The 42,502-nt window shown below is 61.8% G+C and carries 31 protein-coding genes and 3 pseudogenes; 21 read left to right on the top strand and 13 right to left on the bottom strand.

Going from position 1 to position 42,502, the window contains the following annotated elements; translation table 11 throughout:
- The first annotated feature begins 95 nt into the window (after window positions 1–95).
- From B6K69_RS17960 to B6K69_RS17935, 6 genes are read left to right on the top strand one after another with little or no spacing between them, the layout of a single operon-like run.
- Window positions 96–1,301: an ABC transporter substrate-binding protein gene (locus tag B6K69_RS17960; protein ID WP_108645100.1), complete on the top strand. Its 1,206-nt coding sequence runs from the start codon at window positions 96–98 to the stop codon at window positions 1,299–1,301.
- 9 nt (window positions 1,302–1,310) lie between these two features.
- Window positions 1,311–2,078, top strand: coding sequence for an ABC transporter ATP-binding protein (locus B6K69_RS17955; RefSeq protein WP_108645099.1), 768 nt, complete (start codon window positions 1,311–1,313; stop codon window positions 2,076–2,078).
- Window positions 2,075–2,788 (top strand): ABC transporter ATP-binding protein, encoded by a 714-nt coding sequence (locus B6K69_RS17950; RefSeq protein ID WP_108645098.1) that lies wholly within the window; start codon window positions 2,075–2,077, stop codon window positions 2,786–2,788. The genes B6K69_RS17955 and B6K69_RS17950 overlap by 4 nt, the downstream gene beginning before the upstream one ends.
- A gap of 2 nt (window positions 2,789–2,790) precedes the next feature.
- Window positions 2,791–3,675 (top strand): branched-chain amino acid ABC transporter permease, encoded by an 885-nt coding sequence (locus B6K69_RS17945; protein WP_108645097.1) that lies wholly within the window; start codon window positions 2,791–2,793, stop codon window positions 3,673–3,675.
- Window positions 3,676–3,682: 7 nt separating this feature from the next.
- On the top strand, window positions 3,683–4,621 hold the full coding sequence (locus tag B6K69_RS17940) for a branched-chain amino acid ABC transporter permease (RefSeq protein WP_108645113.1): 939 nt from the start codon (window positions 3,683–3,685) through the stop codon (window positions 4,619–4,621).
- Between the two features lie 14 nt (window positions 4,622–4,635).
- Entirely contained in the window at window positions 4,636–5,373 is a 738-nt protein-coding gene (locus B6K69_RS17935) for an SDR family NAD(P)-dependent oxidoreductase (RefSeq protein ID WP_108645096.1), read from the top strand.
- Between the two features lie 190 nt (window positions 5,374–5,563).
- Here the strand turns inward: B6K69_RS17935 and B6K69_RS17930 are convergent.
- The 3 genes and pseudogenes from B6K69_RS17930 to B6K69_RS18685 form a co-directional block, all read right to left on the bottom strand.
- Window positions 5,564–5,668: pseudogene (locus tag B6K69_RS17930) on the bottom strand (IS5/IS1182 family transposase); the annotation flags it as partial.
- A 139-nt stretch (window positions 5,669–5,807) separates the two neighbouring features.
- Window positions 5,808–6,773, bottom strand: a complete 966-nt coding sequence (locus B6K69_RS17925; protein ID WP_164682025.1) for a formylglycine-generating enzyme family protein — start codon at window positions 6,771–6,773, stop codon at window positions 5,808–5,810.
- A gap of 508 nt (window positions 6,774–7,281) precedes the next feature.
- A pseudogene (locus tag B6K69_RS18685) lies at window positions 7,282–7,667 on the bottom strand (transposase); the annotation flags it as partial.
- 41 nt (window positions 7,668–7,708) lie between these two features.
- On the opposite strand from B6K69_RS18685, the pseudogene B6K69_RS18585 reads away from it, so the two are divergent.
- A pseudogene (locus tag B6K69_RS18585) lies at window positions 7,709–7,882 on the top strand (transposase domain-containing protein); the annotation flags it as partial.
- A gap of 104 nt (window positions 7,883–7,986) precedes the next feature.
- Here the strand turns inward: B6K69_RS18585 and B6K69_RS18070 are convergent.
- The 4 genes from B6K69_RS18070 to B6K69_RS17895 form a co-directional block, all read right to left on the bottom strand.
- Window positions 7,987–8,568: a hypothetical protein gene (locus B6K69_RS18070; protein ID WP_164682024.1), complete on the bottom strand. Its 582-nt coding sequence runs from the start codon at window positions 8,566–8,568 to the stop codon at window positions 7,987–7,989.
- A 395-nt stretch (window positions 8,569–8,963) separates the two neighbouring features.
- Complete coding sequence (locus B6K69_RS17910; RefSeq protein WP_164682023.1) at window positions 8,964–9,920, bottom strand: LytTR family DNA-binding domain-containing protein; 957 nt, start codon at window positions 9,918–9,920, stop codon at window positions 8,964–8,966.
- A gap of 198 nt (window positions 9,921–10,118) precedes the next feature.
- Window positions 10,119–10,595 carry a Hint domain-containing protein gene (locus tag B6K69_RS18065; RefSeq protein WP_123876602.1) on the bottom strand — a complete coding sequence of 159 codons (477 nt, stop codon included), beginning with the start codon at window positions 10,593–10,595 and terminating at the stop codon, window positions 10,119–10,121.
- Entirely contained in the window at window positions 10,592–11,773 is a 1,182-nt protein-coding gene (locus B6K69_RS17895) for a Hint domain-containing protein (protein ID WP_228156885.1), read from the bottom strand. The genes B6K69_RS18065 and B6K69_RS17895 overlap by 4 nt, the downstream gene beginning before the upstream one ends.
- Before the next feature lie 708 nt (window positions 11,774–12,481).
- Here B6K69_RS17895 and B6K69_RS17890 point away from each other — a divergent pair.
- The 5 genes from B6K69_RS17890 (at window position 12,482) to B6K69_RS17870 (ending at window position 20,322) form a co-directional block, all read left to right on the top strand.
- On the top strand, window positions 12,482–15,403 hold the full coding sequence (locus tag B6K69_RS17890; protein WP_108645089.1) for a Hint domain-containing protein: 2,922 nt from the start codon (window positions 12,482–12,484) through the stop codon (window positions 15,401–15,403).
- Between the two features lie 24 nt (window positions 15,404–15,427).
- Window positions 15,428–16,762 (top strand): peptide deformylase, encoded by a 1,335-nt coding sequence (locus B6K69_RS17885; RefSeq protein ID WP_335602908.1) that lies wholly within the window; start codon window positions 15,428–15,430, stop codon window positions 16,760–16,762.
- Window positions 16,759–17,976, top strand: a complete 1,218-nt coding sequence (locus B6K69_RS17880) for a glycosyltransferase (protein ID WP_108645087.1) — start codon at window positions 16,759–16,761, stop codon at window positions 17,974–17,976. Before B6K69_RS17885 ends, B6K69_RS17880 begins: the two co-directional genes overlap by 4 nt.
- 735 nt (window positions 17,977–18,711) lie before the next feature.
- Window positions 18,712–18,975 (top strand): LuxR C-terminal-related transcriptional regulator, encoded by a 264-nt coding sequence (locus B6K69_RS17875; protein ID WP_108645086.1) that lies wholly within the window; start codon window positions 18,712–18,714, stop codon window positions 18,973–18,975.
- A 387-nt stretch (window positions 18,976–19,362) separates the two neighbouring features.
- Window positions 19,363–20,322, top strand: a complete 960-nt coding sequence (locus B6K69_RS17870) for a helix-turn-helix domain-containing protein (RefSeq protein WP_108645085.1) — start codon at window positions 19,363–19,365, stop codon at window positions 20,320–20,322.
- 133 nt (window positions 20,323–20,455) lie between these two features.
- On the opposite strand, the gene B6K69_RS18475 is transcribed toward B6K69_RS17870, so the two are convergent.
- The 3 genes from B6K69_RS18475 to B6K69_RS17850 form a co-directional block, all read right to left on the bottom strand.
- Window positions 20,456–21,331, bottom strand: a complete 876-nt coding sequence (locus B6K69_RS18475; protein ID WP_228156883.1) for a LuxR C-terminal-related transcriptional regulator — start codon at window positions 21,329–21,331, stop codon at window positions 20,456–20,458.
- Window positions 21,332–21,736: 405 nt separating this feature from the next.
- On the bottom strand, window positions 21,737–23,572 hold the full coding sequence (locus tag B6K69_RS17855; protein ID WP_108645083.1) for a Hint domain-containing protein: 1,836 nt from the start codon (window positions 23,570–23,572) through the stop codon (window positions 21,737–21,739).
- A gap of 487 nt (window positions 23,573–24,059) precedes the next feature.
- On the bottom strand, window positions 24,060–24,977 hold the full coding sequence (locus tag B6K69_RS17850) for a GNAT family N-acetyltransferase (protein ID WP_108645082.1): 918 nt from the start codon (window positions 24,975–24,977) through the stop codon (window positions 24,060–24,062).
- 467 nt (window positions 24,978–25,444) lie between these two features.
- On the opposite strand from B6K69_RS17850, the gene B6K69_RS17845 reads away from it, so the two are divergent.
- On the top strand, window positions 25,445–26,941 hold the full coding sequence (locus tag B6K69_RS17845; protein WP_164682022.1) for a glycosyltransferase: 1,497 nt from the start codon (window positions 25,445–25,447) through the stop codon (window positions 26,939–26,941).
- On the opposite strand, the gene B6K69_RS17840 is transcribed toward B6K69_RS17845, so the two are convergent.
- The 3 genes from B6K69_RS17840 to B6K69_RS18615 are packed head-to-tail and all read right to left on the bottom strand — an operon-like array spanning window position 26,904 to window position 31,106.
- The gene (locus B6K69_RS17840) at window positions 26,904–27,605 is read right to left on the bottom strand and encodes an LbetaH domain-containing protein (RefSeq protein ID WP_108645080.1); all 702 of its coding nucleotides are present in this window, start codon (window positions 27,603–27,605) and stop codon (window positions 26,904–26,906) included. The two genes, B6K69_RS17845 and B6K69_RS17840, sit on opposite strands and share 38 nt — an antisense overlap.
- Window positions 27,605–28,738 carry a DegT/DnrJ/EryC1/StrS family aminotransferase gene (locus B6K69_RS17835; RefSeq protein WP_108645079.1) on the bottom strand — a complete coding sequence of 378 codons (1,134 nt, stop codon included), beginning with the start codon at window positions 28,736–28,738 and terminating at the stop codon, window positions 27,605–27,607. The genes B6K69_RS17840 and B6K69_RS17835 overlap by 1 nt, the downstream gene beginning before the upstream one ends.
- Window positions 28,731–31,106, bottom strand: a complete 2,376-nt coding sequence (locus B6K69_RS18615) for a rhamnan synthesis F family protein (protein ID WP_261341463.1) — start codon at window positions 31,104–31,106, stop codon at window positions 28,731–28,733. Before B6K69_RS18615 ends, B6K69_RS17835 begins: the two co-directional genes overlap by 8 nt.
- Window positions 31,107–31,574: 468 nt before the next feature.
- On the opposite strand from B6K69_RS18615, the gene B6K69_RS17825 reads away from it, so the two are divergent.
- From B6K69_RS17825 to B6K69_RS17790, 8 genes are all read left to right on the top strand, one after another.
- Window positions 31,575–34,028 (top strand): Hint domain-containing protein, encoded by a 2,454-nt coding sequence (locus B6K69_RS17825; protein ID WP_164682021.1) that lies wholly within the window; start codon window positions 31,575–31,577, stop codon window positions 34,026–34,028.
- A 269-nt stretch (window positions 34,029–34,297) separates the two neighbouring features.
- Complete coding sequence (locus B6K69_RS17820) at window positions 34,298–35,134, top strand: MurR/RpiR family transcriptional regulator (protein ID WP_108645111.1); 837 nt, start codon at window positions 34,298–34,300, stop codon at window positions 35,132–35,134.
- A 26-nt stretch (window positions 35,135–35,160) separates the two neighbouring features.
- The gene (locus tag B6K69_RS17815) at window positions 35,161–36,279 is read left to right on the top strand and encodes an ABC transporter substrate-binding protein (RefSeq protein ID WP_108645076.1); all 1,119 of its coding nucleotides are present in this window, start codon (window positions 35,161–35,163) and stop codon (window positions 36,277–36,279) included.
- Window positions 36,280–36,376: 97 nt separating this feature from the next.
- Window positions 36,377–38,113, top strand: coding sequence for an ABC transporter permease (locus B6K69_RS17810; protein WP_108645110.1), 1,737 nt, complete (start codon window positions 36,377–36,379; stop codon window positions 38,111–38,113).
- Between the two features lie 5 nt (window positions 38,114–38,118).
- Window positions 38,119–39,210, top strand: a complete 1,092-nt coding sequence (locus B6K69_RS17805) for an ABC transporter ATP-binding protein (RefSeq protein ID WP_108645075.1) — start codon at window positions 38,119–38,121, stop codon at window positions 39,208–39,210.
- Between the two features lies 1 nt (window position 39,211).
- Window positions 39,212–39,817, top strand: coding sequence for a histidine phosphatase family protein (locus B6K69_RS17800; RefSeq protein WP_108645074.1), 606 nt, complete (start codon window positions 39,212–39,214; stop codon window positions 39,815–39,817).
- Window positions 39,818–39,828: 11 nt separating this feature from the next.
- On the top strand, window positions 39,829–41,496 hold the full coding sequence (locus B6K69_RS17795) for a Na/Pi cotransporter family protein (protein WP_108645073.1): 1,668 nt from the start codon (window positions 39,829–39,831) through the stop codon (window positions 41,494–41,496).
- Window positions 41,497–41,770: 274 nt separating this feature from the next.
- Window positions 41,771–42,460 (top strand): GntR family transcriptional regulator, encoded by a 690-nt coding sequence (locus B6K69_RS17790; RefSeq protein ID WP_108645072.1) that lies wholly within the window; start codon window positions 41,771–41,773, stop codon window positions 42,458–42,460.
- Window positions 42,461–42,502 lie beyond the last annotated feature (42 nt).

Genomic DNA, 42,502 nt, shown 5'->3' with positions numbered 1-42,502 from the left:
GCGATGGTGCCCCCGGCACGTTTGGCCGGTTTCGTGAAGATGTGCCTGCGGAGCGCTGAGCCGACGTGTCACAGCCAATATAACGGGAGGAAAAGATGAGAAAATTCAAAGGATGCGCTTGTGCGCTGATGGCCTGCACCGCGCTGACCGCACCGGCCCTTGCCCAGGACGGCGAAATTCATATCGCGCTGATGACCGATCTTGCCGGCGCCACCGCCGACTATGGCGGTCAGGGTGCGATCGAGGCCGTGAAGATGGCGGTCGAGGATTTCGGTGGCGAACTGAACGGCAAGCCGATCAAGATCGACTTCATCGACCATCAGAACAAGCCCGACATCGCCGTCACCAAGGCCCGCGAGGCCTATGACAGCGGCACCGACATGATCATCAACCTGTCGAACTCGGCCGCCGCACTTGGCGTGATGGAGATTGCCAAGGCCAAGGACAAGGTGGTGATCGTCACCGGCGCCGGATCGGACAAGATCACCGGCGAGGCCTGTTCGACCAATGCCATCCACTTCGCCTTCAACTCGTATTCGCTGGCCAATTCGCCGGTGCAGGCGCTGGCGGCGTCTGGCGATACAAGCTGGTTCCTGATCGTGTCCGACTTCGCCTACGGGCTTTCGGTCGAGGCGGCCGTGACCGATGCCATCGCAACCGCGGGCGGCACGCTGACCGGCAACGTCAAGCACCCCGCCTTCATGGCCAGCGACTTTTCCTCCTATGCGCTGCAGGCAATTTCATCCGGCGCGCAGGTGATCGGGCTGTCGAACTCTTCCTCCGACACCACCAACTCGATCCGGGCGCTGAAGGAATTCGGCATCGGCGACGATCAGAAGATGGTGGCCTTCACCCTTTTGATCAACGAGATCCACGGCCTTGGGCTGGAACAGGCCTCGGGGCTGCTGTTCGCCGATGCCTTCTACTGGGACCGCACCGAGGCCAGCCGCGAATGGTCAAAACGGTTCTATGACCGGGTTGGCCGGATGCCGAACATGGTCAATGCCGGCGATTATTCCGGCACCCTGCACTATCTGCGCGCGGTCGAAGCCGCCGGCACCGACGATGCCGCCGCTGTTCTGGCCAAGATGCATGAAATGCCGGTCAATGATGTCTTTGCCGAAAACGGCCGCGTGCGCGAAGACAACATGATGGTGCATGACATGTACCTTGTGCAGGTCAAGACGCCGGAAGAGTCGAAATACGACTGGGATTACCTGAACGTGCTGGAGACCATTCCCGCCGAAAAGGCCTTCCGGCCGCTTGAACAGAGCAAGTGCCCGCTGGTCACGAAGGGCTAGGCGCGGCCGATGACCCATATCCTTGAAACGGTTGACCTCTGCAAAGAGTTCAGCGGGTTCCGGGCGGTCGACACTGTTTCGCTGAAGGTTCGTGAGGGCGACATCCACGCCCTCATCGGACCGAACGGCGCGGGCAAGACCACCGTCTTCAACCTGCTTACCAAGTTCCTGCCCGCAAGTTCGGGCAGGATCCTGTTCGACGGGCAGGACATCACCGGCATGAAGCCTGCGCCGCTGGCCCGGCGCGGGCTGGTGCGCAGCTTCCAGATCTCGGCCACGTTTCCGCATCTGACGGTGCTGGAGAATGTGCGCGTTGCCCTGCAGCGGCGGCTGGCGCCGACCTTTGCCTTCTGGCTGCCCGGACGGGTGCTGTCGCGGCTGGACGGGCAGGCGATGGAACTGCTGGAACAGGTCGACATGCAGGATTTCGCCGCCGTGAAGGCGGCAGACCTTCCCTATGGACGCAAACGCTCGGTCGAGATCGCGACCACCCTGGCGATGGAGCCGCGGGTGATGCTGCTGGACGAACCGACACAGGGCATGGGCCATGAGGATGTTGAGCGGGTCACCCGGCTGATCAAGCGGGTGGCGGCGGGGCGCACCATCCTGATGGTCGAACACAACATGAAGGTGGTGGCAGGGATCTGCGACCGCATTTCGGTTCTGCAACGCGGCGCGATCCTGGCCGAGGGCAGCTATGCCGAAGTCTCGGCCGATCCGCGGGTGCTGAGCGCCTACATGGGCAGCGAGACCGAGCTGGAAGGGGCCCACGGATGAGCGAAACCGTACTTTCCCTGAAGGATATCAACGGCTGGTATGGCGAATCCCATGTACTGCATGGCGTCAGCCTGGATGTGGCCCGCGGCGAAGTGGTCAGCCTGATCGGCCGCAACGGCGCCGGGCGCACCACGATCCTGCGCGCGATCATGGGGATGCTGGACCAACGGACCGGCACGCTTGCGGTCAAGGGCCGCGACATGAGCGCCACCCCCGCGCACCGCATGGCGGAATGTGGCCTTGGCTACTGCCCCGAAGAGCGCGGCATCTTCGCGAGCCTGAGCTGCGAAGAAAACCTGATGCTGCCGCCGCCGATCCGCGCCGGGCGCGACATGGCGATGTCGCTGGATGAAATCTATGCGATGTTTCCCAACCTCAAGGAACGCGCGCAAAGCCCCGGCACCCGCCTTTCGGGCGGCGAACAGCAGATGCTGGCCATTGCCCGCATCCTGCGCACGGGCGCCGACATCCTGCTGCTGGACGAAATCTCGGAAGGTCTGGCGCCGGTCATCGTGCAGACGCTGGCGCGGGTGATCCGCGATCTCAAGGCGCGCGGCTTCACCATCATCATGGTCGAGCAGAACTTCCGTTTCGCGGCGCCGCTGGCCGACCGCTTCTTCATCATCGAGCACGGCACCGTGGTCGAGGAAATCCGTCAGGCCGATCTGGCCGCGCGGATGGACGATATCCGCACCTGGCTGGGGGTCTGATCATGCCGGAAATCTTTGGCGTTCCCGTCCCCGTTCTTTATGGTCAGTTGCTGCTTGGCTTGGTCAACGGCAGTTTCTACGCGCTGCTCTCGCTTGGCCTTTCGCTGATCTTCGGCCTGCTGAACATCGTGAACTTCGCCCATGGCACCATGTACATGCTGGGCGCCTTCCTTGCCTATTTCCTGCTGCAGCCGCTGGGGCTGGGCTATTGGTGGGCGGTGGTTCTGGTGCCGATCATGGCGGCCGGCCTTGGTATCGTGATCGAACGCACGATCCTGCGCCGGATCTACAAGCTGGATCATATCTACGGCCTGCTGGTCACCTTCGCGCTGACCATGATCATCGAGGGGGTGGTTCGGGTCTGGTTCGGCGTCTCGGGGCTGCGCTACCCGGTGCCGGACTCGCTGTCGAGCATGGTGGATCTGGGCTTCATGAAGCTGCCGGTCTATCGCGCCTGGGTGATTGTCGCGGCCCTGGGTCTTTGCCTGATGACATGGGCGGTGATCGAGCGCACCCGGCTGGGCGCAATCCTTCGGGCGGGCACCGAAAACCCCGCGCTGGTCAAGGCCTTCGGGGTGAATGTGCCGCTGCTGGTGACGCTGGTCTTCGGCTGGGGCGTCGCACTTGCCGCCTTTGCCGGCGTTCTGGCGGCGCCGCTGATGCAACTGACCCCGCAGATCGGCCATTCGATCATCATCACCGTCTTCGGCGTCGTGGTGATCGGCGGCATGGGTTCGATCCTTGGCTCCATCGTGACGGGCCTTGGTCTTGGCCTGCTCGAAGGCCTTACCAAGGTTTATTACCCCGAGGCCTCCTCGACGGTGATTTTCGTGGTGATGATCCTGGTCCTGCTGGTGCGCCCGCATGGCCTGTTCGGAAAACAGTGAGGCAGCCATGACAATCAACCGCAATCTGATGATCGCTCTTGGCCTTGCCGCGCTGGTTGTGGCGCCGGCCTTCATCTACCCGATGCTGATCGTAAAACTTCTGTGCTTTGCGATCTTCGCCTCGGCCTTCAATCTGATGCTGGGCTATACCGGGCTCTTGTCTTTCGGCCATGCGATGTTCTTCGGCTCGGCGGGCTATGCGCTTGGCGTGACGACCAAGTTCCTGAACTGGCCGCCCGAACTTGGCATTCTGGCCGGCATCGCGGTCGCGGCGCTGATCGGATTTGTCGCCGGTGCGGTCGCCATCCGCAGGCAGGGCATCTATTTCGCCATGATCACGCTGGCGATTTCCCAACTGATCTATTTCGTCGCCATGCAGATGGAATGGACAGGGCGCGACGACGGCTTTCACGGCATTCCGCGCGGGCGGCTGTTCGGGCTGATCGACCTTGAAAGCGACCTGGCGCTTTATGGCCTTGTCGCGGTCTGCTTCGTGCTGGCGCTGCTGGCGATCCACCGGATCGTCACATCGCCCTTCGGCCTTGCGCTGACCGCGATCCGCGAGAACGAGCCGCGTGCCGTTTCGCTTGGCTATGATGTCGAACGCTACAAGGTGCTGGCCATGACGCTTTCGGCTGCGCTGGCGGGGCTGGCAGGGGCGCTGAAGGCGCTGGCGCTGTCCTATGAATCGCTGAATGACCTGCACTGGGCGCTTAGCGGCGAGGTGGTGATGATGTGCATCCTTGGCGGGCTTGGCACGCTGGGCGGGCCGGTCGCAGGGGCGTTCTTCGTGATCCTGCTGCAGAACTTCCTTGCCGACAAGGTGGGCGAATGGCTGTCGGTGATCATCGGCGTGGTGTTCCTGTCCTGCATCCTGGCCTTCCGCAAGGGTCTGGTCGGCGAAATCGCCGCCTGGATGGAACGCAGCCGCAAACCCAGCCCCTGACAGGAGAGCAAGCGATGAAGGGACGTTCCGCAATCGTCACCGGCGCCGCGCGCGGGCTTGGCCAGGCGATCACCCGCAAGTTTCTGGAGCAGGGCGCGCGGGTGGCCATCTGGGACCAGGACGCCGCCGCCGCCCGCGACAGCGCCGAGCAACTGTCCGACATTGGTCCGACCCATGCCTGCGCCGTCGACATCACCTCGCCCGAGGCGGTGGCGGCGGCCTATGCCGATACGCGCAAGATGCTGGGCGAGATCTCGATCCTGGTCTGCAATGCCGCCGTTCCCGGCCCGAACATGGCCGCGGCCGAGCTTTCGGTCAGCGACTGGACGCGGGTGATGGAGGTCAATGTCACCGGCACCCTGCTGTGCTGTCAGGCGGTGATCCCCGATATGGTGGCGCGCGGCTATGGCCGGATCGTCACCATCGGATCGGTGGCCGGCAAAGAGCCCGGGCCGAAGATCGCGGCCTATGCCGCCAGCAAGGCCGCAGTGATTTCGCTGACCAAAACCTTGGGGCGGGAACTTGCAGCCACCGGGGTCACCGTGAACTGTGTCGCCCCCGGCGCGATCCGCACGCGGATCTTCGATGGCTGGCCCGAAAGCTATGTGCAGGAGCTGCTGGAGAAAATCCCGATGAACCGCTTTGGCACCCCCGAGGAGCTGGCCGAAATGGTGGCCTTCGTCGCCTCGCGCCGGACCTCGTTCTCGACAGGTGCCATCTTCGACATGTCGGGTGGGCGGGCGGATTACTGAGTTGAGCGGAGGTCACTACGGCTGGCGCAGGTCAGCGGCCGGACGCGGTGGGGGATCGCGGAGGATCTGTTCTTCGGTGAACTCCGATCTGCTCTTGCCCGGCCCTTTCCCTGGGCCAGACGCGAACATCAGATGGACGAGGTATCGGGTGTCACAGCATACGCCACGGCGATCCGGTGCGTGCGATTCAGAAAATCCCACCCAGAACAAGGCGGTGGTTCAGAGGGTTGCGCCCATTCGGAGCGCGGAGGCCGAGGATGAAGCGCTCATGGAACGCCCACTCCTCATCCGACATCAGGTCTCATGCCAAGCTGGTCTCCATCGCAGATACCCGCCTGAAACAAGATCAGAACTCCCTGTGAATCCCTTTTGTCAACACGACATACCCTATAACGCGGAGAGTGGTCGAACTACCACCGTCGGCATCAAGGGCGCTATTGCTTGCTTTCCTGCACAAGAAGTTCTCTGATAAGGCGAAACCCGAAGAAAGCGCGCCTGTAATCCTCTTCAGGGCGGAAACGGTGCGCTGGCCGCAGGCCATCCATAGCCGTGTTGAATGCCCCGCCCTTGCCGACCCGTCGGCAGGGTGACTTCGCCTCGGCCTCCGCCAGATAGGCACTGTCCGTCGCCAGTCCCAGATGCGTGTCGGTCCAGCATGAAAGCGTAATCTCTGCAACATTCCCGGACATGTGTCGAACACCCCAGGCGTTTGCAGCCTCCAGTTCGTTGACCGGAACCGGGGCTTTCCGCTCGATGATATCCGGTCGTGGCATCTTGAGCAGGTTCTCGGTGGCGCTGCGCGAAAAATTGGCCTGGTCTGACCTCAGTTCATCGCCTTGCGCGAAGGGTGTATCCGTCCCGGCGCGGGCGGCATATTCCCACTCGGCCTCGGTCGGCAGACGATAGACCTGCGCACCGACCCGGCGGTTCAGCCAGGCAACATAATCCTGCGCATCAAGGTAAGAGACATTGATCACAGGGTGCTGTGGCCCAAGTGTTCGATAGCCGGTCATTGTCAGCACGCGGTGATCGGGCACATACGGACATCCCCCGTCTGCGACACAAGACATCCATTCGGCATGGGTCACCTCATTGCGGCCGATGGCATAGGGGATATCCATCTCGACCTGATGGCGGGGGTGTTCGCTGGGGATGATGTTGATTTCATCAGGTCCGCGAACGCGGAGAACGAAATCCTTGGCGTCAACCGGACCATAGATGTCGAACGGATCCTTCGACTCGCCCGGAACCGCCCCCATCATGAATGAACCGGCCGGCATGACGACCATTTCAGGGCACTGATCGCAGTCCTTGAAAACAGAAAACGGGGGAAGGCTTCCATGAGAAACGACTTGGGCACTGGCAGGCCGGTCTGCGCAGGAAATGGCTGCAACGATCATCAACCCAAAACCTGCAGCAAAACCGAGTGACATGCCCTAGACGCACCCCGCAACCGATCTGACTTGCGACATTCAGGCACCCGGCTGACTTGCTCCGCAACCCATGCTTGAATTCCGTGCCTGACATGTCAATCTCAATCCACCTCTATGGTTTGGCCGACCGCCGGAGGTGACCCGAGGGCACTGCGTCAGCCGAAAACCGAGCCAGAGCAGCCTTCGGCTTTCTGGGGTTTAGCGATGTACCTGACATTGAAGGAAGTCTCTTCCTTCGTGGGCAACCGCATCAAATTCACCGCGATGCGTACACAGACGTCTGGCGCGGAGACCGTGTCCGAGGAACTCAGCTCGCCACGGGTTGTTCTCCCGTCTGCGGAGGTCAGTGCGGCATATGGCTCGTCCGAGCGCCAGGAGACCGACAACAAGAGATCACCATCCACGCGGAACGTCTCGTCCAGAGGCAGACGGTAGACAGCGTTCACGGCAAGATAGGCCCCGGGGGAGCATCGCCCCGTGTCGAGCGGTACCGATAGACGCGCGGATCGCGATCTCGACGAGTGCACGGGCGCGCCTCTGCGAATAGCCCTTCTCGGTAATGCCCCAGTTCACGGTAGATCTCCTCGAACTGGCCCTCAGAGATTTTTCCGAACATCTCGCGCAGCGTCGAAATGTCCGGATGGACTCCGCCAGAAGTTTCTTCAGCTTGGCGGTCTCATCCTCGAGCGCCTTCAACCGCTTCGCGTCCGACATCTCCATGCCACCATACTTCGAGAGCCATTTGTAGAAGGTTGGCTCGCTCACCCCGTGCTTGCGGCAGAGTTCCGCCGCGCTCAGACCGGCCTGGTGCTCCTTCAGGATTCCAATGATCTGTTCTTCCCTGAACCTGCTGCACCTCATCGTCCGTCTCCTCTGTCAAGGAACAGACTACCCCCAGAGTGGGGAGGTTTCAGGGGAGCAGGTCAGCGCGCATCGCATCTCTGAACGCCACCGCAAAGGTCAACGGCGTCAAACCCTTCGCCTACCTCAGGCCAGCTTTGGAAGCAGTCACCGCCGGCCACCCGCAGGCCCAGATCGACGACCTTCTGCCCTGGAACTTCAGGCCGTCAAGCTGAAAGCAGGTGAGGCGGCGACGCCGCTTACTCCCTAACGGACCACCAGGCCTTAACGGCCAGAGCGCCTTCATGCCACAAGTCGGTCCAGCGCGGTTGGTCTGACTTTACTTTTCCAAATCAACGGTTCCAGTCTCCGAAGAGAACAGTTTGTCCCACCTCGTTCCTGATCGTGGTGTCCGTTCTGAAATCAATTTTCTTAGGTGTGACATCATGAGTGGAGACTTCGCGCGGTTGACCGTATTGAACAGCGTGCTTGCCTCCAGGTCTTTTGGCAAAATGCTTCTCAGGTACTTATCTTCGCGGGGAATCGTCCATAAATGGATGCCTTTTCGTGTTTGATCTAGAGAAACTCCGATATCAACAAAGCCTGAAGAATAGCTAATATCATCAAGTGAGGGATAATTGCATCCGAGCAAGCAAGCCGTCCCGGTGCCAAGGATGTCTGTTTTAAAAATATTGCCACACTTCTTGTGGAAGAAATAATTCTTCCAAGTCGGTGCATCATTGTCTTTTTTTACTACAAGCGCGTTGGCTTGGTAGCCAATCGAGTTGACATCCAATGGAAGTTTGCGTGTGTACTCTAAAGTTTTTCTTACATAATCTGATGGATAGAAGATATCGTCATCAATCGTGAAAACAATATCCTCGGGCTGAACGGAGAACGCAAACTTTCCTGCGTCCTTCAAGTCATGCTTCGGAATGATTACTTCAACATTCCTGAAGCTCGCCAACCAGTCCGGCAGCTTGGTATAATTGTTAAGACATACATATACCCTGTCAACCTGCGGCGCTATCTGCTTAAGAACACGAAGGACAAGGTTATGACGAGGGGGGAACGTCGCTAGGTGCGCTCTAATCATCATTCATCCACATTTACAATGATCACTCGGAACAGATCATCGTAGGATCTTAGTTTTATGGCGGCGGGGATCAAGGCATTTCTGTATCTCCAGCGGTGGGGATCATCCGCCGCTGTCATGGCTTTGTGGCGTTAAAACTTCATGCCGAGGTTCAGTCCGGCGGTGCATCCGCATGCGCAAACCCGCTTGACTGGGACGGACCCGTTACCGAAGTCCTGGCCCTAGGCCCCATTTGCCTTGCGCCACGCCTCATGGCGGCTGCGGAATTCTTCCTTCAGCCCTCTGGAAAGGGCCACGATGCCAAGGTGGGCCGTCTCGACCCCGTATCTGCCCGGCGCCAGTTTCACGACGGATTTCGTCTCGGCGTAGGCCACCCAGAAGGATCGGTGAACGCGCATCCCCAGCTCTTCGGGAATTTCAGCGCACGCGACCGAAATCTTTTCTTTCACGAGGATCACACCGTTTGCGGAAGTCACCCTTAGATAGTGTTCCTCGGCCTCAAGAAGCCTCAACTCGTCGGACCGGAAACTTCTGTCGCCTATCCTGATGATTGGAGCGGCGCCCTTGGGCGGACCAAGCGGCGCACTTGCATTATCGGGACCGCCCTGATCACTGACATAAGAAACTTCACCGGCCTCCACCCCCGGGGACGGCAAGACAGGCTCCGCCAGAGTCTGGGCGCGGGAAAACACCGTGATGCGCGAAATCTCGTAGTCATCAAGAGAGCTGATCCTGAAAAACCTGATAACCACCTGCTCAAGAACAACGATGACCGGCACCACCAAGGCCGCCGACATGACAACTGAACTTAAGCTGACGGCACTTATTGCTTCAACATGATGAAACGCTGCCATTCTTGAATACTCTGACAGCAAGGCCGATCCGAAATATCCAATCGGCGTATATCCAGGAGCCAACCATACCTGCGAAAGCAGAAGGTGCAGAACAGAAAAAACAATCAGCCCGAAGAAGAAACACGTTCCAGAAATGATCGCGATTGTTGTATCAACAAAAACGGAACCCGTTCCTGAAAACGTCGGATTATAGATCGTGGCAACAAGTATGGCCGATGGAAGGCTGAAGGCAATCAGCGATTTCTCAAGAAAGATCTTCAGAAATCGACCATCCGGAAAATAGTAGATTGGTCCGATAGAAAATACGATAAGTTGCGGCCTCATAAGCGGGTCACCTGTCATTGGCGATATATACTAACGGTGCGGCCAAAACCAACATCACCAAGTTTCGCAGCACATTGCGCCTGCGACGCATTCCGCTTGGCCATACATATCGTATCAGGCTACAGAGAGCCTTCGGGCCACAACGCCCATCCGCTTCTTTGAGAGGCTCGCATTATAAGTTTCCCAAATCAAGGGACTTCAATCCTGCCATTCCTGCGGTCTTGGGCGCCTGAAGGGCGCACTGGCCGTAGTGCCCCGCCCCTGCAACAACATCTTGTCCATCAAGTACAGCGCTACCCCATCTGCAAGAATGATGGCCGGGCGCTCAGGGATCAGGACAAACAGAGTGGCTGGCACGATGACATCATTGCCAAACACATGCGCCGGTATGAATGTGCAGCCAAAGTCGCCTGACATGCCCTTCGAAATCGGGCGCGCCACAAGCTGATGGCGGCTGACGATCATGTCCTGACGAGGTCTATTGACACCAAATCGCCCCGCCTCGATGCGAGTCAACCGAACCTGAGCGGCACTACATTGGCGACTACGGACATCGGCAAGCTCGACATGACTGTCGGTCAGCGCATCATAGATGCGATCGCCAGTATTCAGGTCTTCTACCAGAGCGATCTTTCCGCTCCGGCAGATTTGAACGGGTGTCTGCGCGACGATCAAGTCTGGCACCTGCAGGGCTGATACGATTCAGGTTCGCTTTCCACGGGTTGCCTTGGTTCAGCCTGTCGCTGGGCCTTGCTGCCCATGCGCTCGGCCAAGCGACGCGCACGGCGGCCGCGAACCAGCATCCGCGCCGGTTCGATCAGCGCCGCATGGTCAAGTTCGGCCAGGTGGGGGAAGATCTCGAAGATTTCCCTGCGTGACGGTTCTGGCAAAGCTTTCATCGCCTCGGGGCCGGTAAACAGGCTCTCGGTCGGTGCACCGTTCGAAAGCACGATGTGATGCTTGCCCAGCAGGAAGTGCCAGTATTCGACGGGCTCAGCGTCCTCAGCAACGTCGACGCCGGCAAGGCCTGTCAGATGCTTGGCCGCCACCAGCACCTCAGCCTTCCCGAACATGCGCTCTACAATCGCCGAACGCACCAGAACGCGATGCTGCGGAGACACGACCAGATCAGCCCTCGGCAAACCATCGCCAAGCGCCCCACATTTGATTCGGATCGGTTTGAGATGCGGGTGCCGCGCAAGATCGGCAGCACCGATCAAAACCCTTCCGATCCACAAGATCGGCTGCGGGCCGGAATCAAGTGTCATGATCAGATCGCCCTGCCGCAGATCCTCGATCGCGACATCGCCCCCGTCGGCAAGGATCATTGTGCCGCGCGTGAAGCAGGGGACAACGGGCAGGTTCGGAAGGGCTGCGCCAATATCGTCGCCCGACGAATTGTCAGTCGCGCCCGAAAGATTGAAGACAAGGGCCTCGGTGCCATCCAGGCTCTGTGCAGTGATGAAGCTTGCCGGCAATGACAGGACAACCGTGCCGTCGCTCAGGAAAAACGTATAGACCACAGGAACTGCAACCGGCGCCCCTCCATCAATGGAAACCGTAACGCCTGCCAGCGGAAGATATTGCTGAACGGTAAGCTGGGTTGCACCGCCATCGAATGAAACCCAGTCATCAAGGCCAGAGCCAAAGAAAGGGCTTGAGTGAGTGTGTTCAAGAAGAACATCGAGGCCGATCGTCCCTTGCGGGCCGGTGTAGGTCTGCGTTTCATTATAGGTCGAAGAGGCGGCCGATCCCATGGATTGCGCCGCAAGCACGCCAGCCGCGTCACTGGTCAAAGACGATACAGAACCGCCATAAGGCGAACTCAACACCCAGGTCTTGATGAAGGCCATAATCCGGTTACCCTTTAACCTGCACTTGTTTCACTCTTTACTCAGTCACGACACCGCGCCCGCCCTGCGCGAAAACCCGCTTGGGCAGCGGGCAGACCAAAACGCAAAGCGGCCTACCCCACCGGCTTCGAAACCATTCCGAATTCAATTGCGTGCAGAGAATTGCACAGGTCATCTGTCTGGCTGCGCGGATAAGGCGGAATCACTGCCGCAGCCGGAAACCAAAGGCGACAGGCACATTCGTGGACAGTTCCATGCGCATAAGAAAACTCATGAAATGTATGTATGCAGACATTTCGCAGGGGCGCCTGACATGAGTTGTCACGCTGATGCAGGTCTGCGTGCAAGAGCGGAGGTGTAAGTCAAGCCAGACCGCATCCTGCACGAAGCCTCCCCCGGCGTCTCGAATCCTGCCTTCAGCTTCGGGAAGGCCGCGGATTGCAGGCCATTGATCTGGCGATTGCCGGCAAGGCTTTACTTTTCGTGATCGCCAGCCATGCCGCTCGGTGCATTTCACGAAAATTTCGATACATTTCGCGTTGATCAATGCAAGTGGTTAAGCAGACGCTTGGTCCAGGGCAGCCTCGGCGTTACCCTCGAACTCATAGACCTTTCCCTGTCATGGGTAATGAGTAGCTACCGTTCAGCCGCAGGGCCGCGCGACGGTTTTGTCTATGCGCCCCCCCCCCTTTAAGCGTTGGTGAAACGATGGCGAATATCTCTGGAACCGGCGGCAATGACTCGGTAACGATCAATGCAAGTGGCGGTACGCTTGGATCGAATGTCACCATCACCGCGTCCGCAGGTGTTGGGTTTACCAGCGGGCAGCAGGTCAACGACATCGCTCTCGGGAGCGGCGACGACAACATCGTCATCACCAATGCCTCGACAGCGAACACCTCCATCAACGGCTCCATTGGGCTCGGCGCAGGAAACGACACGCTCGTGGCGACCTCCGTGCGCTCCTCGGGGGTGATCGACGGCGGGGCGGGAAGCAATTTCTTCACGCTGACCAATGTAACGGTCAACAACAACGTCAACCTGGGCACAGATAACGGCGTAAACCACTCGATCCAGATCACCAACAGCTCGATCCAGAGCAACGTCTTCGAACAGGGCAACTCAGCCAACACCACCGTCGGCATCTCGGGCTCGACCATTGGTCAGGCCGTGTCAATGAACAGCACGGTCGGCAGTTCGGTCACGATCGGCACGTCAAGCGTGGGCACCAACGTGTCGCTTGGATCGGGCAATGACAGCGTAACCATCACCCAATCAACCGTTGCCGGCCAGATCCTTACGGGGGCCGGCAACGATTATGTGTCGCTCGCCACCGTGGGAATGACCGGCTCTTCCATCTCGGCCATTCAGCTTGGCACGGGCAATGACACCCTGGTCGGGACATCGGTCAAGGTGTCGGGCGCCTATGATGCCGGCACCGGCAGCAACCAGTTGACGCTGACAAGTTCGACCATCGCCGGCAACCTGAACATGGGCAGCACCGATGCAACGGCCAGCAACACCGTTGCCCTGAACGCATCGTCGATTGGCGGGCAGATTTCCGCCGGAACGACCTCACTTGCCAATGTGCAGATCACCGGATCGACGGTCGGCAACGGCATTGCCAGCAGCGCAACGGCATCGACCAGCGTCAGCATCGGCACCTCGTCGCTGGCCGGCAACATCGTCACGGGAAATGGCGGGGATACGGTCAGCATTGCCAATACCACGCTGAACAACACCCAGATCCAGACCGGCGCGGGGGCTGACAGTGTGGTTCTGCAGAATGTCAGCACCGTGGGGGCGACATCCATCAACAGCATCGACCTGGGCGCAGGCGCGGATACGCTGCTTGGCACGAACATCCGGGTGCAGGGCGCCATCGACGGTGGGGCAGGAAACAACCAGATCACATTGAATGATGCCACCGTCGGCGGCAACATTGCCTATGTCACTGGCGATTCCAGCGCGAACACCACCCTTGTTCTGAACAACACCTCAGTCGGCGGAAAAGTAGACAACGAGTTGGCCTCGTCGTTGGCGCACTTCACCATCACCAATTCGACGATCTCTGGAACAGCCGGCCTTCGGGCCGAAGATGCCGTCGGCTCGACGATGTCAATATCGGGGTCCAGCATCAACGGCCCGATCGAGGCCGCCGGCTCGGGCGCAGGAACGGATTCGATCTATGTCACCGGGTCAACCATTTCTGGCGCTGTCAGTATGCTTGCGGGGAATGACTCTATCACGCTTGAAGATACGCGTGTGGGTGGCAACCTGGATGCCGGTAACGGAAACAACCAGATCACTGTCTCAGACAGCACGGTGGCCGGAAACATCGTCTACAGCAATACGGGCGGGTCTGCCACGCTGTCCGTCGTCAACGGGTCCAGCGTTGGCGGATATATTGACAACGCTAGCGGGTCTTCACTTGCAAACATCGTGATCGACGGTTCAACCGTCAGCGGAAATCTGGGCGGCTTCGGTGTCAGGTCCGAGGACGCAGTTTCCAGCAATATCACCATCACCTCGTCCAGCATCACAAGCGGCGTCTGGACAAGCAATGGTGTCGATTCCGTGGTAATCGGTGCATCGACGGTGGGCGGAGAGATCACACTTGGCGCGGGTGCGGATTACCTGAAGATCGACGGCTCCCGCGTTAACAACCAAATTCGGTCGGGAGATGGTACTGACACTGTCAGGATCCACAGCTCATCCACCATCAACGGCCCGGTGCAGGGGGATAGCGGGACTGACCTTCTTGAACTTGGCGGGCAGTGGACAATCACCCTGGCAAATGCCGCAACGCTGAGCGGTGGCGGAACGACGACAACGGTCACAAACCTTACGGCCGGCAATGTGATCGGCTGGAACGGCGGCCAGATCACCGGCACCGTCAGCCTGGGCGGGTCTGGCGATACTTTTGCCGTCAACACCTTTGAACAACTGGAATCCGTTCCCTGCTTTGCCTCTGGCAGCATGATCGAGACCGATCAGGGGGAATGTGCGGTCGAAGATCTGGATGTCGGCATGATGGTGCAGACAGCCGACCACGGCCTTGTTGCCATTGACTGGATCGGAAGCCGGATGTTCGGCCCCGCCGACCTGGCGCGTATGCCGGAATTGCGGCCCATCCGCATCAAGGCCGGCGCGCTTGGCAAGAACATACCGGCCGATGACCTGCTTGTTTCGCCGCAACACCGCATGGTTCTGCGGTCAAGGATCGCGCAGCGCATGTTCGCCGACCAGGAGGTGTTCGTGGCCGCCAAGCATCTTGTCGGCCTGCCCGGCGTCGAGATTGCCGAGGATGTGGAAACCGTCACCTACTGGCATGTCATGTTCCGGCAGCATGAGGTGATCTTTGCAAACGGCGCCCCGACCGAAAGCCTGCACTTGGGCAAAGAGGCGCTGAAGACATTGACGGGTGACCAGCTTGACGAAATCCGGGCAATCCTGCCCGAAATCTTCGGGGCCGATTTCGAGGTGACAGTTGCAAGGTCTGCACTGGCGCGGCGGGCGGTTTCGGGTCTTCTGGCGCGGAAGTTCGTCGAACGCACCTCGAAGGCGTCGAAACCTGCGGTCGAGCCGCCGAAAAAATCTGAGCCTTCGGCACGCCCTGCAATCAACTGACATCGCCACACCCGCGAGGTTCCCGTGCCGTCATACCTTCATTATTCAGACCCACGACTGGGGCTTCCGGTCGCGGGGGCCTCGGTCTCTGATCCGCGGGTGTCGCAGATCGTGAAGGTCATGACCGATCAGATGCGCGGCACGGACTGCCGGGTTCTTGCCGCGCCCATGATCGGCTTCGGGATCAAGGCCATCGTGCTGATGAATGACGGCACAGGCGTTGAACTGCTGAACCCAGTGCTGATCGACATGGGAAATTTCCAGTTCAACCCCGCCCGGCGCAATCCGGTGCTGAAGGGACTGGCCCGCCCTGCATGGGTGCCCCGCCGCATTGTCGTAAGGGCACAGCGCCATGATGGCAGTTTCAGTGACGTGGCGCTTGAAGGGAGCATCGCCGAAGAGTTCGCGCTTTGCATGGAATTCATCGAGGGAAGGAACCCCTGCACGGGCCTGTCGTCCTTTGAACTTTCCGTGCTGAACGACGCCGCGCAAGGTCTTGAATCCTCGGCTTTCCGGCAGTTGCACGACGCGATCTTCAATCTTGCGCAGCCCCCGGATTTGCCAGAGGGACAAGCGCCGTCCTTTCCCGGTCTGCTGTGGTCTCCGACCTGTGATCTGGCCTATTTCGATGCGGCGCCCGCGGGCGGCGACCCGGGCGAAGCGCAAACCCTTTCGCCTTCGCAGGACGATGGGTTGAAGCTGGATTTCGCCCGCCCCCTGTACTGCCGGACGGATGTGAACTTTGCCCAGGCCATCGCGCTTGCCTTTGTCAGGCCAGAGACCACCGTTCTGCTGCGGTCCCCCCGTGTTCCGCTGTTCCCGGCGATCGCCACGATCCTGCGGCCCGACCTGACCTTCCAGGTGGTCGAAGAGAACCATCAGCGGGCAGACCTGCTGAACCGGCTGGCGGTTCCCGCCCTGTCGAAGCTGCGCGTCAAAATCGGCACGCTGGACGAAACGGCCCAGGATCAGCAGCCCCGCACGGTTGGCGCCGTGATGCTTGATCCGTTCGTGAAACCAACGAAAACCAGCGAGGCGCGGGATTTCGAAGCGGCGATGCGGCGGATTTCCCGCACCCTTGCCTCTGACGGGTTCATGTTCCAGCCCGTTCTTGATGACCCGGACACCACCGAATTCACAAAGCGGGTGTATTCGAAGATCTTTCCCGCGGTCCTGACCTTGCAGGCGGGCAAAGAGGTTGTCGTCATCGGGGCCAGAACCGGGGCCCCGCTGGCGGCGGTGCAGCAAAGCATCTGGGCGATCATGCAAAGGCACAGTGACATTGTGCCCTTCCTGCCCGAGCATTTCACGATAACGGCCATCAGCAAGGACGTTCCGGAAGACAAGCGCGACGCATGAAGGTTCTCTTTGCCCATAACGCGATCTTCGGCCAGTTCCTTCACTTTGCCCCGTGGCTAAGGGAAAGGGGGCATGAGGTCGTGGTGCTGCATCGCGACAAAGCCGCCCCCGGCGGCGATGCCGGCCTTGTCAATTTCAATGACGAGCCCTGGCACCTGGACAATCAGGCGCAGCATCTGCGAGAGGTCGAGAATGCCGTCGCAACGGCGGCCGGCTCTGCCAGCGCGGCGCTGAAGCTGCGGGACGCCGGCTTTTCGCCGGACATCATCATCGCGCATTGCGGCTGGGGCACCGGGCTGCTGCTCAAGAATGTCTGGCCGCGCGCCAAGTACATTGCCTATCACGAATGGCTTTACCGGGCGAATGCGCTGGCGCCCCCGGACACGGTGGCAGAGCTGACGGCGGACCGCCTGGTCAACTTTGCGCATGATGCGGCACGCAACATGCCCATCGTTCTGGAATTCCTGAACGCGGATGCCTGCTGGACGCCCAATGAATTTCAGGCGTCCCAGTTCCCGAAGATGTTCCGGGACAAGATCACCATCACGCATGACGGTGTTGACGTTGACAAGCTGAAGCCCGACCCCGAGGCCAGAATTGATTTCCCCTGGCTGAACCTGAGCGGGACGGAAAAGATCGTCACCTATATCGGCCGGGGCTTCGAACCCACGCGCGGCTTCCCCGACTTTCTGAAGGCGATCGAGATCCTGCAAAACTCGATGCCGGACCTGCACATCGTGATCATCGGCGAAAACAAGGTGGCCTATGGCGAAAAGCTGCGGGCCGGAGACAGTTGGCTGCACCGAACGGCCGATTCCCTGAACCTGGACTTTTCCAGAATTCACCTGACGGGAACGATAGACCACGCGCATCTGCGCCGTATTCTGGCCGCCGGCACCGTGCATGTCTACCTGACCGCGCCCTTCGTCCTGTCGTGGTCCCTAGCGGAATCCATGGCCTTGGGCTGCGCCGTGGTCGCCTCTGACCTGCCGGCCGTGCAAGAGCTGATCACCGATGGCGAAAACGGCCTGCTGGCCGCGCCGGGCGATGTCAGGGCAATCGCCAAGCAGATCAAGCGCTGCCTGGAAAACGCCAAGCTACGAACAAGGCTTGGCCAGGCGGCGCGAGAGTCAATCGTCCGCAACTTCGACATGAACCAGACCTTTGAATTCAGGCTGAAGCAAATGCAGGCCCTGATCAAAGACAAGGACTGATGCCCGATATCCGGCGCGGTTGCACCAACGGAACAATGGGTGATCTGCGCAGCGTTCCGGTTGCGCGAAGCTGATCGCCCATTGCGGTGAATTGGGCGGCAAAGACCGCCAGGCCATGGTAGCCAAGGGCGGCGGGGGCGCTCGGTCTTGCAGATGCGGGTCCGGCACGCGACGGCGCCGCAGGCACCAGCGGCGCCCGTGCTGCGATGGCCCGCTTGCGGCTGCGACGCCAGCGCACGGGACAGCTCTCCCTCGCGGTAGAGTCGACGCAGAGCGCTTCCCGACGCGGCTGACACCAGTAAGTTCACTAAGTAAGAATCCCCGTTCCTTTGCCACTTCTTCCAGCCCTGAACGGGCTTCGGCCCTTCGGTGCTGCCCCGCAAGGCAGGCAAGGCTTCATCTTCAAGCCACAGCAGTTCCTTGATTCATTTCGCCTAACGCAAGAGCGCGGCATGGCAGCTCCACCCTGTCGCGCTTGCGCGAAAGGGTGATGCCCATCTGCGGCAGGTCCGTGGCATTTCTGCTCCAGACCATTCAGATGCCTGCCACAAAATTTGCTTCCGCTGCACATGTTTGAAAGTGGATTTCGCATCGGGGAATACCCATAAGTAATTTATAGATAACAGCACCTCATCCAGCCGGATCTGGCGCCCCTCTGAAACGCACAGAAACCGAAACTGACCTGAATCATGCCGAAATCAGAATGCGCTGGTCGCCATTTACTGGGGGAATGGTATGCGACTTGAAGACCTCGCAACATCCGCCGAAAGCGGAGTTCATCTTTCGCCGCGAGAAAAGGATGTATTGCCGCTGCTGCTTCAGGGGCACACCAGCAAAGAAATCGCGCGGGCGCTGTGTGTCAGTCCCCGTACCGTTGATATCTACAGATCGGCAATTCTGGCCAAGATGCGCGTCCGCAAGACCGCGCAACTGCACTATGCGTTAACCAAGAGGCACACGCTGTCGGTGGCCGATCGCACGGGGGTGGCAGGGGCCTGAACGGTGCTGGCGAGCATAGGCCAGAATCCGGCCTGTTGAAGTCGTACCGGGTCAGACTGTGCCCCGGATGACACTCTGATGGCGCAAGCCAGGCTCCGGGGCCACGGATCGTTAAAGCCGAACAGAATCTTGATCCCGTTCGGCTGCTTGAAGGTGGCGGACGGTCACATTGATCGTCGCCCCCTTTCCATGCGCAAACTCGATGCCAGGCGATGCGCCTTGCGCCAGGTCACGCCGGTCATCTGATGAAAACCATGGTGCTCCGCACGCGCCGATCCTCAACACGCGGTTTGCCATGGCTTTTCGGCGAAACCCGACGCAGCGGTTCCATCTGTTCTTCGGGCAGACAGAAAGGCGGATCATCATCCGCCATTGGCCCCAAACGGCATGATCTGGCTGGCGATTTTTTTATCGCCACAGATGCCATGTGATATTACTCTATTGTACGACACCCTGCTGCCATGCCGCGGCATGGCAACAACAAAGAGGTTCTTGGTGCGCGAACACGTTGCGTTAAAGCCGCTGTCCGCTGTTCAGATCCGTAGCGTCTTTGGGGATAACCTCAGACAGCTATGCGCGCGCGAAAAATCCGTTTCGAAGGTGTGTCGAGAGATCGGCGTAAATCGAACCCAGTTCAGCCGGTATCTGAGTGGAGAGGCGTTTCCCCGACCAGACCTCTTGCTGCGGATCTGCACTTATTTTGGCGTGGATGCCAATATCCTTATCCGGCCGCTTCCGAACCAAAGCACCCCGACAGATCCAGACATCCTTTCCCAAAGCTTAAGTCGCCTTGCCAGTTACCTGCCCGGCACCAGATACGGCCTGACCGAGCAACAAATGCCGTCAGGCATCTATCGCATCTGGCGCCGATCGTTCATGTGGCCGAACTATGTGTTCTGCACCGTGTGCAGGATTTGGCGTGAAAGTGGATTGGTGCATTTCAAGGCATATGAGCCGACCTCGACCAATCTGCTGTATCTGGACGGTGAGCCAACGCTTCCAGAACGGCGTCTTGGGCGTAATGTCGTCATGCGGCAATATCGCGGCTTTGCGCTTGGCGTGAACCAGTCCGTCTGTATCATGACTGCCCCGCCCGACAATGCAACGGTCATGCGTGTCACCTGCCTGAACCCCGGATTCGAAGGTATTCCACAGGTTTTCTCCGGATATTGTTCGCTGTTGCGCGGTCTGCAGCCTGGGGCCGTAACCGTTTCGGGGGCCATAATGGAGCCACTTCGCGTTTCATATGGGGAACTGCTGGGATTTGCGCGGCGAAAGTATTTCTACACCGCAGATGAACTGCCAAGCCGGCTGGCACGCTACATGTTCGAGACGCCAATCCTGTAGCATCAGCATTCCGCCGGTAAAGCCACACCAAATTGAGTGTGACCCACTACTGAAACCAGTCTTCTTGCGAAGCCAGCCCAGGCAGAGCAGGAAAGATCAACGGTCCCTGCCCAAATCCGCTCGAACAAGGGGGCTACTCGTCCGTAAACAGATCCGGATAGCTGGCGCGCAGCGCGTACAGCATCTGCACGGTGTTATGGGCACGAAACTTGCTGAGCAAGCTGGACCGATAGATGTCAACTGTTCGGGGGCTGATTGCCAATTTGGCAGCCACCTCTTTACTGCTTAACCCGCGGGCAAGCAGGGCAACCACTTGACGTTCGCGCGCCGTCAATTGCACGCGGCGTTCGTCCATGCTGCCTGTCTCACGCGCAGGCTTAATCACCGGCGACACCGGAACTGACAAAACGCTGCTCAGTTCGGCCGACAGGGCACTGCGAAGCAATATGGTTGGCCGGCGGCTGAGTTGGCTCAAGAGAGCGCGATCAGCCATCTGAAATGAAATCCCGTAAAGAATGAAGATTTCGACGTTCAGCAAAGCTGCCGCCGCAGAACCGAAACTTGTAGGATCTCTTGCATCGACCCGGGCGTGATGACCTGCATCAAAATTGGCAGTTATACCCGCTTCTTCACTGATGAAGCCAACGGAATCTATCGTATAGCCCAAAGCATAAATAAGGCGCAGACATGCGCTTTCTGGCGTGATGAGTGGACCAAGCCTTTGCGCCCCGTTAATTCCATCTGAAACCACCTCATGAAATGTATTCTCGGGCACCAGAGACAGAATCGCATCAAACGATTGCCCGACCGGAAGATTCAATTTATGGCCTTTTGCGTGCTCGCCGCGATCCAGCTCAAGGATATGGGCCTCAACATTGCGCGCAATCGGATCAAGAATGGCATCCAATACTTCGGTGGAATTTTCCATTTGATGCTGCAAGACCAGCAATTTCGGTTCTTCCTGATTGGTCAAGACACCTTTCGAGATCTTTCTAATGATTTTTGCCATCTATCTGATACTGATCACTTAAGGTCATGCCGCTCACTATGATCGGTCGCGCAACCGATCTTCTGTTCTCATGCCTGGATTGATTCGATGCACCCCGAAGAACCGGCAGTGAGCATTGCTAGACTTATCTGAGAAATACGATAGCGCTCACACACTTAGGTAATAGCGCCTAAGCTGCGCATCGTAATCTATGGCAAAAATGTTAATCTCGACTGCGGGCAGATTTGGCGACGCTGATCTTGGCGCGATCAACAGAGCACGCCCCCCTGCTGCTGAGGGACGTGCTGCGTCTGCCGTGGCGGACTCCCGCGCCTAATCTGCTCATGCCGCCTAGGCGCCATGCTGAAGCCAGAGGGATCGCCCCCTCCGGGTTTGCGCAACACGTCTTGGCGGCCAGCAGGAAGGTCAGACCGCCCGCAACAGCGGAACGTCGTTCTTTTCGTGGCGTTCGACCAGCTTCCTGGCATGTTTCCCGCAGAAGATCGGGCGGGCAGGCACGGGCAGGGTTTCCGGGGTCTGATGCTGCAGCTCGGGGAAGATTGCAAAGATCTCTTCCCGCGCGGCATCCGAAACCATCTTCAACGCTTCGGTCCCGGTATACATCGATTCCGCAGGCGCGCCTTCGGCGAAGACCACGCGATGATCGTCGAGCAGGAAGTGGAAATAATCCACCTCGGTCAGATCAGTCGCGACCTCGATCCCGGCAATGCCGACCAGATGCCTGGCCGCAACCAGCCCGACCGGGCTGCCGAAGATCCGTTCGGCAATCCGCGACGTAACCATGAGGCGGTGTTGCGGTGACACGACCAGATCGCGTTCCGGCAGACCCGCCCCCATGGACCCGGCCCGGATGCGGATGGGCCGTAGCTTCGGATTCGCCTGCATCTCTTCCGCCCCGATGCGGCGCGAGCCGATCCAGCGAACAGGCTGGAAGCCCTGATCAAGCGTTGCCACCAGAGTGCCATGGCGCAGCTTTTCGATGGGCATCGGGCCGCGGTTGGTTTCGATCAGCGTGCCACGGGCGAAGCAGATCACGCCGGTGTGTTCGGTGTTCATCACCCCGCTGCCGACCAGCGTGAAGGTCACCGTCGGCCCACCCTGGAACGCGATGAAGTCCAGCGTGCCCGGCGTGCTGGTGGCCGCATCATGCTGCATCGCCTGCAGCGGGTTGGTGAAGCTGGTGCCGTAGGTGGAGTTGTACAGCGCCAGCGTGCTTGCGTTGTACCAGGGCGTCAGATCGACAAAGTCGTTGTCGGTCTGTGTCGTGTTCGCACCGGCGGTTTCGCCCGCGCCGAAGTCAGACAGGAACACGCTGTCGGCCGCCCCGCCTTCGATAATGAAACGGTCATCCCCGCTGCCGCCGGTCAGGTTGTTGGACCCCGCCCCGCCGGAAAGCGTGTCGTTGTCTGCACCGCCGTCAAGGGTGTCGTCGCCAAGACCACCATAAACCGAATCGGCTTCGGAGCCGCTGTAGATCAGGTCGTTATCACCGTCCCCAAAGATGGTGTCATTGCCGCCGTCACCGTAAATCGTATCATTGCCCGCGCCGCCCAGAAGAGAGTCGGACGCACCAACAAAAGCGCCAGAGCTGGTCAGCGAGACATTGTCGATGATCGGCTGAGTAACCGCGCCGTTTGCGGTGATCGTGTAGATTCTGACGGTGATGTTGCCGGTGGCTGTCGTGGCACCGGGAGGAATGTTGAGGGTGATCGCATCGGTCACCATCGTATCCTCAGAGCCGCTCGGGTATCGGTAGTTGCTGGTGCCGACCACCGTGCCGCCCACCACGAACTCGGCATAGACCCGAGAGGCGTTGGTGAACTGGCTGCCAACGTCAAGCGTCAGTTGATAGGCTTGCGTCGAATCGTAGGCCGCACCCGTATCCTGCTGAATTCCCCGAAAGATGTTCCAGTTTGCGGGATTTCCTGCGCCTGAGGCGGTGACAGCTGTGCTAAAGTACTGCCCTGCGCCATCGGTGAAGGGATGAACCTGTTGCCCGATTGCGCCCCCCGATAAGGTCAACCCGGACGGAGTGGGCATGACGGCCCAGCCAGCCGGAACCGTGCTGTTCCATGCTGCCGGAAGCGCGTTGCCCTCGAAGGTCCCGTTGGTGATGTACTCATTGCCGGCCGGCGTCTCATCACCATAAATCAGGTCATTCCCTGCCGCACCGGAAATCGTTTCCGAGCCAAAGCCGCCTTCGAGTACTTCGTTTCTTGTGCTTCCGGTCAGTACAGCCACGTTGATCCACCTTCGAGCCGATGTTGCGCGCAGCGTTCAGTGAGGAGAGGCAAATGTGCCGGCAGCCTGCTGCTTGCGGGGATTTTGCCGCTTGGCGACAAGTGCGACAATTATGTAAGAACACCTAGTCTGGCCCCGAGGAGATGATCATGCATATGATTTTATTGAATTAATTTCTGAAAAGCCACGCCGGAATCCGTCGGATCAGAGGGAAATCGCCGCCTTGTGCGCCATAGTTCCGGACCACCCAGCAGGCTGTCAGGGCAGCCCAAGGTGGCAGGATCGCGGGGCAGACATCCGTTGAAGCGCCCAGCCCTACGCAGGCCGGTCAGCAGATTCGATGGGTATCCCGGCCCAGATCGGTGACAAGTGCCGCCCGGAACGATACGGCGGCAAGCCTGCTGTCGACGCGGCCAACGCCCTGGATCGGCAGTTCTCGGTCAATACGCCCAACACGGTCTGGATTGGGCCCCGGAAGCGTGGCAGCCTATACGCGCATGCGCGACAGCATGATCGGCAACCCTTCCGGTGCGAACGACCCTCGGACCATCAAGGGTGTAGGATAGGGGTTTGGAAGCACGTCATATTCCGGCGCCAGAAGATCGGGCGTCAGATGCAGGATCACCCGGGAACCAGCATAGGCCAAAGCGGCCGCGATATCCTGCACCTGTGGGATGGATGCGGCGATGACATCCAGAAGGATCATTGCTTTGCCTTCGCGGCCCCGGACAGCGATGATCGCATCCAGATCGGTCAGATGCAGCACCTCGATACCGGGGTTCGCCAACGCCGCCATGAAAAATGCAGACGCGTGATCGCGGGTTGATGCGACCAGGGATGTTGGTGCCCTTGTGGCAAAGCAAGTCTTGATCAGGTCGATGTCCTTTGCCTGATCCATGGCAAGGCGGCGGTAACGCGGAGCGTGGAGCGAGGGCTGCACGGAAACCACGAAGGCGCTCGACGGCACCGGCCTGAAGCCCCATGGCACAAAGATATCTGGCTTGTCTGTGGTAAAGACAATCGGGCAGGAACGATTGTCGGCATGGGCAACCACTTTCTGGATCAGGTCGGTGAACAGCCCCTTGCCGCGAAAATCAGGCCTGACCCCGACCGATTGAATTCCCAACGCCTGGATTTCCGTGCCCTGAAGGCAAAGCCGACGCGGGAAAATGCTTATGTTCGCGGCCAGCTCGCTGCCATGCCACCAACCGAACGTGACAGTTTCTGGATCATGGCCGATCGAAAGCAGCGGGGACGCGTCGACAGAAAAGATGTCACGGATGAACCGTATCAGCCCGGGCATGATCGTTTCGCCCGAGATCGGGCCTGCGTAATGCCAGAGCTGTTGCGGATCTGATCTGGCCATTCGTCCGTTGCAGCCGATTACCCGCATAGCATCGACCATCGGATCGGCTGTTGCAAGGTGAGGGCGCCGGAGGCCAGTTCGCCGGCTGCGGCACGGGTCCGTCACGGGATGCTGCTGCCATCGGTGGTTGAAGGCCGGTCCAGGTCAGACGGGCAAGCGCTATTGCGGGGCAGGTCAGGAATGATAACCATGTCTTCGACATTCCATCAGTTATGAGGCCGTTGTGAGCGACAAGCAGAGGCCCTCAAGGGGCGCCGGATACTTGTTGTCGGGCGCGAAAAGGCGGGTATTCCCGTGATATTGCCCTGTGTCGCACGCAGCGCCGGCCTGAGGCGGTTGGTGTTCAAGCCGTATTCGGCGGACAAGCCGAAGCCATCCGTCATTCGCGCCAGACAGCGCAGGGGCCTGCGGCACGAACAGGCGGCATGTGAACCATGCTAAGCGACCTTTTAGATGCAGACTACTATCGGCGCCTGTCAGGATGCGATCAGGGGGTCGGCGGGCTTGTGCAGCATTTCGTTGCCTATGGCGACGCTGCGGGGTTGGACCCAAGCCCGTATTTCGCGACCGTCTGGTACAAGGCCCGGTATCCGAACTGGGCGCGCCACGGTGCAAGGACTGCGTTCGAGGACTTTCTGTTTCAGGTGCAGCGCAACGTAAAACGCCAGCCTCATCCCTTGATCGACCCGGACGACTATCGCGCCGCTTATCCCGATCTGGAGGGGCTGGGTGCGGCGGTCGTCTTGCATTTCATGCGTCATGGTGATGGCGAGGGCCGTTCCCCCTCGGCAGGGTTCGATGCAGGCTTCTACCGGCGCTGCTATCTGCCTCTGGGCGCGGCGTTTCCGTTTCGCCACTACATGACCGAAGGCAAATCGCTGGACTATCTGCCCCGGCCTGTGACGCGCAGTCGCCCGGACTCGACGGCGGCGATGTCAAAGATGATCGCAGGATGCGAACAGCCAATCCTGCTGGCCTCGCATGATGCACAGCGGGCGGGGGTTCCGATCCTGACCCTGGATCTGGCACGGGCCTTGCAGCACCGCGGATGGACACCCGTCTTTCTGCTTGGCAACGCAGGCCCGCTTTTGCCCCGGTTCCGGGCCCTCGGGCCTGTCTTCATTCTGGCCGAGGGCTGGGATGTTGCAGGGCTTGGCTCGGCCCTGCCACGCGGCACACCGGCCCTGATCAATACCGCCGCGATTGCCAGGGTGGGCGCACCGCTGGCCGAGGCGGGGCTGAACTGTCTTGTCCTGATGCACGAGATGGCAGCTTATATCCGCGATCAGGGACTTCTGTCCGATCTTGGCACGGCCAGGGCGGCGGGGGCGCGGCTCATCGCCTCAATGCCGCGCACAGTGCAGGCGCTGGCCGATGTTCTGCCGGGGCTGGAGCATGTCATGCCGGGGATCGTGCTGCCAGACACGCCGCTGGCGGCGTTCCGGCAACGGCTGCGCAACCGGCGCGCGTCCCCGGTTTTCATCGGGGCGGGTCATGCCGACCGGCGCAAGGGGTTCGACCTGTTTCTGGAGGCCGCCGCAGCCATCACCCGGCAAGCGCCGCAAGCGCGGTTCGTCTGGCTGGGAGAGCTGGATGACTGGGCGCAGACTCTGGCGAACAAGGCGCTGGCCGAAGGTCTGGATCTGGAGTTGCCGGGTTTTGTCGATGACAGTCTTGCCCGATACCGTGCGGCAGATGTCTATCTGCTGACCTCACGACAGGACCCTGGGCCGACAACGGTTATCCATGCCGCCGCCGTGGGAACGCCGTTCGTCGGCTATGCCGCCGACATCGGCATAAACGGCATGACCGAGGGTCTGGGGCAATTCGTTCCCCCCGAAGAACCGGGGACTTTTGTCGATACCGCGCTGCGCCTTGCCGCAGGGGTTACGCCGGCGTTCCGAAGGCGCCTGAGACGCGAGATCCGTGCCAGGACGGGCTTCGCCCCCTACGTCGATGCGCTGCTCAGCCGTCTTTCCCGCGCGCAAGACGGCGCAGCCTGACCCAGTGGCGGATGGGCATGGCGGGATTGCCAATCACCCGCTCGCCTGCGGCGACATTGCCCAGAACCGCCGCGCCAACGCCAATTTCGGCATCATCGCCAATGGTCAGCCAGCGGTTGCGATGGCCATTGGCAATGACGGCGCGCGGCGCGATGTTCACCCTGTCACCGATACGGACATGGCCCGACACAAGCGTATCGCCCGCAAGGGTGGTGAAGGCGCCGATCTCGACATCATGGGCAATGATCGAGGCCAGCATGATCGTGCAGGGGCCCGTGGTGACATCCGGCCCGATCCGCGTCCAGGGCATACAGACAGACCCCGGACCAAAGCGCGCGGCCGGATCAAGGTTGATCCGTTCGGGACAGATGGCTGTGGCCAGAGTTGCCCCCTCGGCCTGCAAACGGCGGGCAACCCGGCCGCGCAAACCGGGGTTTGAAACCGTCAGCAGCACCGGCAGATGCGGGAACCTGCGCAGGCGTTCATCCGACGAGATCACGGGAACGCTGAGGGCAGGATGGTCAAACCCGTGCGCGATATCGTCGATCAGGGCGCGAATCTTCACCCTGCCCCGCCAGTATTCCTCAAGCCCGCGCAAGATCATCAGGCTGTGGCCCCGGGCGCCGAAGACCGTTATTTCCTCGAATGTATCCGTGGCCTTCATCAGATATTTCCTTCGGAACAGATGTCCGCCGCAATACGGCCGATCCGGGCCACATCCGATGCCAGAACCCGGCCGTGCAGCGGCAGGCACAGGACTTCCTGCCCGACCTGCGGCGCGACGGGCGCGTTGCCGTCCCGGGTGACGATCTCCGCATCGGCCCAGACCGTGCCCGGCCCACAGAGCAGGGGAAAATGATCACGGGCGAAAATACCCTGTTGGGCCAGGGCAGCATGTAACCGCTCGCGCCGGTTCGGGGGCAATCGCAGGACATAATAGCCCAGGCTCTTGCTGGCCCCCGGCCGTGTTGCGTGCAGACGCAGCCCGGCGATGCCGGCAAGCGTATCGTCGTAGGATCGGCGGAGGCTATCGCGTGCGGCAAGCTCTGCCGCCAGATCGGGCAGAAGCGCCAGCCCCATGGCGGCGTTCAGCTCGGACATCTTGCCGTTCAGCCCGCGTCCGGCCGGCAACCTGCCCTCCAGCCCGAAATTGCGCATCTGGCGAAACGCGCCCGCCCGCCGGGCCCGCGTGACGATGAAACCGCCCTCTCCGGTATGCAGGATCTTGGTCGCGTGCAGCGAAAAGGCCGAAGCATCGCCAAAACTGCCGATGGGCTGGCCCTGAAACGTCAGGCCAAAGGCATGGGCGGCGTCATAAAGCAGCCAGAGACCATGGCGTTCCGCAATGGCCCCCAAGGCGTCAACATCGCAGGGGACGCCCAGAAAATGCACCGGCAGGATGGCCGAGGTGCGCGGCGTGATCGCGGCCTCCACAGCCTCTGGCTGCAGCGTCAGCGTCACCGGATCGACATCGGCAAAGACAGGGACAAGGCCGTTCCAGGCAATGGCCTGGGCCGTTGCCGCAAAACTGAGGGGCGTGGTGATCACCTCTGAGCCGGGCGGCAGACCGCCAAGAGCCAGCCCAAGCAGCAGCGCCATGGTGCCAGAGGAGACAAGCGAAACGGCATCGCCCGGCGCGACATGCGCAGCCAGCGCCTTTTCCAGCCGCAAATGCAGCACGCCGCCATTCGTCAACCAGCCAGCCGAGAGCGCTTCGGCGGTGATTTCCGCCAGACGCGCCGGATCGGGGATCATCGGCGCGCCGAACACAACCGGGGCTGGGGTCTTGCTACGCATCGAATACCCCGGCCTCCAGTGCTGCCCGCAACTCTCCGTTGGAGGTGAACCGCTTCTGATACATCATGTGCAGCCGCGTGCCAGCCCCCGAGACCGGCAGGATGTGATGGCCATTCGCCTTGCACACCACTCCAAGCATACGTTCAATGGCATGGGCGACTGTGCCATCCACCTGACCGGCCTCGGGCGGAAAATGCTCTGGCCGCAGGTCCAGGTCCAGCAGGGGCTGGATGGCATCCCTGCGCGCCCAGAACATCGAACCGGCCGGAAAGCGCAGTTTTCCGTCATCCGGCAAGGGCGCTTCGATCTTCATCCGCCAGGCCAGTTCACGGGCGATTTCCCGGTTCGCGCCCCAATGTGCCGCGCTCAAGGCCGCCTTGAAGGTAACGGGCTTCACCATCCCAAGGCGCGGAATCGTGTCAAACAGGGACAGGATTCGGTTCACCTCGGCGGCCGAGCCGACAAGACAGTCGAGGATATGCTCAAGCCACTCATCCAGCGCCGCGGAATGCGGGGATTTCTTGCCATGAAGATGCAGGACGATGTCATGGCGGGCATAAACATCCCGAAAGCCATAAAGCTTGGGCCAGATGTCACGCCCCCGGTTCTCCAGAACCCGGATCTCCGCAGCCGGAAGGCACCCCCGGATGAAATCTGCCTTCTCAGCGGTATCGGTAGAAACATAAAGATCGAAGGGACAGGTGATATGGGCCAGTCTCTTGGCGAAGACCGGCGCCAGATCGCTGTAATAGAGATGCAGGAACACACCCGGCCGCGATGATGCCACCGGCGTTTGCCGCCGCGGCCACAGCGGAAGGCAGACCTTGCCCCTGTCGCGGTTGAACGCGGCGGGGCCGCTTGCCCACAGCGGTTCGTTGCGAATGACCCTTTCTATCCACCAGTCACACTCTTGCCTGGTGAACTTCGCCCCCAGCGGATTGTTTTCCGCGATCAAGGCCTCGCTGATCCGGCGGGCTCGGGTCGCCAATGCCTCCAGCCGCCCGGGTGCGTGCAGGGCTTTCGGACGGCAGGCAATCTGCTGAGCTTCGCGAAGATCCGCCATCAAGGCATGAATGACCCCGACATCTGCGGCCGGCTCAGGCGGGGCAAGCGGTGGCGCATCGGGGTTTTCCAGATAGGCACAGATCGAAAGGATTTCGCGCGCCGCCATGGACACGGCCAGCAGGCTGTCGGGGGCCGAAGACGCGGGGTCTGACAGAACGGGGGCGGCGGTCCCGGTGCGGTTTCCTGGCCGAAAGGCGGCCGGGGCCACCTGCCTGCCCTCAAGCAGCTTGCGGGCCGCGGTTACAATTACCCGCGCCCGGGCTTCGAAACCATGGTCCCGGGCCAGCCGCTCATGCTGGGCCATTCGTGCCGCAAGGCTGTCTGGCGGGGCAGAAAGAAGGGTGTGAACGGCGGACTTGAGGTCGGCTATTGATCGCACCTGCACGATCTCTGGCAGGTCCGGGGCCGAAAAGCCAAGGACCGGATCAGAGATCACGCGCGCCCCGGCTGAAAGCGCGTCATAGCTCCGATTGCTCATGAACCCAAGCGTGGCCATGTGCAACATATGGCTGTTCAGAACAATACGGGCACGGGCATAGATTTGGGCAAGCTCGTCATGGTCAAGCCTTTCGCCCTGCCACAACCTCTCGGGTATGACACCCTGCCAGCCCGGGCCCCAGATGTAAGGTTCCACCCCTTCCTGAACGGCGGCCAGCACAAGATCCCGGGAAACCCGCGAAGGGTGGTAGCTGCCGACGAAGACCAGCGGTATGTCCGGCATGTCCGGCGGGCGCCGGTCCGGCCGGAAATGCCCCGTGTCGGTGGCCTGCGGCAAGTAGCGCACCGCCAGCCCAAGTTTCTCCAAGCGCCGGGCAAGTGCAAGGCCCCCGCAGAATACCGTCTGGTATCGCCGCAGCAGGCCAGATGGGGCCAGATTGGGGGGGCTGATGATCCAGAGGATGTTGGGCAGACCGGGCACGGGGTCTTCAAGATGCGGCCCCACGATGCGCAACACGACGCCCGGCTGTTCTGTGCGGGGCGGGGCTTCGCCACGAAACAACAGGCCGGCATCACAGCCGGGAACGGCGCGAATTGCCTTCGCCAGCCCTTCAGCAAACTGTGTATCCCCCCATGCCTGCTGGTTGGTGCGTCTTGCATTGACACTGAGGTGAAGGAAGACTCCGTCTGCCAATCTGGTATCCGAACCCCTTGTAAGCAGCATAAGAGTTACAGTCCTAGAACCATAATTCAAACTAGGTGATTGTGCTGCATGTCGCCACGCCAGGTGGCTGGCCAGAGTGTGCGACGCAGCCGGATGCGCCAGGCATGGAAGCCCGGGCGCAAACCCCCAGAACTTCGCCAAGCCCGCTGACCGGCCAGATGTGACGATGCTTGGCAAGGAAGGCGAATTTCATGTTCGCCTCACGCGCGAAAAGCGGCTTCTTTGCTCAGGGTGTCACGCTTCGCACCAGGACGCGCGACCTTGCGCCTGGAATCAGGGCTGAACTTCCCTGGCGTGATGTCACCCGGATCTCTGGTCACGTTCCTGTCTTCGGGTCCGCGAACCCGGCGGCAGGCCAGGCGGCCGTTCAGCGGCCGAAGCGGCCTTGACCCCCTTCGTCGCCGGTCAAGGCACTCTCGGACATGGCCTTTCTTTCTTGTCAGCCCTTGCAGACCCACCTGGCACATCAATGTCCTAGAAGGGCAGTCACATCACAAATACATAAACAGCGGAGAAAATGCTTGACGTTGCGTAATACCGCCACAAGTGTGCTTCTGGTTGGCATTTCGCGTCGAAATGTCTTGTTCTTGGTGTAATTTTGGTGCGTTTATGACGGTTTTTCCTGGTACCCCGAACAATGATCTTCTTTCGGGTGGCGCGTCGGACGACCAGTTCAACGGTGGCGCCGGAAACGATTCCATATATGGCAATGCTGGCAATGATCGTGCTCTCCTGGGCACGGGCAACGACCTGGCCTATGGCGGCGCCGACAACGATACGATCAACGCCGAGGCGGGAAACGACCTTGTCTATGGCGATGCCGGCAACGATGCCATTCACGGCTGGGACGGCGTTGACACGCTTGATGGCGGTCTGGGCAACGATACCCTGGTCGGCGGCGAGAATGCCGATGTCATAATGGGTGGCGGCGGCGACGACGCCATCTACGGCGGCGATGCGGCAACCAACTTCAGCTTTGGCATCACCACCATCTACGCGATGGATGACGATGGCGACCTGTTCCGCCTTGACCCGGTCACCGGCGGCGGCGGTCTGCAGAAGGTATTGATCGGCAGGGCGTCCACGGTGATGGGCGACATCGGTCAGGCCCCCGATGGCACGATCTATGGCATCCAGCTTGGCGGGCCGACCACAAATCTGTTTTCGATCAACCCCAATACCGGCGCGTCCACCTTGGTGCGCTCTATCCCCGCGGGCGGGGTGCCGGGCAGCACGGGCGGCGGCAACGCACTGTCCTTCGACTCGGACGGGCGGGCCTATTTTGGCACGCCGAATTCAAGTTCGATGTATCGCCTGACCACTGACAATGTGGGCACCGCAAGTGTCGAAACATGGTGGACAAACCCGGCGGGCGGCACTTCCGCCGGCGATGTGATCTTCTTTCAGGGCCAGGCCTATGTGTCGTGGCGGGCGGCTGACGGCACCAATCAGCTTTTCCGCATGACGATTGACGGCAACAATGCCGTCACCGGCGCACAGTTGATCGGAACCTTGCCCGCCGACAGCTATGGCCTGTCCGCCGATGCGCTTGGCAACCTTTATGTCTCAGCGAATGGGCCAAACGGGCCGGGTCTTTACGCCTTTTCCCCGCCGACAACGCCCTTTGCGGGCGGCACGGGGGCGGTGCCGGTCACCTTCGTGCCGGGCAGCAGCGCGTCTCCGGGCGATTTGTGGTTCGGCGCCACCTCGCCCACGGAATCGACCTTGTCCGAGGCATCGCCTGACACGAACGACCTGCTGTTCGGCGGTGATGGCAATGACCTCATCTTTGGCGGCAATGCCGCCGATACGATCCACGGCGACAACCACAACGACACCCTGCACGGCGATGCCGGCAATGATGTGCTTTACGCCGGCGACGGGGCCGATGCGGCCTATGGCGGCGACGGCAATGATCTTGTGCTGGGCGAAGCCAACAACGACAGCCTCTACGGCGACGCAGGGGAAGACACGCTTGACGGCGGCGTGGGCAGTGACATTGCCTATGGCGGCGCCAACAACGACGTGATCACAGGCGGCGCGGGGTCTGACCACCTTTACGGCGATGCCGGGAATGACATTCTGAACGGCAGCGGCGGCGGGGCGGATACGCTGACGGGCGGCACGGGGGATGACCTGTTCATCATCGCGGGCGGGGCGGGCGACAGCGTGTTCCTGTCCGACTTCGGCGCGGGGGAAACGAACGGGGCGAACACCACCCAGACCGACAATGACTTTGTCGATCTGACGCCCTGGTACAGAGCCGACAACGTTGAGGCTTACAATACCAAATACGGCACGAATTTCACCAACCCGCTGCAGGCGCTACAGCATGATGCCGCCGACGGCACGCTGGACTTCATCGCGTTCCAGGGTGGGCCGACGGTGACCTTCACGCTGGTCGGCAGCGGGGTGATGGACACCGAACACACCGGCGTGCCCTGCTTTACCCGCGGCACCATGATCGAAACCGCGCGGGGCGAGGTGGCGATCGAGGATCTGCGCCGCGGCGATCTGGTCAGAACGGCGGACCACGGCCTGCAACCGATCCGCTGGATCGGGTCGCGCCGGCTTGCGACCGGCGATCTGGCGGCCAACCCGAAGCTGCGCCCGATCCGCATCCGCGCCGGCGCCCTGGGCCGGGGACTGCCGTTGCAGGATGTGGTGGTTTCGCCGCAGCACCGGGTGCTGGTGTCGTCGAAGGTTGCCGAACGCATGTTCGGTGAGCGCGAGGTGCTGGTGCCCGCGCGCCACCTGCTGCTGATCAACGGCATCGACGTGGCCGAGGACATGCCGGCGGTGGAGTATTTCCACATCCTGTTCGACCGGCATCAGATCGTGTTTGCCGCGGGGGCACCGATGGAATCGCTGTTCACCGGCCCCGAGGCGCTGAAGTCGGTCGGCCCCGAGGCGCGGCGCGAGATTTTCGAGATCTTCCCGGAACTTGAAACGCTGGACGCCACCGCCCTGCCCCAGCCGGCCCGCCCGATTCAACCCGGCCGCATCGCCCGGAAACTGGCCGCACGACACGCCCAGAACGGGATGAGCCTGATCGACGGCTGACCAATCCGGCACCAGAGCCAGATCCCAAGGCCGCATCCGCAAGGGTGCGGCCATTTTCCTGATCAAACCGCCGCGCTGTTCCGTGCGGCATGAGGCCGGCCCTGGGAAGGGTCGCCATCCCTCGGCGGTGCTGGCGGGATGATCACCGCTGCCGTCAACGCCCGTGGGCGTGAAGTGCATTGAAACCGATTCTGGAAATCTTGCAGGAATCATTTGACTCGCAGGATTTCCTGCACAATAACTTTCCCAACCAGGAGGAGGTCTCGGCGATGACTCTGCTGACGCGCATTCAGGACACGTCCGAACGCCTGACAGCCTCGGACCGCCGTATCATCGAGGTGCTGCTTGGCCAGCAGGGCGAGGCGGTGTTCCTGTCCGCCGCGCAATTGGCCGAACGCGCCCAGGTGCATGAGACGACGGCCACGCGGCTGGCCAAGAAACTGGGCTTCAGCGGCTATCCGGAATTGCGGGCGCAGCTTCAACGCGAGGTGATGGAAGGCCAGGATGCCGCCACGCGGATGCGCCGGTCGGTGGCGAAGGTTGCCGACGGCAGCTATCTGGCCGATGTGGTGCGCAGCGAACTGGCCGCCCTGGAACAACTGACGCGCAGCATCGACCAGCGCGATGTTGATACCGCCTCGGACATGATTGTCGCGGCGCGCAAGGTGTTCATCTTTGCGCAAGGCCATGCCACGGCCATAGCCGCCTTCCTGCAGCGGCGGCTGGATCGGTTCGGCATGACCACGGTGATGCTGACCGGGCGCGGCCGCGATATGGCGGAACGGCTGACCAGCCTTGGCGCCGAGGATCTGGTGCTGGTGCTGGCCTTCCGCAAGCAACCGGCAGACTACGCGGCCGTGATGGGCCATGCCGCGCAGACGGGGGCGGCCACGCTGCTGATCTCGGATCTGGCGGGGCTGACCATGGCGCCACCGGCAACCCATCTGCTGGCGGCGGCCAGGGGACGGTCGGGAACCGAATTCCAGACCCCCATCGTTCCCATGACCATCGCGAATGCCATTCTGCTGACCATCGCCGGTCGGCATGAAGCGCAGGTTGTCACCAAGCTGGATGAGCTGGCGGGCCTGTTCGAACGTTTCGCATGATTGCACCATCTCTGGGAGGAGAGAGCATGTTCAAGACCTTGAAGGCCGTGCTTCTGGCGGCGGCCTGCGTCCCGGCCCTGGCCTCGGCGCAGGATCTGGATACCATGTCGCCCGCCGAGCTGTACGAGCTGGCCAAGACGGAAAAGACGGTCACCGTCTTCTCGCTGTCCAGCCGGATTGCCCGGGTGGAAAAGGCCTTTGAAGAGGCTTATCCCGGTGTCGATCTTGTCGGAATCGACCTCAGCTCGGCCAAGCAGATTGCCCGGGTCGAGGCCGAACAGCAGGCCGGCGTCTATGCGGTTGATGTCCTTTACATGGCCGATGCGCCGGTGGTGCTGCGCGACCTGCTGGCCAAGGGCCGGGTGCACACCTATGTGCCGCCCCGCGTGGCCGACCAGATCGAGGATCGGTTCAAGGCGCCGCTGCTGGTGCACCGCCTTTCGACCAAGGTGCTGATGTACAATGAACAGGCCTATCCCGATGGCAGCCCGATCACCAACCTGTGGCAGTTGACCCTGCCGGAATGGTCGGGCCGGGTGATGATGGTGGACCCGACCCAGCGGGGCGAGCTGCTGGACCTGCTGACCGTGATCGCCCTGCACCCCGATGAAATGGCCGCCGCCTACAAGGCGCAGTTCGGCAGCGACATCGCGGTCGACAGCGATCTGAACGGTGCGGGCGAACAGTTCATCCGCAACCTGTTCCTGAACGATCTGGTTCTGGTGTCGAACAGCGACGATCTGAACAAGGCCGTCGGCACCAAGGATGCGGTCAATCCGCCGGTCGCCTTCGGCACCTATTCCGACCGTCGCGACAACGAGGACGAGGGTTGGGCGCTGCAGGTCGCCAACAACGTCGAACCGGCAAACGGCATCCTGTTCCCTGCGGTGCTTGCGGTGGCCGACAAGGCGCCCAGCCCGGCTGCGGCGCGGCTGCTGATCGACTTCATGTTCGGCGACGACAGCGCCGATGGCGGGCCGGCCTTCGCGCCCTTCAACGTGCCGGGCGATTACGCCACCCGGTCGACCATCGCCGATGACCCGGATTCGGTGCCGCTGGAAGGGCTGAAGGCCTGGACCATCGACACCGAGGCCGTGGCCGCGAACCGGGCCAGGATCGCCGATCTGATCATCACCCTGCAATGATGCACGGCCGGCGCGGCCCCCGTGGCCGCGCCGGCTGTCTGCCCATTCTCCCGCCCGCCCGTCTGCCCGTCCGTCTGCCGGAGATTTCCCCATGTCGATGCCTGACATTGCCGCGCCGGCACGGCGCAGGCTTCTGACCGCACGCCGGCTGGTGCCGCTGCTGATGATCCTGATCGTCAGCGTTCTGGTGCTGGCGCCGCTGTTGCGGATTCTGCTGGCCACGCTGTCGCCCGCCGGGCTGGAGGCCTGGGGCGCCATTCTGGCCAGCCCGATGTCGCCGAACCTGTGGTGGCGGCCGCTGATGAACACCCTGATCCTGGGCCTGGGCGTCTCGGCCGGGTGTCTGCTGCTGGGGGGCTTCACCGCCTGGCTGGTGGTGATGACCGATGTGCCGGGCCGCCGGGTGCTGGGCGTTCTGCACACGCTGCCCTTCATGATCCCCAGCTTTGCCGCCGCGCTGGCCTGGGGCACGCTGTTCCGCAACAGCCGCATGGGCGGGTCATCGGGGTTCTTCGAGGCCAATGGCTTCATCATCCCCGACTGGCTGGCCTGGGGTATTGTGCCGGTGCTGATCGTTCTGATCGCGCATTACTATTCCCTTGCCTTCACCATCATCGCCGCCGCGCTGTCTTCGGTCGGGGCCGATCTGGTGGAAGCCGCCCAGATGACCGGCGCGCGGCGGTCCCGCATCTTTTTCGGCATCGTGCTGCCGGTCGTCACGCCAGCGCTGGTTTCGGCCGCCTCGCTGACGCTGGCAGGGGCCGTGGCGAACTTCGCCGCCCCTGCCCTGCTGGGCCTGCCCGTGCGGATGCAAACCCTGTCAACCCGGCTGTTCGGGATGATCGAAATCGGTCAGGCCGAGCGGGGCTTCGTGCTGGCCCTGTTGCTGATCCTGGTCAGCGGCGTGTTCCTGTTCCTGTCCGACCGTCTGGTATCCGGGCGCAAGGCATTCGTGACGGTCACAGGCAAGGGCGGGCGGACCCGTCGCTTCCCCTTGGGCAAATGGCGCTGGCCGCTGTTTGTCGCGGGGTTCGGGCTGGCTTTCGTGACCACGGTGGTGCCGGTCGTGGTGCTTGTCGCCTCAAGCCTGGCACCGCAAACCGGGGCGCTGTTTTCCAACTGGACGCTGCACTTCTGGCTGGGCGAAGGCGGCGGGCAGATCGCGCAGGGCACGGCCGGCATCTTCCGCAACCCGGTGCTGATCGGCGCGCTGCTGAACACGCTCAAGCTGGGGGTGGTGGTGGCGCTCTTGTCCATGGTGCTGGGTCTGGCGCTGGCCCATACCATCACCCGCAACAAGGGCACCGCGCTGGCCAATGTCCTCAGCCAGTTGGCCTTCCTGCCCCTGCTGATCCCCTCCATCGCCTTTGCGGCGGCCTATATTGCCCTTTTTGGCGCACCGCTCGGGCCGCTGCCTTCGCTTTACGGCACCTTCACCCTGCTGGTGATCGCGGCCGCCGCCCATAACCTGCCCTATGCGGTGCAGGCCGGGCGGTCGGTGCTGGGGCAGATCTCCACCGATCTTGAGGAAAGCGCCCGGCTGACCGGGGCCAGCCCGCTGCGGCGGATGTGGGCCATCGTCTTTCCGCTTGCGATCCGGGGCCTTCTGGCCGGGGCGATCCTGGTCTTCGTCAAGATGGTTCGCGACCTGTCGCTGGTGGTGCTGCTGTTCAGCGCAACCTCTCCCGTCCTTTCGATGGTGGCCTATCGCTATGCCGCCGAAGGGTTCATGCAATTCGCCAATGCCATCACCGTTCTGATCCTGGTGATCTGTCTGGTCGCCTCGCTGATCGCGCAGGCCCTGCAGGCACGGGTGCAGAAATGGAAGGAGTAAAGATCATGGCCCAGGCTGCCATTCAGGATGCCATCCGCATCACCCATCTCGAAAAGGCCTTTGGAAAGTTCACCGCCATACCGGATCTGACACTGGCTGTGCCGCCGGGATCATTCCTGGTGCTGGTGGGCCCCTCGGGCTGCGGCAAGTCCACCCTGCTGCGCATGTTGGCCGGGCTGGACGAACCGACGCGGGGCGAGATTGCCTTCATGGGCAAGACCGTCTCCTCGGGCAGCAGCGGTGTCGTGGCCGACCCGAAAGAGCGCAACGCCGGACTGGTGTTCCAGTCTTACGCGCTGTGGCCGCATATGACGGTGGCCGGCAACATCGGCTGGCCGCTCAAGGTGGCGGGCTGGGACAAGGCCGCGCGCGAGGAACGGATCGGCGAGGTTCTGGGGCTTCTGGGCATCTCGGCGCTGCGTGACCGCTATCCGGCAGAAATCTCGGGCGGGCAGCAGCAGCGGGTGGCCATCGCGCGCACCCTGGCGCCGAAACCCGCGATCCTGCTGTTTGACGAACCGCTGTCGAACCTGGATGCCAAGCTGCGGATCGAGATGCGCAGCGAGCTGATGCGCATCCACCGCGCCACCGGCGCAACCTCGGTCTATGTGACACATGACCAGGTTGAGGCGATGACCATGGCCACCAATGTCGCGGTCATGAACCAGGGCCGGGTGGAACAGTTCGGCCCCCCGCGAGAGCTGCTTGAACGCCCGGCGACGACCTTTGTCGCCACCTTCCTTGGCACCCCGCCGGGCAATCTGCTGGTGGCCACGCGCCAGGGCGACTGGCTGGTTCATGCCGGGGTGCCGCTGGCCCCGGCGGCCCTGGCCCAGGGCCGCGACGAGGTGCAATTGTTCTACCGCGCCGAACAGATCACCACCGGCAAGGCCCCGGATCGCCCGGTGCTGATGGCCGAGTTTTCCGAAGCCGCGCCAATGGCCGGCAAGGTCATGGTCACGGCATCGGCGGGCGCCCTGCGCCTGTCGGCCATCGTGGACAGCTTCCCCGACGCCCGTCCGGGCGACCCGATCGAATTTGCCCTGTCGGGCGCGCCCGACGCCGTTTTTGCCATGACCGGCGAAAGGATCGACTGACATGCGGCTTATCCTGATGCGTCATGGCGAAACCGACTGGAACGCCGAAAGCCGCCTGCAGGGGCAGGACAACTCCAGCCTGTCGCCGCGCGGCATCGAACAGGTGCGGCGGTTCCGGGCCTTTCTCAAGGCGCTGAACCCGGCGCGGGTGGTGTCGTCCGATCTTGGCCGCACCCGGCAAACGGCCGAGCTGATCGGCCATGGCACCTGCCCGTCCGACCCGCGCCTGCGCGAATGGGACATGGGAAGCTGGACCGGGCGCACCAAGCCCGAACTGATTGCCGCCCATGCCGATCTGTATCACGCCTGGCGCGCGGGCGAATACACCCCCGAAGGCAGCGAACCCTGGGAAACCTTCCGTGCCCGTGTGGCCGAAGGCCTGCGTCACTGGCTGGCGGCCGGACAGGGGGATCTGCTGGCAGTGGTGCATGGCGGGGTGATCCGTGCCGCACTCCATGCCTTTCTGGACATCGGGCCCTCGCGCGTGATCCCCGTCACGCCCGGCACCGGCACCATCCTGAACTTCAGGCCCGGCGCCTGGCAGACCGCCCAGCTTGAAGGCTACAACATCGGCGCAGTGGTGCCCGACCTTTCCGTCGCCGACTGAAGGGCGCGGCCATGACCGGCACCTTTGTGATCCTCGACCTGCTCGGGGGCGTTGCCCTGCTTCTGTGGGGCGTGCGCATGGTGCGCACCGGGATAGAGCGCGGCTGGGGCGACCGGCTACGCGGCTGGCTGGAACGCCGCCTGTCGAACCGGATCGCGGCCTTTGGGGGCGGTCTGGGTGTGACGGCGGTGTTGGGCAGCGCCACGGCAACAACGCTGATCGCCTCCAGCCTTGTGGGGGCTGGCCTTCTGGCGCCAACCACCGGGCTGGCGGTGCTGCTGGGGGCCGATGTCGGATCGGCGGCCACGGCGGCGGTGCTGGCCTCGGGCTCTTCTGTGGCAACAATGCTGGCGCCGGTGCTGATCTTCGCGGGCTATGTGACCTTCGGCCGTTCCGCCGAATTCCGGCCCCGCAACATGGGGCGAATGTTGATCGGCCTTGGCCTGATGCTGTTCGCGCTGAAGCTGGTGGTGGGCGCCACCGCGCCACTGCAGCAGGCCACGCTGTTCCATGACGTGCTGGATGCGCTGGCGGCCGAGCCGTTCCTGGCCTTTCTGGCCGGGGCGATCCTGACCTGGATCTGCCATTCCTCGCTGACGGTGGTGCTTCTGCTGACCACCTTCGTGATGAACGGCAGTCTGGCGCCGGAACAGGCGCTGCCCTTCGTGTTGGGGCTGAACTTCGGCGGCGGCCTGCCCGCGCTGTCGGCCACGCTGGGCCAGCCGGCCGCCGCGCGGATGCTGCCGGTGGCCAACCTGCTGTGCCGGGGCGGGCTGGCCGTGCTGGCGGTGCTGGCCATGGCGCCGCTCTTGCGCGGGCTGACCCTTCTGCATCTGACCCCGGCCACGGCGGTGGCGCAGATGCACCTTGGCTTCAACCTTGCCGCCGCCGCCATCTTCCTGCCGCTGGCGCCTCAGGTGCTGCGGCTGGTCGGCTGGCTTCTGCCGGGCGAACCGCCTTCCGAGCAAGAGGCCACAAGACCGCGCTACCTGACGCCCTCGGCCTCGATGACGCCGAACATGGCGCTGACAAATGCCGGGCTGGAAACCTCGCGCATGGCGGAAATGGTCACCCGGATGGTGGACCTGGCGCTGGATGTGCTGGACAGCGGAAAGCTGGAATCCCTGCGCGAGCTTCAGCCGCTGGATGACCGGCTCTCGGCCCATCTCAAGGCGCTGGGGCACTATCTGTCGGGCCTGACAGCCGAAGGCCAGACCGGAGACGAGGCGCGGCGCGCGCGGATGATCCTGCATTATGCCGGCAGCCTGGAACATGCGGGCGACATCATCCGGCGCAACCTTGGCGACCGCGCCCGCCAGAAGGTGCGCCGCAACAGCGTTTTCGACACGATGCAGCAGAACAGCCTGGCCGAATTGCGCGCCGTTGTGCAAGAGACGCTGCGTGTTCTGCCGGCCGCACTGTGTTCGGATGATCTGGAGGTGGCCAAGGATCTGGCCAGCCGCAAGGATGCCTTCCGCGCGCTGGAAGATCGCATCGTCGCTGTGGATCTGTCGCAGGGGTCGCCCGACGGGTCGGTGGCCAAGCTGTTCCTAGACATCCTTCGCGATCTGCACCGGATCAACTCCGTTCTCGCCGCCGCCGCCTATCCTCGGCTGGCTGCCGCAGGGCTGATGCACGGCAGCAGATTGCGCGCCGAAGAAACAGCGATGCAGGGCTGACCCGGCTCTGTCACACCCTTTCCTGTGTGGAAGGGGTGGACGTTATGGGCCTGTTGTCAGGGGGTTGTGGGGGGCGTCTTCCGCGCCCTCAGTGACACTCTGGCCGAACGGGCGCCAGCGTTGCCCACGCCCCGCCGAACCGCCGGGTGGAAAGACAGGCCCCGGTCTGCACCCCTCTGCCATGAGATCGGTCAGGCAGGCCACGCAGCCCGGCGTGTTCCGTGTTTACTTGTATGGTAGTATGGTGTAATGGTCGCGGCAGGGGAGAGAGCCGATGCCTGATCGCAACCGCGAAACTGTTACGCTGCAGACCGTGCGCATAAGCGTGGTCGATCAACTGTATGCCGCGTTGCGGATGGCGATCATCGGCAATGAACTGTCTCCGGGCGCCCGCATCTCTGAAGCAGAGGTCGCGCAGCAATACGGCATCAGCCGCCAGCCCGTGCGCGAGGCGTTCATCACCCTTGCGAATGAAGGGCTGCTCGACATCCGGCCGCAGCGCGGATCGTTCGTCGCCAAGATTTCGCTGGCCGCCGTGCTGGATGCCCGCTTCGTGCGCGAGGCGGTAGAGGCTGACATCGTCAAGCTGCTGGCCGCCACCCCCGATGCGGCGCTGCTTGCCAACCTGCGGCAGCAGTTGACCCGCCAGCAGGAACTGGTCGGCGGATCGGCGCGCGACTTCATGGAAGCGGACGAAATCTTTCATCGCACGCTGGCCGAAGGGGCGGGCAAGGGCAACGCCTGGCGCGTGGTCGAGGAAATGAAGGCGCAGATGGACCGCGTCCGCTTTCTGTCCAGTATGCATTTCCCCGTGGCGCGGCTGATCGACCAGCACCGCGCCATCGTCGATGCGATCGCCGAGGGCGACGCAACCGGCGCCGAAACCCGCATCCGCACGCATCTGCAAGGCATCCTGTCCGACCTGCCGGTGATCAAACAGGAGCGGCCCGAATACTTTCTGTAATCTCCGGCTTTGGCCGGGCTGCATCATCCTGGAGGAGGAACC

The organism is Pseudogemmobacter blasticus (assembly GCF_003071405.1).
Taxonomy (GTDB): domain Bacteria; phylum Pseudomonadota; class Alphaproteobacteria; order Rhodobacterales; family Rhodobacteraceae; genus Pseudogemmobacter; species Pseudogemmobacter blasticus.
Note: the sequence above shows the minus strand (reverse complement) of the source record. Positions and strands in the feature narration are given on the sequence as shown.

What these genes read in the sequence shown, in the direction of transcription:
- B6K69_RS17795 (WP_108645073.1), top strand. Translation starts at nt 39,829, where the DNA reads ATGACCGGCACCTTTGTGATCCTCGACCTGCTCGGGGGCGTTGCCCTG.
- B6K69_RS17825 (WP_164682021.1), top strand. Translation starts at nt 31,575, where the DNA reads ATGACGGTTTTTCCTGGTACCCCGAACAATGATCTTCTTTCGGGTGGC.
- B6K69_RS17870 (WP_108645085.1), top strand. Translation starts at nt 19,363, where the DNA reads ATGATCTGGCTGGCGATTTTTTTATCGCCACAGATGCCATGTGATATT.
- B6K69_RS17910 (WP_164682023.1), bottom strand. Translation starts at nt 9,920, where the DNA reads ATGAGGCCGCAACTTATCGTATTTTCTATCGGACCAATCTACTATTTT.
- B6K69_RS17790 (WP_108645072.1), top strand. Translation starts at nt 41,771, where the DNA reads ATGCCTGATCGCAACCGCGAAACTGTTACGCTGCAGACCGTGCGCATA.
- B6K69_RS17880 (WP_108645087.1), top strand. Translation starts at nt 16,759, where the DNA reads ATGAAGGTTCTCTTTGCCCATAACGCGATCTTCGGCCAGTTCCTTCAC.
- B6K69_RS17895 (WP_228156885.1), bottom strand. Translation starts at nt 11,773, where the DNA reads ATGGCCTTCATCAAGACCTGGGTGTTGAGTTCGCCTTATGGCGGTTCT.
- B6K69_RS18475 (WP_228156883.1), bottom strand. Translation starts at nt 21,331, where the DNA reads ATGGCAAAAATCATTAGAAAGATCTCGAAAGGTGTCTTGACCAATCAG.
- B6K69_RS17800 (WP_108645074.1), top strand. Translation starts at nt 39,212, where the DNA reads ATGCGGCTTATCCTGATGCGTCATGGCGAAACCGACTGGAACGCCGAA.
- B6K69_RS17925 (WP_164682025.1), bottom strand. Translation starts at nt 6,773, where the DNA reads ATGATCGTTGCAGCCATTTCCTGCGCAGACCGGCCTGCCAGTGCCCAA.
- B6K69_RS17810 (WP_108645110.1), top strand. Translation starts at nt 36,377, where the DNA reads ATGCCTGACATTGCCGCGCCGGCACGGCGCAGGCTTCTGACCGCACGC.
- B6K69_RS17835 (WP_108645079.1), bottom strand. Translation starts at nt 28,738, where the DNA reads ATGCGTAGCAAGACCCCAGCCCCGGTTGTGTTCGGCGCGCCGATGATC.
- B6K69_RS17820 (WP_108645111.1), top strand. Translation starts at nt 34,298, where the DNA reads ATGACTCTGCTGACGCGCATTCAGGACACGTCCGAACGCCTGACAGCC.
- B6K69_RS17850 (WP_108645082.1), bottom strand. Translation starts at nt 24,977, where the DNA reads ATGGTCGATGCTATGCGGGTAATCGGCTGCAACGGACGAATGGCCAGA.
- B6K69_RS17950 (WP_108645098.1), top strand. Translation starts at nt 2,075, where the DNA reads ATGAGCGAAACCGTACTTTCCCTGAAGGATATCAACGGCTGGTATGGC.
- B6K69_RS17945 (WP_108645097.1), top strand. Translation starts at nt 2,791, where the DNA reads ATGCCGGAAATCTTTGGCGTTCCCGTCCCCGTTCTTTATGGTCAGTTG.
- B6K69_RS17840 (WP_108645080.1), bottom strand. Translation starts at nt 27,605, where the DNA reads ATGAAGGCCACGGATACATTCGAGGAAATAACGGTCTTCGGCGCCCGG.
- B6K69_RS17875 (WP_108645086.1), top strand. Translation starts at nt 18,712, where the DNA reads ATGCGACTTGAAGACCTCGCAACATCCGCCGAAAGCGGAGTTCATCTT.
- B6K69_RS17890 (WP_108645089.1), top strand. Translation starts at nt 12,482, where the DNA reads ATGGCGAATATCTCTGGAACCGGCGGCAATGACTCGGTAACGATCAAT.
- B6K69_RS17805 (WP_108645075.1), top strand. Translation starts at nt 38,119, where the DNA reads ATGGCCCAGGCTGCCATTCAGGATGCCATCCGCATCACCCATCTCGAA.
- B6K69_RS17955 (WP_108645099.1), top strand. Translation starts at nt 1,311, where the DNA reads ATGACCCATATCCTTGAAACGGTTGACCTCTGCAAAGAGTTCAGCGGG.
- B6K69_RS17815 (WP_108645076.1), top strand. Translation starts at nt 35,161, where the DNA reads ATGTTCAAGACCTTGAAGGCCGTGCTTCTGGCGGCGGCCTGCGTCCCG.
- B6K69_RS17960 (WP_108645100.1), top strand. Translation starts at nt 96, where the DNA reads ATGAGAAAATTCAAAGGATGCGCTTGTGCGCTGATGGCCTGCACCGCG.
- B6K69_RS17940 (WP_108645113.1), top strand. Translation starts at nt 3,683, where the DNA reads ATGACAATCAACCGCAATCTGATGATCGCTCTTGGCCTTGCCGCGCTG.
- B6K69_RS17935 (WP_108645096.1), top strand. Translation starts at nt 4,636, where the DNA reads ATGAAGGGACGTTCCGCAATCGTCACCGGCGCCGCGCGCGGGCTTGGC.